Here is a 55528-nt window from a genome sequence, read left to right on the forward strand (position 1 = left end):
AACAGCGGGGTGGCGAACATCAGCAGCATGATCGTGCCGTGCATCGTGAACGCCTGGTTGAACTGCTCGTTCGACATGATCTGCAGACCCGGACGAGCCAGCTCGGCGCGCATGAGCAGAGCCATGACGCCACCGATGCAGAAGAACGCGAACGACGTCGCCAGATACAGCGTCCCGATCGTCTTGTGGTCCGTGGTCGTCAGCCACTTCACCACGACGTTTCCGGGTTGCTTGCGCCGGACCGGCAGCTCGCTCTCGTAAGAGCCCTCAGCCGCCGCGGCACCCTGAGGTTCGTTGAGGATGCTCACAGGTTGTTCGTCTCCCGGTTCTTCTCGTGGCTCGTCTGCGCGATGCCGGCGGGAACGTAACCGGTCTGCCCCTTCTTAGCGAGGTCCTTGAGGTGCTGCTCGTAGCGCTCCGGAGAGACGACCTTCACGTTGAACAGCATCCGGGAGTGGTCCTGGCCACAGAGCTCGGCGCACTTGCCCCGGAAGGTGCCCTCCATGTCGGGGGTCACCTGGAAGGAGTTGGTGTGGCCCGGGATGACGTCCTGCTTCATCAGGAACGGCAGCACCCAGAAGGAGTGGATGACGTCGCGCGAGGTGAGGATGAAGCGGACGGTCTTGCCCTTGGGGAGCCACAGGGTGGGGCCGGGGTTGCCGGTCTGCGGGTTCCGCGTGCCGGGCGTGCCGTAGTCGTAGACGCCGCCGGCGTTCGCCGGGAAGTCCTGCTTGAACCGGTCCGGAATGGCGGCCAGGTTCGGGGCCGTCTTGGCGTTGCCCGTCGAACCGGCGACCGGCTCGATGTAGTTGAAGGCCCAGCTCCACTGGTAGCCGACGACGTTGACGGTGACGTCCGGCTTCTTGGAGAGGTCGAGCAGCTTCGACTCGTCGCGGGCCGTGAAGTAGAACAGCACCGAGACGATGATGAGCGGAACCACCGTGTACAGCGCCTCGATGGGCATGTTGTACCGGGTCTGCGGAGGAACCTCGACCTTGGTGCGGCTGCGCCGGTGGAACATGGCGCTCCACAGGATCAGACCCCACACCAGGCAGCCGACGGCGAGCGCAGCCGCCCAGGACCCCTGCCAGAGGGAGAGGATCCGCGGAGCCTCGTCCGTGGCCGGGGTGGGCATACCAAGGCGGGGGAAGTCTTCCCAGTTGTACGAGCAACCGGTGGCTGTAGCCAGGACCAGGCCCGCAGTCAGTGCCTGCAGCAGCTTCCGCCGCATCGGGCGCCGCGGCGAGCGGTCGGAGCCGTTGGGACTCACGTAGCGCCTTCCCGAGAGTCTCGCCCGCGCGGTTGGCTGCGGCCTGCCTTCTCGCTGGTCGGTCGCCGCCCTGCGTCGGGCAGGGGTTTGGATGTTTATGCGGACCAAACCCTACTGGACGCCATCCGGCGGGTCGCGGGGAGGGTGGCATACGCGCCGCGGGTCACCCCGAAGGGGTGGGATGCCCCTGGGTGGGGTGATGTGTGACGGGGTGTTGGAGCGCCCCCGAGCTGGGGGAATGCCGTATTTGCGGTGGCTGCGGACGGGTCGTGGTCTCTCGCGCGGTTCCTCTCGCTTCCCCTCGCTCCTCTTGTGCCCGAGTGGGTCGTAGCGTTGGCGTGTGGCCTACTTCGACGCTGCTTCCGCTGCTCCTCTTCATCCCGTCGCCCGGCAGGCTCTGCTGGCCTCCCTCGACGAGGGGTGGGCCGATCCCGCCCGGCTGTACCGGGAGGGACGGCGGGCGCGGTTGCTGCTGGACGCGGCGCGGGAGGCCGCCGCGGAGGCCGTGGGGTGCCGGGCCGATGAGCTGACGTTCACCTCTTCGGGCACCCGGGCCGTGCACAGTGGGATCGCCGGAGCGCTGGCGGGGCGGCGGCGCGTCGGACGCCACCTGATCGTGTCAGCGGTCGAACACTCCTCGGTGCTCCATTCGGCCGAGGTGCACGAGGCGGACGGCGGGACGGTCACGCAGGTGCCGGTGGACCGTCAGGGCGCGGTGGCCGCCGCCTCGTACGGGGCCGCGCTGCGCCCGGACACCGGGCTGGCCTGTCTGCAGTCGGCCAACCACGAGGTGGGGACCGAGCAGCCGGTGGCCGAGGTGGCCGGGGTGTGCCGGGCCGCGGGCGTTCCGCTGCTGGTGGACGCGGCACAGTCGCTGGGCTGGGGCCGGGTGGAAGGGGACTGGTCGCTGCTGACGGCGAGCGCCCACAAGTGGGGCGGGCCGTCGGGAGTGGGGCTGCTCGTCGTACGCAAAGGTGTGCGGTTCGCGGTCCAGGGACCGGCGGACGAGCGGGAGTCGGGGCGGGCGGCGGGGTTCGAGAACATCCCGGCGGTCGTGGCCGCGGCGGCCTCGCTGCGCGCGGTGCAGGTGGAGGCGGCCGCGGAGGCGGTACGGCTGCGGGAGCTGACGGAGCGGATCCGGGCGCGGGTGCCGGAGTTGGTGCCGGACGTGGAGGTGGTGGGCGACCCGGTGCGCCGGCTGCCGGGCATCGTCACCTTCTCCTGTCTCTATGTCGACGGAGAGACACTGCTGCACGAGCTGGACCGCGAGGACTTCTCCGTCTCCTCCGGTTCCTCCTGCACCAGCAGCACGCTGACACCGAGCCATGTGCTGCGCGCGATGGGGGTGCTGAGCGAGGGCAATGTGCGGGTGTCGCTGCCGCCGGGGACGACCGGGCAGGACGTCGAGCGGTTCCTGTCGGTGCTGCCCCGGGCGGTGGCGGGGGTGCGGGAGAAGCTCGGGGCGCCCGCCGCGGCGCCGGCCGCCGCCGTACAGCCGGACGCGCTGGTCGTCGACGCCCTCGGCCGGCGCTGCCCGATCCCGGTCATCGAACTGGCCAAGGTCATCGGGGACGTGCCCGTGGGCGGCACGGTGCGCGTCCTGGCGGACGACGAGGCGGCACGGCTGGACATCCCGGCGTGGTGCGAGATGCGCGGGCAGGAGTACGTGGGCGAGGAGCCGGCGGACCGGGGCGCGGTCCACGTGGTCCGCCGGCTCTCCTAGCAGCGGTCGGGGCCGGTCGTCAGGAGAGGTGGGCGCGGACCTCGCGGGCCGCGTCGTCGCCGTACGCCTTGGTGAAGCGCTCCATGAAGTGGGCGCGGCGCAGCTGGTACTCCTGGGTGCCGACCGTCTCGATGACCAGGGTGGCGAGCATGCAGCCGACCTGGGCGGCACGCTCCCGGGAGACGCCCCAGGCCAGGCCGGAGAGGAACCCGGCGCGGAAGGCGTCGCCCACGCCGGTCGGGTCGGCCTTGCGCTCCTCGTCCGGGCAGCCGACCTCGATCGGTTCGTCGCCGGCCCGCTCGATGCGCACGCCGCGCGAGCCGAGGGTGGTCACCCGGTGGCCGACGCGCTCGAGGATCTCGGCGTCGCTCCAGCCGGTCTTGGTCTCGATCAGGCCCTTCTCGTACTCGTTCGAGAACAGGTACGTCGCCCCGTCCAGCAGTATCCGGATCTCGTCGCCGGCCATCCGGGCGATCTGCTGGGAGAAGTCCGCGGCGAACGGGATGGCCCGCGAGCGGCACTCCTCGGTGTGCCGCAGCATCGCCTCCGGGTCGTCGGCGCCGATCAGCACCAGGTCCAGGCCACCGACACGGTCTGCGACGGTCTTGAGCTCGATGAGGCGGGCCTCGCTCATCGCGCCGGTGTAGAAGGAGCCGATCTGGTTGTGGTCGGAGTCGGTGGTGCACACGAAGCGGGCGGTGTGCAGCGTCTCGGAGATCCGGACCGAGGAGGTGTCGACTCCGTTGCGGTCCAGCCACGCGCGGTACTCGTCGAAGTCGGAGCCCGCGGCGCCCACCAGGATGGGCCTCGTGCCGAGCTGGCCCATCCCGAAGGCGATGTTGGCGCCCACCCCGCCGCGCCGTACGTCCAGCTGGTCGACCAGGAAGGAGAGCGAGACCGTGTGCAGCTGGTCCGCGACGAACTGGTCGGCGAAGCGGCCGGGGAAAGTCATGAGGTGGTCGGTGGCGATGGAGCCGGTGACTGCGATGCGCACGGCGTGGACTCTCCTGGAGGGAGGGGGATTGACAGTTCACGCTACCCGCTCGGGGGGGTGCCGCTGAAGCGGGCAAAACTACCCGATAGTAGATCTTTCTAGGTCGGCTTCGACGTGCTTACGGTTCGACCATGACGAACCTCGACGTCCATGTTGCCCCCTCGCCGGCCGATCTCGACGGCGACCTCGCCTCCCTGCGTGGGGACTGTGCCCGGATGGCCCCCCACTGGGCGGCTCCCGACCGCGTCGCCGCCCGGCCCGTGCCGCCGTCCCGCATCCACGGCGTGAACGTTCCGGCCTCCTCCGCCCGGCTGCTGGACGCGATGTCGGACTACGGCGACTGAGCCGGCGCGCGCGGGGCCTCGCGAGGCCCCGCGGGGAACCGCGCGCTCCCCCGCTGCGTCCCATCGCTGTCCCCCGTAAGGGGGAGGCGGGATACGACCCACCACCCGGCCGTTTTGACAGGGCCGGGTCAGGGTCACAGGGACATCTGCGCAGCCGAAGGAGCGATGCGGTGAACACCGAGCGACCCGACAACGAGGACGCGGCCGCGGGTACCGCCGGGGAAGCCTCGAAGAACACCGGGTCACGGAAGCCCGAGGCTGAGAAGGAGGCCGGGGCCGGGACGGAGTCCCGGTCCGGGGCCGAGTCCCGGTCCGGGGCCGAGTCCCGGTCCGAGGCCGAGTCCCGGTCCGAGGCCGAGTCCCGGTCCGAGGCCGAGTCCCGGTCCGAGGCCGAGTCCCGGTCCGAGGCCGAGTCCCGGTCCGAGGAGAAGCGGGACCCGGCACGCGGCGCCGAGGCGTCGGGCGAGCCCGCACCGGAGGCCGGGGACGCGCCGGAGATGGCCGGTCCCACACCGCAGGCCGGGGACGCGTCGCCGGAGACGGGCAGTCCCGCACCCGCGCGCGAGACCGCGAAAGCGCCCGGCCCCGAGCCCACGGTCCCCTCGCCGGAACAGCGCGCGCCTCAGGCCGGGCCCGGGGTGTCCGGTGACGGGCACGGGGCCGGTGGTTTGCGGGGCGGGCGGGCGCGGTCGCCCTTGGTGATCGCGTCCGTCGCCGCCGCCGTGCTGCTCGCCGGCGGGGGCGGGGCATATCTCGCCACCAGCGCGTCCGGCGGGTCCGGCGGGTCCGGCGGGTCCGAAGACCGTACGGGGCCGGCGGCGTCCGGCGGTCACGGCACTCCCCCGCCGCTCGCCCTCGACGGCTACGCTTCCGGCGCTTCCAGCGCTTCCGGCGGTACGAACGGGATCGCGCCGGGCGAGCCCAACCCGTACGGGGCGACCTACCGGGCCGGCGGCGCCCTGCCCGGCGGGCCCGGCTCGGCGCCGGTGTACGAGGCGCAGGGCGAGGTCACCCGGGACGAGGTGGCCCGTCTCGCCAAGGCACTCGGCGTCGACGGCACGCCGGTGGCGGACGCGCAGGCGTGGCGGGTCGGCACCGGCAAGGACGGCGCCGGTCCGGTGCTGCGGGTGAACAGGCAGGCGCCGGGGACCTGGACGTTCAGCCGGTACGCGCCGGGCACCGACGACTGCAAGGGCGTGCTGTGCACGCACGACCCGGCCGCCCCCGCCGTCCACCCGGTAGGCGTGGCGGCCGCGCTGAAGGCGGCGGCCCCGGTGCTCAAGGCCCTGGGGCAGGACGACGCGAAGGTTGACGCGGGCCGGATCATGGGCGCCCAGCGGGTCGTCAACGCCGATCCACTGGTCGGCGGGCTGCCCACGTACGGCTGGACCACGGGCCTGACCGTGAGTCCGCAGGGCGAGCTGGTCGGCGGCGGCGGTGAGCTGAAGGCGCCGGTGAAGGGCGACACGTATCCCGTGCTGGGCGCGCGAAGGACGCTGGACCTGATGAACGCGGCCCCGCGCACCGACCACCGGATGGGCATCGGGGGCTGCGCCACGCCGGAACCGCTCAAGGACCGCCTGGAGGCGCCCTGCGGGACGCCGGCGTCGGCGACGGCCGCGCAGGACGCCTTCACCGTCGACAAGGCGGTCTTCGGTCTGGCCTCGCACTACTCCAACGGACGGCAGGTGCTGGTGCCGTCCTGGCTGTTCCAGGTGCGGGGGCCGGACGGCGGCCAGGGCAACGACGACTTCACGGTGACGTATCCGGCGGTCGACCCCAGGTACCTCACCTCCCCCGGCACACCGTCCGGGCAGCCGGCCCCGGCGCCGAGCGGTTCGGGCAGGGCTCCGGCGACGCACGACGTGAAGGTGACGGGCTACAGCACCCAGGGCGACGATCTGACCGTGGCCTTCGAGGGCGGGGTGTGCGCGGACTACAGGGCGACGGCGAAGGAGGGCGCCGACCGGGTGACCGTCACGGTGACCGAGACCCCGTGGCCCGGCAAGGTGTGCATCGCGATCGCCAAGTTCTACCACCGGACCGTGCACCTGGACCGGCCGCTCGGCGACCGGCAGGTGGTCGGCTCGGACGGTCGGGAGATCCCGAAGGAGAAGCCGGGCGCGCGGCTGCCGTAGGTGTCGTCCCCGGCCCGGTGAGCACCCGGTGGCACCGTGGCCGAGCAGAAGGGCGAGCCCGAAGAACATGAAGAGTACAAAGAGCACAAAGGCGGCGGCCCCTTCCGGTGGAAGGGGCCGCCGCCTTGTCCGTCGTGTGCCGTCGGGCCGATGGCCGACGGATCAGCTGAAGGAGTCGCCGCAGGCGCAGGAACCCGTCGCGTTCGGGTTGTCGATCGTGAAGCCCTGCTTCTCGATCGTGTCCACGAAGTCGATGGTGGCGCCGCCCAGGTAGGGAGCGCTCATGCGGTCGGTGACGACCTTGACGCCGCCGAAGTCCTTCTCCACGTCGCCGTCGAGGGAGCGCTCGTCGAAGAAGAGCTGGTAGCGCAGGCCGGAGCAGCCGCCGGGCTGGACGGCGACGCGCAGGGCGAGGTCGTCACGGCCTTCCTGGTCGAGCAGCGCCTTGACCTTGGACGCGGCGGCGTCGGTCAGGATGATGCCGTCGGTGACGGTGGTGGTCTCGTCCGATACGGACATCTACATCTCTCCCGGGTTGTACGGAGACTGCTTGCCGACGAGTGCAACCGGCCGGGCCGCGGATTCATTCCGGGCCGAGCACTTGCTGTTCCTCTTCCCGCGCTCGTACTCGTCGCGTCGTCTTCTTCATGCTCGCACATGCGCCAGGGAGCGGACAGCGCCCTGTGGACGCGCACGCCCGATGCGACGAACGCGACGACTCACCGCGACGGGCGGGTGTCGGGATTCACGTCACATGGACGCTTAGGCCCATCGTCAAAGTGACGTGAAGCAGTTATGATAGATAGCGTCAGTTCGACGAAAAGTAGAAAGGGTGCGTGTCGTGACCACCGCCCAAACCCAGGAGCTCGACGTGCAGCCGACGCCCCTCGCCCTGCTGCTCCTCGGCCGTGAGGCCGACCCGAGGAGCGAGCGCGGTGTCGAGTGCCCCGGCGACCTGCCCTCCCCGTCCGACCCGGACCTGGTGGAGCGCGCCCGCGTGGCCAAGGAGAAGCTCGGGGACAAGGTCTTCGTGCTCGGCCACCACTACCAGCGCGACGAGGTCATCCAGTTCGCCGACGTCACGGGCGACTCCTTCAAGCTGGCCCGGGACGCGGCCGCACGGCCGGAGGCCGAGTACATCGTGTTCTGCGGTGTGCACTTCATGGCGGAGTCCGCGGACATCCTGACGTCCGACGGGCAGCAGGTGGTCCTGCCGGACCTGGCGGCCGGCTGCTCCATGGCCGACATGGCGACGGCCGAGCAGGTCGCCGAGTGCTGGGACGTGCTGACCGAGGCCGGGATCGCCGAGCAGGTCGTGCCGGTGTCGTACATGAACTCCTCGGCCGACATCAAGGCGTTCACCGGCAAGCACGGCGGCACCATCTGCACGTCCTCGAACGCCAGGCGCGCACTGGAGTGGGCCTACCAGCAGGGCGAGAAGGTCCTGTTCCTGCCCGACCAGCACCTGGGCCGCAACACGGCCGTGCGGGACATGGGCATGTCGCTGGAGGACTGCGTCGTCTACAACCCGCACAAGCCGGGCGGCGGGCTGACCGCCGGGGAGCTGCGGGCCGCGAAGATGATCCTGTGGCGGGGTCACTGCTCGGTGCACGGCCGTTTCAGCCTGGACTCGGTGAACGACGTCCGCGAGCGGATCCCCGGCGTCAACGTCCTGGTCCACCCCGAGTGCAGGCACGAGGTCGTGGCCGCCGCGGACTACGTCGGCTCGACCGAGCACATCATCAAGACGCTGGAGGCGGCCCCGGCCGGCTCCAAGTGGGCCATCGGCACGGAGCTGAACCTGGTCCGCCGGCTGGCGAACCGCTTCGCACCCGAGGGCAAGCAGATCGTCTTCCTCGACAAGACGGTCTGCTTCTGCTCGACCATGAACCGCATCGACCTCCCCCACCTGGTCTGGGCGCTGGAGTCCCTCGCCGAGGGCAACCTGGTCAACCGCATCCGGGTGGACAAGGAGACGGAGGCGTTCGCCAAGCTGGCCCTGGAGCGGATGCTCGCCCTGCCGTAGTGGTGACGTGGCAGTGCGGTGCCCCGGCGGTCTCACGGCGGCCGGGGCACCGCCGCTTCGGCTCTCCGGCAAGCACGCACCCCGGCTCAGCGCGATCCTCAGCGCGTCCGCCGGCGCCGCGGCCAGCTGCGTTCCCGATAAGCGCAACGTACAAGCAATTGGCCTGGCTGCTCGAACGGATGGATATTCCGGACGGCAAGGTCCGGGTGATGCCCTTCAGCGCGGGTTGAGGACCGGACCGGGATTCTGTCAAGAAGCGCGACACGGCCCCGAGCTGAACTCCGCCCACCGGTACCGGAGCAGCTGCAGCAATACGGACGGGGGCGAATGCGTCGAGATCGCCGAGGACTTTCCCGGGGTTGTCCCGTCCGCGACGGCAAGAACCCCCACGGCCCCGTGCTCGTCGTCCCGGTCGGCACGTGGGACGCGTTCGTCGACTCGCTGAAGGCGTGACACAACGGCGATGGCCGGGCCCGTACTTCATGTACGGGCCCGGCCATCGCCACACCATGAGGAACACAATCCCGAGCAAGAGGTTCCGTTATTTGCACAAGAATTCAGTAAGAGGAATCAGAAATAAGGAGAGGTATTTCCCAGTGAACGGTCCGGCCTTCCTCCTCGTATAGATGTACATCCGCGGGACCAAGACGAATCCGCGGTGTTCGAGAGCCCGCTCTGACGGGCCATGAGAGAAAGGTATCTGTCATGGCATTCGACAAGATCATGCTCATGAAGAAGGCGAAGAAGAAGGGCGCCTGCGCGGCAGGGAAGCAGGGGCAGGCCCATCGCCAGAAGAAGCATCACCGCAAGCACAAGAAGTGCGCCAAGTAACGGACCGCAGTCGATCAGACCGTGCCGGGATCCGTCCATGCCACGTCGGGTGACGGACGGGTCCCGGTGCGCCGTCGTATTCGGGCAGTGCCCAGAGAGTGGAGTTCCGGCCGCCGTGAGTACCGCTGCAGAGAACACCGAACCTGTGGCTGCCGCCGACGCGTCGGCCCGGATACGGCATGCGCGCATCTCGCCCCTGGCAGCATTCCGGAAATTCTGGCCCCTGGTGCGAGTCAACCGTGCCGCTCTGATGGCGTCCACGGTGCTGCTGGTGGCCTCCGCCGGGTGCGACACGGCCGCGATCGGCATCGCAGGCCGACTGACCGACGATGTGCTCGCTCCCGGTGACCTCGGCGCGTTCTGGGGTCCTGCCGTCCTGTGGCTGTCCCTCGCGGCGGCGGGTGCGGTGGCCTCGTCGGCCGGCAGCTATCTGGCGGGCTGGACCAGCGAGCACTTCGTACTCGGTCTTCGGGACCGGGTCTTCCAGCACCTCCAGCAACTGCCGCCGGACAGTCTGGACCGCTTCGGCACCGGAGACCTGGTCTCCCGTCTGACGGGGGACATCGAGGCCGTGGAGTCACTGGTGGCCTCGGCTCCGGTCGAGTTGATCACCGCCGCCGTCGGTGCGCTGGTCTTCGCCGCCGCGGCGTTCTGGACGAGCTGGCAGTTGGCCCTCATCACCTTCGGGGTGGCACCGCTGATCTGGTTCGGCGCCCGGGTGTTCGGCACGCTGATGCGCACCGCTACACGCGCGGAACGCGACAGCAACGGTCGGCTGGCTTCCCTGCTGGAGGAGAGCTTGGCCAACATGCCGCTCGTGCAGGCCTACGGCCGGGGGGCCGCCGAGCACAGCAAGATCCACCGCGAGGGCCGCACATGGATGCGGATGGGCCTGCGGCAGATCCGGCTCAACGCCCTGTACGGGCCGCTCGGCGAATTGATCGAGACCTTCAGCGTACTGGCCGTGATCGGCGCCGGGGCCTGGCAGATCTCAGAGCACCACCTCACTGTCGGGGGGCTGATCTCCTTCTCGGCCTTCCTCGGCTATCTGCACCCACGGTTGCAGGAACTCGGCGAACTCCTGGTCCACGCCTCCTCCGCCACCGCCGCCTCCGAGCGCCTCCTGGAGGTGCTGCGGGCCCGGCCCGCTCCCGAGGCCGCCCCGGGCCCCGCCGCCCCGCCGCTCGCCCAGCCGGCCCGCGGCGCCGTCACCTTCCAGGGTGTCGGCTTCTCCTACCCGGGCAGCGGCCGCCGCGTCCTGCACCAGGTTGACCTGGAGATCGCTCCAGGCCTGCTGGTGGTGGTCACCGGGCCCAGCGGCTGCGGCAAGTCCACCCTCGGCAAACTGCTGTTGCGCTTCCACGAGCCGTCACAGGGCCGCATCCTCCTCGACGGCCGGGACATCCGCGAACTTCCGGTCGACGAACTGCGCCGCCACATCACGCTGCTGCCCCAGGACAGCATGCTCTTCAACGGCACCATCCGCGACAACATCGTCTACGGCCGTCCCGACGCCTCGGAGGCGGAGGTGCTCGCCGCCGCCGTCGCGGCCGACGTCCACGACTTCGTCAGCGCCCTGCCCGAGGGCTACCTCACCCCGGTGGGCAAGCGCGGCAACAACCTCTCAGGTGGCCAGCGCCGCAGGGTGGCCCTGGCTCGGGCCATGCTCCGCTCGGCGCCCGTGCTCGTCCTCGACGAGCCCACCACCGGCCTCGACGACGCCTCCACCGCCCGCATCATGCCCCCGCTGCGACGCCTCGCGGCGGGCCGGACCACCTTCCTCATCACCCACGACCTGCGCCTGGCGGCCCACGCCGACCTCGTCCTGCACCTGGCTGACGGCAGCGCCGGCGCCAGCGTTCCCGCCTCGCCCGTGGAAGCCGCCGTCGAAGCGCCGGCAGCCTGAGCTCGCCGCGTCTGCCTGCGAGAGCGGGCGCTCAGTCCATCCGCGGACGTACCAGCCCCGACTCGTACGCGATGACGACCAGCTGTGCCCGGTCGCGGGCGCCTAGCTTGGCCATGGCCCGGTTGACGTGCGTCTTCACCGTCAGCGGGCTGACCTCGAGGCGTTCGGCGATCTCGTCGTTGGAGTGGCCACCGGCGACTTGGACGAGCACCTCGCGCTCCCGGACGGTCAGTGCGTCCAGCCGCTTGGAGCGGGCCGGGTCGCGGTCGTCCGCCGCGTCACCCTGCGCGAGGAAGCGGGCGATCAGGCCCTTGGTGGCCGCCGGGGACAGCAGCGCCTCGCCGCCGGCCGCGACCCGGATGGCGCTGAGCAGTTCCTCGGGCTCGCTGCCCTTGCCGAGGAAGCCGGAGGCACCCGCGCGCAGCGACTGCACGACGTAGTCGTCGACCTCGAAGGTGGTCAGGATGACCACCCGGACGTGGGCGAGGCCGGGCTCGGCGCTGATCATGCGGGTGGCGGCGAGGCCGTCGGTGCCGGGCATCCGGATGTCCATCAGCACCACGTCGGCGCGCTGTTCCCTGGCCAGCCGCACCGCCTCGGCCCCGTCGGACGCCTCGCCGACCACCTCCATGTCGGGCTCGGAGTCGACGAGTACGCGAAAGGCGCTGCGCAGCAGTGCCTGGTCGTCGGCGAGCAGGACACGGATCGTCATGCGGCATCCCCCGGGGCGTGTGTGCTGGTCTTGAGCGGCAGGATCGCATGGACGCGGAAGCCGCCGCCGTAGCGGGGACCGGTGGTGAGGGTGCCGCGCAGGGCGGTGACCCGCTCCCGCATGCCGAGCAGGCCGTGGCCGCCGCCGGTCCGGGGGCTGTCGTCCTCTCCGGCCCCGTCGTCGAGGACGGTGATCTCGACGTTCGGTCCGACGCGTACCACGCTGACCTCGGCCCTGGCCCGGGCGCCCGCGTGCTTGTGCACATTGGTCAGGGCCTCCTGGATGACGCGGAACGCGGCCAGGTCCACAGCGGCGGGCAGGGTGGTGCCGTGGTCGGCGCGGGCGACCTCCACGTGCAGTCCGGCGCTGCGGAAGGTGCCGACGAGCTCGTCCAGGCGGGTCAGTCCGGGGGCGGGTTCGGTGGGGGCCTCGGGGTCGCCGGACTGCCGGAGCAGGCCGACGGTGGCGCGCAGTTCGTTCAGCGCGGAGCGGCTGGCCTCCCGGACGTGGCCGAGGGCCTCCTTGGCCTGGTCGGGCCGCTTGTCCATGACGTGCGCGGCCACTCCGGCCTGCACGTTGACCAGGGCGATGTGATGGGCGACGACGTCGTGCAGGTCGCGGGCGATGCGCAGGCGTTCCTCGGCGACGCGGCGGCGGGCCTCCTCCTCGCGGGTGCGCTCGGCCCGCTCGGCGCGCTCCTTGATCGCGTGCACGAAGGCGCGGCGGCTGCGGACCGCGTCGCCGCCGGCGGCGGCCATACCGGTCCAGGCGAAGATCGCGAGGTTCTCCTGGGCGTACCAGGGCAGCGGGCCGGCGAGCATGGCGGCGCCGGTCAGCACGGTCATGGTGGTCAGGCCCAGGCGCAAGGTGGTGCGGCGGTCGGTGGCGGCGGCGACGGTGTAGAGGGCGACGACGGCCGACATGGCGACGGGGGCGCGCGGGTCGCCGGTGACGCACTCCACCAGGGCGACGGTGCCGGTGACGGCGAGGACGGTGCGCGGGGCACGGCGGCGGAGGACGAGCGCGGCGGCGCCGAGGGCCATCAGGACCAGGCCGAGCGCCTCCGGCCTGCGCACACCCCAGCTGACGCCGTTCTGCCCGCGGGGGTCCACGAAGGACCCGACCACCATGCACACCAGCACCCCCACGGCAAGTGCCGCGTCAAGCGCCAGGGGGTGCGCCCGGATGCGGCATCTGGCGCGGTCGAGGGTGGTGGTCACGCCTGAGTACGGTACGGGGTCCGTGCCGGGCGGGAAACGTACGGGCGCTGCCCGGGGCTCAGCCCGGGATCAGCCCGTCGTCGCTCAGCAGGTCCCGCACCTCCTCCAGGGTCGCGTCCGGGGCGGGCAGGATCAGCTCGGACGGCTCCAGGGAGTCGTCCGGCAGCGGCTCGCCCAGGGCGCGTACCTGGGACAGCAGGGCCGTCAGGGTGCGGCGGAAGCCGGGGCCGTCACCCTTCTCCATCTCGGCCAGGAGTTCGTCGTCCAGCTTGTCGAGCTCGGTGAGGTGGCCGTCGGCCAGCCTCACCTGTCCCTCCCCCATGATCCGTACGATCATGTCGCCTCCCTCGGCGTGGCCCCGGCTGCCGGTGTCGCGGCGTGCGCCGCGACGCGGCTCACTGCTTGTCGAAACGGGGGGTGTCCTGCGGCTGCTGCTGGGGCTGCGCCTGACCCGTGCCGCCCTCGATCGCCTGCCGCTCCTCGGACGGTCCGCCGGCCAGCTCCGCCTTCATGCGCTGCAGCTCCAGCTCTACATCCGTACCACCGGCGAGCCGGTCCAGCTCGGCCTGGATGTCGTCCTTGGCCATGCCGGAGGGGTCGTCCAGGGCACCGGAGGCGAGCAGCTCGTCGAGCGCGCCGGCCCGGGCCTGGAGCTGGGCCGTCTTGTCCTCGGCGCGCTGGATCGCCAGGCCCACGTCGCCCATCTCCTCGGAGATGCCGGAGAACGCCTCGCCGATCCGGGTCTGCGCCTGGGCGGCGGTGTAGGTCGCCTTGATGGTCTCCTTCTTGGTACGGAAGGCGTCGACCTTGGCCTGCAGGCGCTGGGCCGCCAGAGTGAGCTTCTCCTCCTCGCCCTGGAGGGTCGCGTGCTGCGTCTCGAGGTCCGTCACCTGCTGCTGGAGCGCGGCGCGGCGGGAGAGCGCCTCGCGGGCCAGGTCCTCGCGGCCCAGCGCGAGCGCCTTGCGGCCCTGGTCCTCCAGCTTGCCGGACTGCTGCTGCAGCTGGTTGAGCTGGAGTTCCAGCCGCTTGCGGCTGGTCGCCACGTCGGCGACGCCGCGGCGCACCTTCTGGAGCAGCTCCAGCTGCTTCTGATACGAGTAGTCGAGGGTTTCGCGCGGGTCCTCGGCCCGGTCAAGGGCCTTGTTCGCCTTCGCGCGGAAGATCATCCCCATACGCTTCATGACACCGCTCATGGGCTTCGCGCGCCCCCTTCTGACGGACTCCAGCTCACAGCTCTGCGACAGAACCCACAGTACGGGCCCCGCATCCATTACCGCACTGTTCGGGGACGGATGCGCTCATCCCCAAGGACGACTGCGTACACCTCCGATCCGGCGCAGGGAGTAGGTGACCCCCGGGGCACCGCCGGTGGCGGGCGCAACGTCCGCTCTGTCCCCCTACAGACGACTGGCGTTGCCGGATCGTTCCCCGCCGGGCTGGGGTCCATGCGGGTCAAGCCCTTACCCTTGGGTTTTGTGTTCCGTAGCCGTGCCAAGGAAGAGAAGACCCCGGCCGCCGAAAAGGCGCCGGTGAACTTCTCCAAGCAGTCCCGTGACCCGCAGGCCCCCAAGGGCCGGCCCACGCCCAAGCGCAATGAGGCCCAGTCCCAGCGCCGCAGCGTCGCCAACACGCCGACGACGCGCAAGGACGCCGCCAAGCGGCAGCGCGAGGAGCGCCGTGCCGCCATGGAGCGGCAGCGCCAGGCGCTGGCCGGCGGCGACGAGCGCTACCTCCCGGCCCGCGACAAGGGCCCAGTGCGCAAGTTCGCGCGCGACTTCATCGACTCGCGGTTCAACATCGCGGAGTTCTTCCTGCCGATGGCCGTGGTCATCCTCGTGCTGAGCATGGTGCGGGTGGCCTCGCTGCAGAACATCGCGCTGCTGCTGTGGCTCGTGGTCATCGTCCTGATCGTGCTGGACTCCTTCCTCAGCGCCTTCCGGCTGAGGAAGCGCCTGGCCGAGCGCTTCCCGGACCAGAACAAGAAGGGCGCGGTCGCCTACGCCCTGATGCGCTCGCTCCAGATGCGCCGGCTCCGGCTGCCCAAGCCGCAGGTCAAGCGCGGGGAGCGGCCCTGAGCGGGACCGCTTTCTCCGGGGGTGCCGCGGACGCCTGGCTGGACAAGCTGGGCGGACTGCGTGACGTCGTACGACAGGAGCTGGTCGCCCGGCAGCTCGACGAGCAGATAGCCGGGCGGTTCCCGGTCGGGCAGCGGCTGCGGGTGCTCGACGTGGGGATGGGCCAGGGCACGCAGGCGCTGCGGCTGGCACGGGCGGGACACCAGGTGACCGGCCTCGAGCGCGACGAGAAGATGATCTCCGTGGCGCGGGCCGCGCTGGCCGCCGAGCCGGAGGGCATCCGGGCGCGGATGCGGATCGTCGAGGGCGACGGCCGGGACACCGGGGTGCACTTCCTGCCGGGCAGCTTCGACGTGGTGCTGTGCCACGGGGTGCTGATGTACGTCGAGGAGCCGGACCCGTTGCTCGCGGGGCTGGCGCGGATGCTCGCGCCGGGCGGTCTGCTGTCGCTGCTGGTGCGCAACGGCGACGCGCTGGCGCTGCGCCCGGGTCTTTCCGGTGACTGGGTGGCGACGCTGGCCGCGTTCGACACGACGGCCTACCGCAACCGGCTGGGGCTCGACGTCCGGGCGGACCGGCTGACCGACCTGACGGCGACGCTCGCGGGGATCGGGGCGCCGCTGCACGCCTGGTACGGGGTGCGGGTCTTCACGGACACGGCGGCGGACGGCACAGAACCGCCCGCCGGCGTGGAGACACTGCTGGCCGCCGAGGAGCGGGCCGGGCGGACGGATCCCTACCGATCGGTGGCGGCGCTGCTGCACCTGTGCGGGGTGCGCGGCTGAGCGTTCCGGCGGCCTCCCGGCGGAACGCACGCGGTCGGCCTCCCGGCGGACCGCACGTGGCGAGCGGTGAAGGCCCCGCCTGCCGCACCCCGTCGCTCCGGACCAGGGGCGGGCCAGGGGGGATCGGGGACGGGTCGGGGACGGCCGGTGCCGGCCGCCCCCGGCCTTGCTCCTGAACGTGCTCCTTGCTCTCGCCCTCGCCTCCGGGGCCCCGGGCGGGCCCGTGCGCCCGTGTTCCTGCCCTTGCCCCCTGAGCCCGTCCTAGGCCTGGGCCTCGTCCGCGTGCAGGCTCATCGGGCCGTAGATCTCCGCGGAGTCCTCGAACAGCCGTACCTGGTCGGCGCCACCGTCGAGCAGGGCCTTCCAGTTCTCCCCGATCCAGGACTCGGCGTCGCCCTGCGTGGTGAACTCCTCGGGCTGCACCGCGGGCTGGACCTCCGTCCCGTCGGCCGTCTCGAACCGCCACGTCCATGCCGCCATGTACGCCTCCCTGATGTGAGCACACTGCACAGCGGAAGCCGGATCTTGGTCCGGCTCCTGATCAGAGCCTAGCCGGACGCGCAAGACGTGCGGCGACCCAGGAAAATCAGGTCCGTGGACGTAACTCTGCTCGGCACCGGTGCCCCCGCGGGACTTCCCCGCCCCCACTGCCCCTGCGCGGCCTGCGCGACGGCCCTCGGCGCGCAGGCGCGCGCGGCGACCGCGCTGCTCGTGGACGGGGCGCTGCTGCTGGACCTGACCCCCGGTGCGGCGTTCGCAGCCGCGCGCGCCGGGCATTCGCTCGGCGGTGTGGCCCAGGTGCTGCTCTCCCACCCGCACGACGGGCCCGCGGTCGAGGTGCCGGCCGGGCTGCCGCAGCCCGGCCGGGTGCCGGACGGACGGGAGTCGGCGCTGCTGACGGGGCATCGGGTGCGGGCGGTGGCGATGGATGCCCCCGGCACGGGGTACTCGGTGACCGGCCCGGACGGGCAGCGGCTGCTGTACCTGCCGCCGGGCGGCGCCCCGGCCGGGCTCGAGGAGGGTTCGGCGGAGACGTACGACATGGTCCTCGCGGACGTCGTCCGCCGCCCGGACGCCCTGGCCAAGCTACGCGCGGTGGGTTCGGTTGGCCCGACCACGGACGTCGTCGCGGTCCACCTCGACCACGACGTGCCGCCGGGGGCGGAACTGTGCCGCCGGCTGGCGGCGGCCGGGGCACGGGCGGTGCCGGACGGCACCACGCTGACGGTCGGGGCGTACGAGGACGTACCGGACGTGCCCCGGCGCACGCTGGTGCTGGGCGGGGCGCGCTCGGGCAAGTCGGTGGAGGCCGAACGGCGCCTCGAGTCCTTCCCCGGCGTGCTGTACGTGGCGACCGGCGGGTCGCGCAGCGGGGACACCGAGTGGGCGGCCCGGGTCGCCACGCACCGGGAGCGACGGCCGGGCTCGTGGCGTACGGCCGAGACCTGCGACCTGGTGCCGCTGCTGGCCGAGGACGGCCCGCCGCTGCTGGTGGACTGCCTGTCGCTGTGGCTGACGGACGCGATGGACTCCGTCGGCGCCTGGGACGACGCGGAGTGGGCGGACGGCGGCGAACGGGCGCTGCGCGAACGGGTGTCCGAGCTGACGGCCGCGGTCCGGGCGACCCGCCGCATCGTGGTCGCCGTCTCCAACGAGGTCGGCTCGGGCATCGTCCCGGCCACCGCCTCGGGACGCCGCTACCGGGACGAACTCGGTCGCCTGAACACGGCATTGGCGAGCGAGTGCGAACAGGTCCTGCTGGTGGTGGCGGGCCAGGCGGTGGTGCTGCGCGGGTGAGGCCGGCCGGTGGTCAGGCGGTGTCCCTGCGGGCGACGACACGGTAGGTGTTCGAAAAGCCGGGGATCCGGCTGAGCAGCGGGGACAGGGCGAGGTCCACGGCCGCCGCCGCGTCCACCAGGGGGCTGGTCGCGGCCGCCAGGAGGGTGCGCAGGGCGCGTTGGAGGTCGCTCGGCGGGGTGGCGTGCCAGGGGGCGTCGGCCGCGGGCAGGAAGTGGGTGAGGGCGAGGGCGAGGGCCGCGGACAGGTCGTTCGGCGTGTGCGGGGTACGGCGGTCGGTGACGAGGACGGTGCAGCCCCGGGACTCCAGTTCCGCGCGGAGGTTGTGCAGCGGCATCAGATGCAGATGGCGCGGCTGGCCGTGCGGCAGCCACCACCTGCCCAGCAGCAGGGCGAACGCGCTGCCCGGGTCGGGGAGTTCGATCAGCAGGTGGCCGCCGGGGCGGAGTGCGTTCAGGGCCCCGCGCAACTCCGCGCGGGGGTCCGGGACGTGTGCCAGGTGGTGGAACACGCTGACCACGTCGTAGCGTCCGCGCAGCCGCGCGGTGATGTCCGGGTCGGCCAGGTGGCCGATGTGGGCCTCCTCGACCCGCCCGGCCCTGCGGGCCCGCTGCACGCGCGGCGTCGGGTCGAGGCCGTCGAAGGAGGTGTACGGGAAGACCTCCCGCGCCGCTTCGGGGAAGTGGCCGTGGCCCGTGCCGACGTCCAGCCAGCTCTCCGGCTCCCCCACGTGCCACAGCAGGCGCGCGTCCGACCGGTGCCGCCGGTGGCTGCGGCGGGCCGCGAGCACGGGGTCCGGGAGGCCGTCGGGGTCGGTCTCGTCGTAGTCCCGGTGGTAGAAGGCCAGCCCCTCCGGGGTGAGCCGGGGATTCTGGAAGGCGTGTCCGCAGTCCCGGCACTGGTCGACCGTGAACGAACCCGGCTTGTGCTGCAGCAGGTCGGGGGCGCACAGCCGGGTGCGCAGCCGCCCGGAGCCGCACCAGGGGCAGTCCTCGCGGCGCGGCTCGTGGAAGTGGTCGGTGCCGTGGGCGAGTTCGGCGGCGTACGCGATGCGCCGCGGGTCGTAGAACCGCGGGGCGTACGGCAGTGACGGCATGGGCGGCTCCCGGTGGGGCGAGAGGTGTGTACGGCAGGGACGGACGCGCGCACCCGTCCGTGCCGACAATTCGCTGCAAAGGGAACGTATGGGATCGTTGTCTCGAGCGGGAAGACGCCGTCCGGGTGTGGCGGCGATCTGGCGCCGCCCTGTTCGATCGGGGCCGGTACTGTTCGGCGAATGAGCTCGCTGAATCTCGACGACTTCACCGATCTGATCGAGCGCCCCGACGGCGGTGTGCGCCGCGACGCGGAGGCGCGCCGGGAGCGTCAGGTCGTGCCCCCCGGCACCCTGGGCCGCCTGGACGACCTGGGTGAATGGCTGGCGGCGGCGCAGGGCGCCGTGCCGGTGCGGCCGGTCGAACGGCCGCGGGTGGTGCTGTTCGCCGGCGACCACGGCGTCGCCGAACTCGGCGTGTCGGTGCGGCCCGCGGGCAGTGCCGAGCAGCTGGTGCGGGCGGTCCTGGAGGGCGGCCGGCCGGTGTCCGTGCTGGCCCGGCGGCTCGGTGTGCCGGTGCGGGTGGTCGACATGGCCCTGGACTGCGAGCCGGACGCGCTGCCCGAGGACGTCGTACGGCACCGGGTGCGGCGCGGCAGCGGGCGCATCGACATCGAGGACGCGCTGACCCTCGAGGAGGCGGAGGCCGCCTTCCGGGCCGGGGTCGCGGTGGCCGACGCGGAGGCCGACTCGGGCACGGATCTGGTGGTGCTCGGCGATGTGAGCGTGGGCGGGACGACGCCGGCGTCCGTACTGATCGCCGCACTGTGCGGGACCGACGCCTCGGTGGTGACCGGGCGCGGCGGCGAGGCGATCGACGATCTGGCGTGGATGCGCAAGTGCGCGGCGATCCGGGACGCGCTGCGGCGGGCGCGGCCCGTGCTCGGCGACCAGCTGCAGCTGCTGGCGGCCGTGGGCGGGGCGGATCTCGCCGCGACGACCGGGTTCCTGCTGCAGTGCGCGGTGCGCAAGCTGCCGGTGATCCTGGACGGTGTGGTCTCGGCCGCGTGCGCCCTGGTGGGACAGCGGGTGGCGTTCCGGGCTCCGGACTGGTGGCTGGCGGGGCAGAGCAGCGGGGAGCCGGGGCAGGCCAAGGCGCTGGACCGGATGGCGCTGGAGCCGCTGCTCGACCACGGCGTGACCGTCGGGGAGGGGGCGGGGGCGCTGCTGGCGCTGCCGCTGGTACAGGCCGCGGCGGCGCTGGCGGCCGAGCTTCCCGAGCGGGCCGAGGACCTCACAAGGGACGAGGAGAAGGTGTCTGCGGACGAGGAGATCTGACGGTGGAACAGGCGCGGCGGGCGTGACCGGCGGTACGGACGGCACGGGCGGTATGGCCGGTACGGGCGGTATGGCCGGTACGGGCGACACCGGCGGAACAGGTGGAACCGGCGGTACGGGCACAACGGACGGAGGGTCACCTTCACGGGCGAATAAGAGCGGTTAGCCGGGATGGCGCCCATATGATCTTCCCTTATGGGAGATGCCCGAATTGCCGTGCGTGAGGAGCGGGCCCCGGTTCGCCTGACCGGGGCGGGACGGCCGGCCGGTGGCGCCCCGCGGCGGGCCGCCGTGTTCGCCGTCTGGTATCTGCGGACCGTCGCGTTCGTCAACTTTCTCAGCGCGGTGTGGGTCTCCCTGGGGCAGGACGTCCGGCGGCACAACCAGGAGAACCTCTTCACGCCGTACCTGCTCACCGCCGGCTTCGCCTCCGGCGTCTTCACCGCCTTCCTCGCCATCACCATGCGGCGCCGCAAGAGGGCCGCCTGGATCCTCAACCTCGGGCTGAGCGGGCCGTTCCTCGCGCTGTTCGCGTTCAGCATGACCTTCCCGGAGATCCGCCGCTGCGCGCAGAACTGGATCTCCCTGGCCCTGACCGCCGCCTTCGTCGCCGCGCTGCTGCTCGGTCGGCGCGAGTTCTACGCCAAGGGCGACCGCGCCAACCCGAGGCTGGCCGCCGCCGTGGCGGTGGGCGGGCTGCTGGTCACCTCGCTGCTCGCCACGCTGCTGGTGACCGTCACCAACCAGGCGCCGGACGCGGCGCGTTCGACGTTCCGGGAACGCTGGCACTACGGCACCCTGCGGCTGGTCTCGGTGGCCTCGGAGGCCCGCTTCCCCGGCATCGACACCCCCAACTGGGCGAACGTCTCCGTCAACGTCCTGTCCACGGCCCTGGTCCTCGCCGTCCTCTACGCCGCCTTCCGCTCCCGCCGTGCCGTCGACCCGCTCACCGGGGATGACGAGAAGCGGCTGCGGGAGCTGCTGGAACGGCACGGCGAGCGGGACTCCCTCGGCTACTTCGCGCTGCGCCGGGAGAAGAGCGTCATCTGGTCGCCGACCGGGAAGGCCGCCGTCGCCTACCGCGTCGTCGGCGGGGTGTCACTGGCCTCCGGGGACCCGCTCGGCGACCCCGAGGCCTGGCCCGGCGCCATCGAGCCGTGGCTGGCCGAGGCGCGCGCGCACGGCTGGATCCCGGCCGTGATGGGGGCGGGCGAGGAGGCCGGGACGGTGTACGCGCGGCACGGGCTCGACGCGCTGGAGCTCGGCGACGAGGCCGTGGTGGAGGTCGCCGAGTTCACCCTGGAGGGCCGGGCCATGCGCACCGTGCGGCAGGCCTGCAACCGGGTGCGGCGGGCCGGGTACACCGTTCGCATCCGCCGGCACGAGGACATCCCCGCGGGCGAGATGGCGTACCTGGTCGAGCGCGCCGACGACTGGCGGGACGGGGCCACCGAGCGCGGATTCAGCATGGCGCTGGGGCGGCTCGGGGACCCGCGGGACGGGCGGTGCGTGATGCTGGAGTGCCACGACGCCCGGGGCGAGCTGCGCGCCCTGCTCTCCTTCGTGCCCTGGGGGCCGTACGGACTGTCCCTGGACCTCATGCGGCGCGACCGGCATGCCGAGAACGGGCTCGTGGAGTTCATGGTGCTCGACCTGCTGCGCCGGGCCCGGGAGATCGGGATCACTCAGGTCTCGCTCAACTTCGCCATGTTCCGTTCGGTCTTCGAACGCGGGGCGCGCCTCGGCGCCGGGCCGGTGCTGAGGCTGTGGCGGTCGCTGCTCAGCTTCTTCTCCCGCTGGTGGCAGATCGAGTCGCTGTATCGCGCCAACGCCAAGTACCGGCCCATCTGGGAACCGAGGTTCCTGCTCTTCGAGAAGAGCGGCGACCTGCTGCGCATCGGCCTCGCGTCGGCACGCGCGGAGGGGTTCCTGGAGGCGCCGGGCCGGCCGAAGTGGCTGCGCCGCAGGCACCTGAGGCACAGCGGAGAGCACCTGGAGACGCACGGATGACCGCACTCGCCCGCTGGGCCCGCGCCGAATGGGGGCTCGTGTACGTCACGGTGCGCGAGCCGCTGCTCGGGCGGTGGCCGCGGGCGGTCCCGATGACGCTCACGGCGGTGTGCCTGACGGCGCTGCTGCAGTTCGTGCAGAACCAGCCCTGGGGCTACCACCTCGTCCAGCGGCTCGGGGCCGTACGGGCCGAGGAACCGCTGTGGCTCGCGCTGCTGCGCACCCCGCTGTCGCTGTTCGTACCGGCGCTGGACCTGCCGGTGTGGGGCGCGCTGGCGCAGATCCTGTGCGTCTTCGGCATCGGCGAGATCTGCCTGGGCCGCCGGCGCACCCTGACCGTCGCCTACGTCGCCACACTCGCCGGCACCCTGTACGCGCGCGCCGGCATCGCGCTGGGCCCGCACCACCCGTTCGGCCTGCCGGGCACGGACGCGAGGGTGGTGGACACCGGCCCGTCGGCGGCCGTGGTGGGACTTGCGGTGTATCTGGGCTGGCGCTACGGGGCGTATGTCACGGCGGGCGCGGTGACCGTGGCGATGGCCCTGGAGGTGGGGCTGAAGGAGAACCTGGCCGGCAAGGAGCACATGGCGGCGATCGCGGGGGTGGGGCTGGTGTGCGTGTGGTCCGCGGTACGTGAGGGGTGGCGGTACGGGCGGCGTCAGCGGGTCCCTCACTCGGGCCCGGGGCCCGGGAGCCGGGCCGGCTGCGCGTCCGGTTTGCCGCCGATCCAGTCCTGAAACGCGTGACGCCGGCCCGACCAGCGGCGGTCGTGGTGGTAGGCACGCAGGCTGGCCCGCGCCCGGGCGCGCGGGCGGCGGCCGTAGAAGCGCCTGGCCCAGTACGAGCCGGGGCGGGCCAGCCGGATGGCGCCGACCAGGGCGACGAACGGCACGATCACCCCGAACAGGGCGATACGGCCCTTGCCCTTGCTGAGGGCGACCAGCGAGAACAGGAAGTTCACCGCCACACTGGAGATGACCGTCCCGCGGTCCTGGAGTTCGCCCTGGGACAGGTCGTTGACGCCGAACGGGGAGAAGCCGGCGAGCACCAGGCCGACCAGCGCCGCGGTGAGGACGACGACCTCCACGCTCTTGCGGCCGGCCTCGGTCCAGTAGACGTCGTCCAGATGCAGGATCAGCGCGAACTCGTCCAGGACGAGGCCGGCCCCCATGCCGAAGACCACCGCGAAGGCGGCCGAGCCGAAGCCGTGCCGCCCGCTGGCGACCGCGCCGAACCCGCCGAAGACGGTGAGGAGGACCCCGGGGACCACGTGGTGGATGTGCAGCCCGCCGGCCTTGACGTTGCCGAAGGGGCCCTTCCCGGCGCGGATCAGACGGGTGATGATCCGGGTCACCATGAAGGTGAGGACGAACGCGCCGAGGGCGAGCAGCAGGGGCAGTTTCCCGGGTTCGACGATGTTGCGGTACAGCCAGTGCCCCATGTGTGTAGTGTGCCCCGTTCTCCGGTGCGCCGCCCGCCCGCGGGAGCGGGTGCGGCGGTCCCGTAGTCTGCCCCGCGTGTCCGCCCCTGCGTCGCCCTCCGCCCCCGCACCGCCCTCCGCGCTGCCCGGCCTCCGGTTCGCCTTCGGCACCCTGACCGTCCTTCCGGTCCGGGTGAGCCGCTGGGACCGGGGGGCCGCGCGCGGGGGCATGCTCTGGGCGCCGGCCGCCGGGCTGGTGGTGGGGGCGGCCGCGGCGGCCGTGGGCCTGCCGGCGCTGTACCTCGGCGCCGGCCCGCTGCTCGCCGCCGTCGCCACCACCGTGGTGCCCGCCGTGCTCACCCGCGGTCTGCACCTGGACGGGCTCGCCGACACCGCGGACGGGCTGGGCAGCGCCAAACCCGCCGAGGACGCGCTGCGGATCATGAAGCAGTCGGACATCGGCCCCTTCGGGGTGATCACGCTGGTGTTCGTCCTGCTCGCCCAGGTGGCCGCACTGACCCGCGCCTACGACGACTCGTGGGCCCGGGGTGCGCTCGCCGCCGTCGTCTCGGCGACCGCCGCCCGGCTGGCCCTGACGCTGGCCGCCCGCGGCGGAGTGCCGGCCGCCCGGCCGGAGGGCCTGGGGGCGGCGGTCGCGGGCGTGGTCCCGGTGCCCGGCGCGATCGGCGTGGCCCTCGCCGTGGTCCTGGCGGCCGCCGCGGCGGGCGCGGCGGGCGGGACGTACACCGGCGTCCTCACGGCGGCCGCCGTCATCGCGGCCCTCGCCGCCGCCGAACTCCTCCTGCGGCACTGCACGCGCCGCTTCGGCGGGGTGACGGGCGACGTCTTCGGCGCGCTCGCGGAGACGGCGGCCACCACGGTCCTGGTCGTTGTGTCACTGGGCTGAAACGATCCCCGCCGATCCCTCCCGCCGCCCGCCGTCCCGGCTAACCTGATCCGCCGAACAGACAACTGACAGTGATCGGGGGACGTCTGTGCCGAAGCTGCGCCGTGCCGTGGCCTGGCTCGTCGACTTCGCGCTGGTGGCCGCGGTGGCCTCGGCGCTGGCCGTGCTCACCTTCCACCGGATCTCCGCGCTCGTCACCGACGTGCCGGAGCTCGCCACGCGCAGTGGCCTCGACCTGCTCACCTCGCGCGGCGACGTCATCGGCGCCTCGGCGCACCTCGGGCTGTCGCTGTGGAACAAGGCGGTGCTCTACGTCGAGGAGGCCTTCGGGTCGCTGGTACTGATCGCCTTCCTCTACCAGTGGGTCTGCCTGGGGCTGGCCGGGCGGACGGTCGGCAAGGCACTGCTCGGCCTGAGGGTCGCCCCGGCCGACCCGGACCGTGCGCGCCGGGTGGCGCTGCGGGCCGCGGTCACCACCGCGGCCGACGTCGCCGTCTACTCCGTGGCCTGCGTGCTGCTGGTCGAGGGTCAGTTCCTGCTGTCGGTGCTGGTGTGGGCCGTGGCCGTGGCGGTCTTCCTCCTCAACGCCGTGCCGGTGCTGCTGCCCGGGCGGCGCTCGCTGGCCGACCGGGTGGCGCGCACGACGGTCACCGGGCTCGGACTCGGCCCCGCCCTCAGCACGCCCGGCGCCATGCCCCCAGTTCGTACTTCTTGAGCAGCGAGCTCAGCCCCAGCCGGCGCGACCGGGCGCAGAAGCTGCTCGCCGGCAGCTCGTACTCGACGTGGAACACCGCCTTGCCGGCCGCGACGAAGGGCTTCAGCCGGGCGCACTCGCCGTACTGGGCGCACTGTTCGTTCACCGCGAAGTCGAAGTCCCCCACCAGCTGCGGGATCTGGTCCAGGTCGTTCTTGAGGCCGACCGACATGCCCCGGTCGTGGGCGAGTTCCGCGACGAGGCGGTTGTAGCGGAGCTGGTCGGCGGCCGTCAGCGGGAAGCCGGTGCGGTTCTTGTAGCCGTCCATGTTGTCCGGCTCCACCGCGTCGAAGCCCTTCTTCCGGCACATGTCGAGGCGGGCCGCCATCAGGGGCTCCAGCACGTCGGTGCGGCGGATGTCGAGCCAGCGCTCGCCCTTCCAGCCGTTGCCCCTGCCCAGCACCGGCTCCGGGAACTTCCCCGCGTCCGGGCGGAACTCCTCCCAGGCGCCGGTCGAGACGTAGCAGACGACCTTGCGGCCCTTGCGGTGCAGCCGGGCGACCGTCGCCCCGGATTGGTCGAAGCCGTCGACGTCGTAGACCGCCGCCTCGACGGAGGTGTCGAGGCGGCCGCTGAGCTGCCACTGCCAGCTGGTCCCGGGACGCGGCCGCCAGCGCCCGGCCGCGGACGGGCTGCCGCCGTGGCCGGGCGTGCCGTCGCTGCCGCCGGCGCCGTCCCCGGCGTCCGGCCGGCCGGTGCAGCCCACGAGCAGCAGCAGCACGGCGATCGGCAGAAGGGGGCGCGGGATCGGGCGTCTCACCGGGCGGCCTCCGGGGTGCGGGGACACGTACACCCCTCGATCATCGCCGACTCCGGACGTCCGCAGGCGGGTTGTCCGCCCCGGCGGCCGGGCGGACCGCCCGCGGGACCCGGGCCCGGCCGCCCCGGCCGCCGGAACGCGGACCGGAAAATGGCGGCAACGCAGCCCTCCGGTGAACGCCCGCGGGGCGGATCGGCGCAGCAACGCGCGTAGGCTCGTGCAGGGTGTTTGCCTGCCCGGGTGAAGACCGCACCGCAGGAGCGTTCTAGGGTCGGTCGTCGGGCCCGGTCGACCCACCCCTTATTCGGCCACACCACCTTTCACAGGGAAGCGAGATTTCACCACCGTGACTGCTCTCACTCTCAGCACCGCCGCGGCGCCCGGCCTTCGGGCCGACGCGATCGTGATCGGTGTCGCCAAGGGCACCAAGGGACCGGTCGTCGCACCGGGCGCCGAGGCCGTGGACAAGGCGTACGACGGCAGGCTCGCCGACGTCCTGGAGACCCTCGGTGCCTCCGGTGCCGAGGGCGAGGTGACGAAGCTGCCCGCGCCGTCCGGCTTCAAGTCCCCGCTCGTGCTGGCGGTGGGCCTCGGAGCGGAGCCCGGAAACACCTCGAACAAGGGGGACAAGGGGGCCGGGTACGGCGCCGAGGCGCTGCGCCGGGCCGCCGGGGTGGCCGCCCGTGCCCTGGCCGGGGCGAAGAAGGCCGCCTTCGCGCTGCCGCTCGCGGACGCCGCCGACGCCGGTGCCGTCGGTGAGGGCGCGCTGCTCGGTGCGTACTCCTTCGACACCTACAAGGACAACGGCAAGGACGCCAAGGGGCGGGGCGGCAAGGCGCCGCTGGCCGAAGTCGTCCTGCTCGGCGGCAAGCCGCGCGATCGCGCCTACAAGGCGGCCGTCGACCGTGCCGTGGCCGTCTGCGAGGAACTCAACCGCGCCCGCGACCTGGTCAACACCCCGCCGAACGACCTCAACCCGGCCGCGTTCGCCGCCGTCGCACAGGACGCGGCCAAGGAGCACGGCCTGAAGATCCAGGTGCTCGAGGAGAAGGCGCTCGCCAAGGGCGGCTACGGCGGCATCCTGGGCGTCGGCTCCGGCTCGGCGGCGGGGCCGCGGCTGGTGAAGCTGTCGTACACCAGCTCGAAGGCGAAGAAGCACCTGGCGCTGGTCGGCAAGGGCATCACCTACGACTCGGGCGGCATCTCCCTCAAGCCGGCCGGCCACAACGAGACGATGAAGTGCGACATGTCCGGCGCGGCCGCCGTTTTCGCCGCCGTCGTCGCGGCCGCCCGTCTGGGCCTGGAGGTCAACGTCACCGGCTGGCTGGCGCTGGCCGAGAACATGCCCTCCGGTTCCGCCACCCGCCCGGGCGACGTGCTGCGCATGTTCAGCGGCAAGACGGTGGAGGTGCTCAACACCGACGCCGAGGGCCGGCTGGTGCTCGCGGACGCGCTGTGGGCCGCGTCCCTGGAGAAGCCGGACGCGATCGTGGACGTGGCCACGCTGACCGGCGCGATGGTGCTGGCGCTCGGCAACCGCACCTTCGGGATCATGGCGAACGACGACGCGTACCGCGCCGCGGTCCACGAGGCCGCCGAGGAGGTCGGCGAGGCGGCCTGGCAGATGCCGCTGCCCGAGCACCTGCGCAAGGGCATGGACTCCCCCACCGCGGACATCGCCAACATGGGCGAGCGCATGGGCGGCGGCCTGGTCGCCGGTCTGTTCCTGCGCGAGTTCATCGGCGAGGGCATCACCTGGGCGCACCTGGACATCGCCGGCCCGGCCTTCAACGAGCAGGGTCCCTTCGGCTACACCCCGAAGGGCGGCACGGGGTCCGCGGTGCGGACACTGGTGCGGCTCGCTGAGCTCACGGCCTCGGGTGACCTGGGCTGAGGTTCATCCCTTTGCCGTAACGGCCCCGGGCGCCTTTCGCGCTCGGGGCCGTTTTGTCCGGTTGTGCCCCATGGGTGGTACGTCTCACACCACGGCCCCGCGTCCCGTCCGCCTCCGACAAGTGCGAAGATGGGTTCTCGGCAGGACAGGGCCCCCACCGGAGGGCCGAACTTCAAGCGGCCGGACACCAGCCGCCTGCCGGTCACCGACGACCGGCGCACGGCGCACATGCATGGAGGACGTGACGTGGCGAACGACGCCAGCACCGTTTTCGACCTAGTGATCCTCGGCGGTGGTAGCGGTGGTTACGCCGCGGCCCTGCGCGGGGCGCAGCTGGGCCTGGACGTCGCCCTGATCGAGAAGAACAAGCTCGGCGGCACCTGCCTGCACAACGGCTGCATTCCCACCAAGGCCCTGCTGCACGCGGGCGAGATCGCCGACCAGGCCCGCGAGAGCGAGCAGTTCGGTGTCAAGACCTCGTTCGAGGGCATCGACATCGCGGGCGTCCACAAGTACAAGGACGACGTCATCGCCGGCCTGTACAAGGGTCTGCAGGGCCTGGTCGCCTCCCGCAAGGTGACCTACATCGAGGGCGAGGGCCGGCTGTCGTCCCCGACCTCCGTCGACGTCAACGGTCAGCGGGTCCAGGGCCGCCACGTCCTCCTGGCGACCGGCTCCGTGCCGAAGTCGCTGCCGGGCCTGGAGATCGACGGCAACCGCATCATCTCCTCCGACCACGCCCTCGTCCTGGACCGCGTGCCGCAGTCCGCGATCATCCTGGGCGGCGGCGTCATCGGTGTCGAGTTCGCCTCCGCGTGGAAGTCCTTCGGCGCGGACGTCACGGTCATCGAGGGCCTGAAGCACCTCGTCCCTGTCGAGGACGAGAACAGCTCCAAGCTGCTGGAGCGCGCCTTCCGCAAGCGCGGCATCAAGTTCAACCTGGGCACCTTCTTCTCGAAGGCCGAGTACACCCAGGACGGGGTCAAGGTCACCCTCGCCGACGGCAAGGAGTTCGAGGCCGAGGTCCTGCTCGTCGCGGTCGGCCGCGGCCCGGTCTCGCAGGGCCTGGGCTACGAGGAGGCCGGTGTCGCCATGGACCGCGGCTACGTCCTCGTCGACGAGTACATGCGCACCAACGTCCCGACCATCTCCGCCGTCGGTGACCTGGTCCCCACGCTCCAGCTCGCGCACGTCGGCTTCGCCGAGGGCATCCTGGTGGCGGAGCGTCTGGCCGGCCTGAAGGTCGTTCCGATCGACTACGACGGCGTTCCGCGGGTGACGTACTGCCACCCGGAGGTCGCCTCCGTCGGCATCACCGAGGCCAAGGCCAAGGAGATCTACGGCGCGGACAAGGTCGTCGCTCTGAAGTACAACCTGGCGGGCAACGGCAAGAGCAAGATCCTGAAGACCGCGGGCGAGATCAAGCTCGTCCAGGTCAAGGACGGTGCCGTGGTCGGCGTCCACATGGTCGGCGACCGCATGGGCGAGCAGGTCGGCGAGGCCCAGCTGATCTACAACTGGGAGGCACTGCCGGCCGAGGTGGCCCAGCTCATCCACGCCCACCCGACGCAGAACGAGGCGCTCGGCGAGGCCCATCTGGCGCTGGCCGGCAAGCCGCTGCACTCCCACGACTGACGCCTTCAGTCATCGGGCGCGACGACACAGACTTCCGTAATTCGTAAGGAGCAACCGAAACCATGGCGGTTTCCGTAACCCTTCCGGCGCTCGGCGAGAGCGTCACCGAGGGCACTGTCACCCGCTGGCTGAAGGCCGAGGGGGAGCGCGTCGAAGCCGACGAGCCGCTGCTCGAGGTCTCGACCGACAAGGTCGACACCGAGATCCCCTCGCCCGCCGCCGGTGTGCTGGCCTCCATCAAGGTCGCCGAGGACGAGACCGTCGAGGTCGGCGCCGAACTGGCCGTGATCGACGACGGCACCGGCGCCCCCGCCGCTGCCCCGGCCCCCGCCGCCGAGGCCGCCCCGGCCCCGGCGCCCACCGAGACGGCCGCCCCGGCCGCCCCCTCCACCGAGCAGGCCGCGCCCGCCCCCGCCCCGACCGCCGAGGCCACCGCCGGTGCGTCCTCCGCCGAGGGCACGGACGTGGTCCTGCCCGCGCTCGGCGAGTCCGTCACCGAGGGCACCGTCACCCGCTGGCTGAAGTCGGTCGGCGACTCCGTCGAGGCCGACGAGCCGCTGCTCGAGGTCTCCACGGACAAGGTCGACACCGAGATCCCGGCGCCCGCCTCGGGCGTGCTCCTGGAGATCGTGGTCGGCGAGGACGAGACCGCCGAGGTCGGCGCCAAGCTCGCCGTCATCGGTGCCCCGGGTGCCGCACCGGCCGCCGCTCCGGCTCCGGCCGCCCCGGCTCCGGCGCCCGCCGCCGCTGCCCCGGCTCCGGCTCCGGCCGCCCCCGCGGCTCCGGCGCCCGCGCCCGCCGCCCCGGCCCCGCAGGCCCCGGCGGCTCCGGCCCCGCAGCAGCAGGTCACCCCGGCTCCCGAGCCGGTCCCCTCGGCTCCGGCGCCCGCCCCGGCCCCGGTCACCCCGGCCCCGGCCGCCGCTCCGGCCGCCGCCCAGGCGACCGACGAGGGCGCGTACGTGACCCCGCTGGTGCGCAAGCTCGCCGCCGAGAGCGGCGTCGACCTGTCCACCGTCAAGGGCACCGGCGTCGGCGGCCGCATCCGCAAGCAGGACGTCCTCGCCGCCGCCGAGGCCGCGAAGGCCGCCGCCGCTCCGGCCCCCGCCGCCCAGGCGCCGGCCGGGAAGAAGGCGCCGGTCCTGGAGGTCTCCCCGCTGCGCGGCCAGACCGTGAAGATGCCGCGGATCCGCAAGGTCATCGGCGACAACATGGTCAAGGCCCTGCACGAGCAGGCCCAGCTGTCCTCGGTGGTCGAGGTCGACGTGACCCGCCTGATGAGGCTGCGGGCCAAGGCGAAGGACTCCTTCGCGGCGCGTGAGGGCGTCAAGCTCTCCCCGATGCCGTTCTTCGTCAAGGCCGCCGCGCAGGCGCTGAAGGCCCACCCGGTCATCAACGCCAGGATCAACGAGGCCGAGGGGACCATCACCTACTTCGACACCGAGAACGTCGGTATCGCGGTGGACTCCGAGAAGGGCCTGATGACCCCGGTCATCCAGAACGCCGGTGACCTGAACCTCGCCGGTATCGCCAAGGCCACCGCCGACCTGGCGGGCAAGGTCCGGGCCAGCAGGATCACCCCGGACGAGCTGTCCGGCGCGACCTTCACCATCAGCAACACCGGTTCGCGGGGCGCGCTGTTCGACACGATCATCGTGCCGCCGGGCCAGGTCGCGATCCTGGGCATCGGCGCCACGGTCAAGCGTCCGGCCGTCATCGAGACCGAGGAGGGCACGGTCATCGGCGTCCGCGACATGACCTACCTGACCCTCTCCTACGACCACCGCCTGGTGGACGGCGCCGACGCGGCCCGTTACCTGACGGCGGTCAAGGCGATCCTCGAGGCGGGCGAGTTCGAGGCCGAGCTCGGCCTCTGACCCCCATCGGGGATCATGGCGTACGGCGCCCCCGTCCGGAGCTCTCCGGGCGGGGGCGCCGCGCGTTTGTCATCGCTTGGCCCTGAGGGCGTGTAAGCCTCGTCTCACCTGCGTGAAAGCGCCCGTATGCGCTCTTCCGCCGGGCGCCGGCGGCCGTATTGTTACTCAACGTCGAACGCCCCAGGGGGCCAGTCGGCCTCTCCCTAAGGAGCCCTCATGACCGCGCCCGTCGTCCACTCGCTGCGCGAGCAGATCCGCGAGCACATCGTGGAGGGGATCGTCAGCGGGCGCTGGAAGCCGGGCGAGCGGATCGTCGAGCGGCGGATCGCCACCGAGCTGGAGGTCAGCCAGACCCCGGTGCGGGAGGCGCTGCGCGAGCTGGAGTCGCTGCGGCTGATCGAGTCGGCGCCCAACAAGGGCGTACGGGTGCGGAACCTGACCGCCGCCGACCTGGAGGAGAGCTACCCGGTCCGGGCCGGTCTGGAGGCCATCGCGGCGGAGCTGGCGGCGGAGCGGCTGGCGCAGGACTGCTCGGCCCTGGAGACGCACGTGGCCGCGCTCTACGAGGCCGACCGCGCCGCCGACGGCACGGCCCAGGTGCGGCACACGGTGGGCTTCCACCGCGAGCTGGTCCGCGCGGCCGGCAACTCGGTGCTGCTGCACACCTGGGAGGGCCTGGGCATCGAGGTGTTCACCGCGCTGTCGATCCGCTGGCTGGGCACTGTCCAGCAGTCGTACGCGGAGGAGCACGAGGAGCTGGTGCAGGCCTTCCGCAGGCGCGACCCGCGGATCGCGGAGCTGGTGAAGGCGCACGTCCTCGGCTGCGCGCCACGGGCCTGACCGCAGTCGAGCATCCCCTTGCTCACCTGCGGAAACCGTTCGAAAACGCGGCACCGCGTGCCTGGCCGAAAGGCACCGCGTGCCTACTTTCTCGGAATCGAGAGTTTTTCGTCCTGAACCCTTTGATCGATCATCGATCAGAGAGTTAGAGTCGCCGACGGGCTTCCACCCAAGCCCCAGCCCTGTCCTGCCAAAGACCAAGGGCACCCCCGAACCCTTACCGATGAGGGAACCCCCTTCGACTGAGGAAGGCGGCGACATGACCGACCCCAACGCCATCCAGCCGAGCGAGCTCGACCAGCTCCCGGACCGCGACCCGGAGGAGACCGCCGAATGGCAGGCCTCCCTGGACGCCGTCGCCCGGGCGGCCGGGCCGCACCGTGCCGCATACCTGATGCGGCGCACGCTGGAGCGTGCCGAGGGCACCGGCGTCGTGCTGCCCAAGCTTCTCGAGACCGACTACGTCAACTCGATCCCCACCGCCGCCGAGCCGGCCGTTCCCGGTGACGAGGCCATGGAGACCCGGATCACCGCGTGGAACCGCTGGAACGCGGCCGCGATGGTGACCCGCGGCTCCAAGTACGGCGTCGGCGGCCACATCGCCACCTTCGCCTCCGCGGCCTGGCTGTACGAGACCGGTTTCAACCACTTCTTCCACGGCAAGGAGGGGGACGGCTCCGGCGACCAGCTCTACATCCAGGGCCACGCCTCCCCCGGCATCTACGCCCGCGCCTTCCTCGACGGCCGGCTGACCGAGCAGCACCTGGACAACTTCCGCCAGGAGGCGGGCGGCAACGGCCTGCCGTCCTACCCGCACCCGCGGCGCCTGCCCTGGCTGTGGGAGTTCCCGACCGTGTCGATGGGCCTCGGCCCGCTCTCCGCGATCTACCAGGCTCGCTTCAATCGCTACCTCACCAACCGCGGCATCAAGGACGTCTCCGCCTCGCACGTGTGGGCGTTCCTCGGCGACGGCGAGATGGACGAGCCGGAGTCGACGGCCGCGCTCGCGCTGGCCGCGCGTGAGGAGCTGGACAACCTCACCTTCGTCATCAACTGCAACCTGCAGCGCCTGGACGGCCCGGTCCGCGCCAACTTCAAGATCGTGCAGGAGCTGGAGGCCCAGTTCCGGGGCGCCGGCTGGAACGTGGTCAAGACGCTGTGGGGCTCCGCCTGGGACGAGCTGTTCGCCCTGGACGCCACGGGCGCGCTGGTGCGCCGGCTGCGCGAGGTGCCGGACGCGCAGGTCCAGACGTACCAGACCCGCGACGTGGCCTACATCCGCGAGGACTTCTTCGGCAAGGACCCGGCGCTCGCCGAAATGGCGAAGCTGCTGAGCGACGACAAGATCCTCGAGTGCTTCCACCTCTCGCGCGGCGGCCACGAGTCCCGCAAGGTCTACGCCGCCTACAAGGCCGCCCTGGAGCACAAGGGCGCCCCGACGGTGATCCTGGCCCAGACGGTCAAGGGCCACACCCTGGGCAGCGGCTTCGCGTCGAAGAACGCCAACCACCAGATGAAGAAGCTCTCGGTGGACGAGTTCAAGGCGATGCGCGACCTGCTGGAGCTGCCGATCTCCGACGCGCAGTTCGCCGACGGGGTCGTGCCCTACGGCCACCCCGGCGCCGACTCCCCCGAGGTGCGCTACCTCCAGGAGCGCCGCGCGGCCCTCGGCGGCCCGGCCCCGGCGCGCCGCGTCCACCCGGTCGCGCCGCTGCCGGCCCCGGCCGGCAAGGCCTTCGCCGCCTTCGACAAGGGCTCCGGCTCGCAGAACGTGGCGACCACGATGGCCTTCGTCCGCCTGGTCAAGGACCTGGTCCGCGACAAGGAGACCGGCAGGCGCTGGGTGCCTATCGTCCCCGACGAGGCGCGCACCTTCGGCATGGAGTCGCTGTTCCCCTCGCTGGGCATCTACTCGCCCAAGGGCCAGACGTACGAGCCGGTCGACCGCGACCAGCTGATGTACTACAAGGAGGCCAAGAACGGCCAGATCCTCAACGAGGGGATCACCGAGGCCGGTTCGATGGCCGACTTCATCGCCGCGTCCACCGCGTACGCGACGCACGGCGAGGCGATGATCCCGTTCTACATCTTCTACTCGATGTTCGGCTGGCAGCGCACCGCCGACCAGATGTGGCAGCTCGGCGACCAGCTCGGCCGCGGCTTCCTGGTCGGAGCCACCGCCGGCCGTACGACGCTGACGGGCGAGGGCCTGCAGCACGCCGACGGCCACTCCCCCGTCATCGCGGCGACCAACCCGGCCGCACTGACCTACGACCCGGCGTTCGCGTACGAGGTCGCGGTCATCGTCAAGGACGGTCTGCGCCGTATGTACGGCGAGGCGGCCCCCGGTGAGGACCAGAACGTCTTCTACTACCTGACGGTCTACAACGAGCCGCTGCCGCAGCCGGCCAAGCCGTCCGGCCCCGGCATCGACGAGGGCGTCGTCAAGGGCCTGTACCGCTTCAACACGGCGGAGTCGGCGGGTCTGTCCGCCCCGGCGAACGCCCCGCGGATCCAGCTGCTGGGCTCCGGCACGGCCATCCACTGGGCGCTGGACGCCCAGAAGCTGCTCGCCGAGGAGTGGGGCGTGGCTGCCGACGTGTGGTCCGCGACGTCCTGGAGCGAGCTGCGCCGGGACGCCATGGAGGCCGACGCGGCGCTGCTGCGGGGCGAGGAGCGGGTGCCGTACGTCCGGCAGACGCTGCAGGGCGCCGAGGGGCCGGTGCTCGCGGTCTCCGACTACATGCGCCAGGTACCGGACCAGATCGCGCAGTGGGTCGAGCAGGACTACTCCTCGCTGGGCGCCGACGGCTTCGGGCTGTCGGACACCCGTGAGGCCGCCCGCCGCCACTTCGGCGTCGACGCCCAGTCGATCGTCGTCGCCGCCCTGGCCCAGCTGGCCCGGCGCGGAGAGGTGAAGGCCTCGGCGGTCAAGGAGGCCCGGGAGAAGTACGGCCTGTAGGGGCTTGGGGCGAGGCGTGACGAAGGGGTACGGCGGCCGCCGTACCCCTTCGCTGTCGGTGGCGCCCGGCATCATGAACCCATGCGTGCCGCCCGCCTGGTCAGGATGGTGCTGCTGCTCCGGTCACGGCACTCCATGACCGCCGCCGAGCTCGCCCGGGAACCGGAGGTGTCGGAACGAACCGCCACCAGGGACGCGCAGGCGCTGTCCCAGACGGGAGTGCCGGTGTACGCCGACCGGGGCCGCGCCGGGGGTACAGGCTGGTCGGCGGTTACCGACGCACAGCGTCTCGCCGCCCTGTACGGCCCCGGAGCCGAACCGCCCGTGGAGCGTGCGGGTTGTGGATAACAATCCACCGCACTCCGCGTGCGCCCCTTGGTTCGAAGGCCGATGCTTGACCCGTGATGGACGAGACGGAGTTCTGGGAGCTGATCGACGACAGCCGGGAGGCCGCCGAGGGTGACACCGAGGAGCAGGCCGACCTGCTCCTGGAGCGGTTGCTCGACTGCGACCCCGAGGTGGTGCTGGACTTCGCCCGTCACTTCGAGTCCCGTTACAACCGCGCCTACCGCTGGGACCTGTGGGGCGCCGCCTGGGTACTGCTGGACGGGGCGAGCGACGACGCCTTCGACTTCTTCCGGTGCTGGCTGATCGGCCAGGGCCGGGAGGTCTTCGAGGGCGCTCTGCACGACCCGGACTCGCTCGCCGATCTGCTGGACGACTTCGACGAGGAGATCGACGGCGACGGCGAGGAGCTCGGCTACGCGGCCGACGAGGCCTACGAGCAGCTCACCGGCACGGTCGCCCCCGACCTCGGCATTCCGTCCGCCCCGGCGGAGCCGGAGGGCACACCGGTCGACTTCGAGGAGGACCGGGTGCTCGCCCAGCGGTACCCCAGGCTGTGGGACCGGTTCCGCCAGTAGCGGCGGCGGCTCACCCGGTCGTGCGGGCGGGGGCGGCGGGGCGCGGCGGCACGGCCCACGCGGGCACCGGCACGGCCACCGTGCGGTCGGCGCCCGGCGTGGGCAGCGTCGGCGCGCCGACGGCGGCGGCCCCCGGCAGACAGCACAGCACGGCCACGACGGCCCGGCGCAGCCGTCCGGGTCCCTGGCGGCTCCGGGCGCGCCCGGCACCTCTCACCACACGCATGAGCTCACTGTCGGGCCGATCCGGCCGGCCCGCGATGTGTGCTGTGCCACCCGGTGGAACCATCGTCCTGGTCCGGGGCGTTTCTGGGGGTACACGTACACGTGGCCGGTTCCCGGACCCGCGTGCGTGTGGCTGATCACTGGACCCGTTCCCCACGTAATGAAGGGTCCGAGAGAAAGGCGGCGTGAGTGGACCTGCTCGACCTCCTGCTGTTGCTGGTGATCGTCGTCTACGCCGCGTCCGGCTACCGGCGCGGACTGGTGGCGGGCTGCGTCTCGCTGGCCGGGTTCGTGGGCGGCGCGGTCGTCGGCGTGTGGGTCCTGCCCTGGGTGATGAACTTCGTCACCCGCGGGACGACGACGGCAACGGTCGCCGCCGTGCTCACGGTGCTGGTCCCGGCGGTGGTGGGCCACGAGCTGGCGGGACGCCTGGCGCTGCGGCTGCGGCGCGAGCTGGACCGCGGGCCGTTGCGCGTGGCCGACGGCGTCGGCGGGGCCGCGGCCAACTCGGTGGCCGTGCTGATCGTGGCCTGGGTGGCCGCGACGGTCCTGGGCGCCTCCTCCTCCCCGGTGGTGACGACGGCGATCCGCGACTCGACGCTGCTGGGCGTGGTGCAGGAAGCGATGCCGGACACCACGCCGGCCTGGTTCGCCCGGGCCACCTCGGCGCTGACCGAGGCGGGCTTCCCGCAGGTCTTCAACCCGTTCGAGAACGAGCCGGCGGCGGGCGTCGCCGAGCCCACCGGCGACAGCGTGACGGCGAGCGCGGCCGACGCCGCCCGGCTCAGCACGGTCAAGATCGAGGGAGCCTCGGGCAACCAGGGCCGCGAGGGCAGCGGCTTCGTCTACGCCCGGCAGCACGTGATGACCAACGCGCACGTGGTGGCGGGCATCGAGGACCCGGCCGTGCGGGTCGGCGGCGTGGGGCGGTCGTACGAGGCGCGGGTGGTGCTCTTCGACCCGGACCGGGACGTGGCAGTGCTGTACGTGCCCGGGCTGAGGGCGCCCGTCCTCAGGTTCGACGGGACCGCCGCGCGCGGAGACTCGGCGGTGGTCGCGGGCTATCCGCAGGACGGGGACCTGAACCTGCAGGCGGCGACGGTCGCGAACCGGATCAGGGCGACCGGCCAGAACATCTACAACGACGCCACGGTCACCCGCGAGATCTACTCGATCCGCTCCACCGTGCGGCCCGGCAACTCCGGCGGGCCGCTGCTGACCAGGGACGGCCGGGTCTACGGCGTGGTCTTCGCCCGCTCGACCTCCGACAACGGGACGGGGTACGTGCTGACGGCCGCCGAGGTGGCCCCGGACGCCCGCCGGGCGGCGGGTGCGACGGCGCCGGTGGACTCGGGCCGGCTGGCCGACTCGTGAGGCCGCGGGTGGTGCGGGGTGGTCACAGCGGGCGGCCCATGAGCACGTCGTCGACGTAGGCGCCGTCCAGGTGGAACTCCCCCGGCTGGACGCCCTCCACCACGAACCCCTCGGAGGCGTACAGCTCGCGGGCCGGGGTGTTGTGGCCCAGCACCCGCAGGCTGACGCGGCGGGCGCCCTGGCGGCGGGCCTCCTCGACGGCGGCGCGCAGCAGGGCGCGTCCGACACCCCGGCCGCGGGCCTCCTCGGCGACGGCGAGTCCGCGGATCTGCCGCACATGCGCGTTCGAGGCCAGTTCGGTGGCGAGGCCGAGCCGGATGTAGCCGACCAGGCGGCCGCCGAGTTCGGCGACCAGGTGCTCGCGCGGTCCGGACCGCCGGGTGAAGAAGGGCTCGTACGGCTGCCGCGGTGGCGGGGTGACCGCGTGCAGGGGGGACCAGGTCGCGCGGTCGAGTCGGCCCAGGCCGTCCTCGTCGTCGAGCGTGGCGCGGCGTATGTGCAGAACCGGCATGGCGGTCACTCTACGGCGGACGCGGAGCGGCCTCGCCGGAATCGGGGCGGCGCACCGGGCAGGATGGGCGCATGGAACGTTCGCGAATCGCGGTGGCCGGCGCGTCCGGTCTCATCGGCAGCGCTCTGGTGCGATCCCTGGTCGCGGACGGGCACGAGGTGGTGCGTCTGGTGCGCCGTTCGGCCCGGAGCGGGGACGAGGTCTGCTGGGATCCCGGTGGGCAGTACGTCGACGCGGGCGGGCTCGCCGGCTGCGACGCCGTTGTCAATCTGGCGGGTGCGGGGGTGGGCGACCACCGCTGGACGGACGAGTACAAGAGGACGATCCGCGACAGCCGGGTGCTCGGCACGGCGGCGCTCGCCGAGGCCGTGGCCTCACTCGACGCACCGCCGCGGGTCTTCGTCGGCGGCAGCGCGATCGGCATCTACGGCGACACCGGTGACCGGGCCGTCGACGAGGACGCGCCGCCGGGGGACGGTTTTCTGCCCGAGGTGTGCGTGGCGTGGGAGGAGGCCGCGGCCCCGGCGCAGGAGGCGGGGGTGCGGACGGTGTTCGCGCGCACCGGGCTGGTGGTGGCCCGCGAGGGCGGGGCGTGGGGGCGGCTGTTCCCGCTGTTCAAGGCGGGCCTCGGCGGGCGGCTGGGCGACGGGCGGCAGTACTGGTCGTTCATCGCGCTGCACGACGAGGTGGCCGCGCTGCGCCATCTCATCGACACCGGGAGCCTGTCCGGACCGGTCAACCTGACGGCACCGCAGCCGCTGACGAACCGTGAGATCACGGCCGCGATGGGGCGGGTGCTGCACCGGCCGACGCTCTTCCCGGTGCCGGCGCAGGTGTTGCGGACCGTGCTCGGTGAGATGGCGGCGGACGTGCTGGGGAGCGCGCGGGTGGTGCCGAAGCGGCTGCTGGAATCGGGGTTCTCGTTCGCCTTTCCGGGAATCGAGGAGGCCGTCCGGGCGGCGCTGTGACGCTCCACCACCTCACTCTCACCACCTTTCGAGCGTATGCGACCGCCGTGCGACCGTGCCCTGCCGATGCGCGTCTGTTCCTGACTGATACCGGCCCTAACCTCGACCCGAACTCGGGTATTTCTCAAGTCGGTTGAGGGCATCACTGCCCCACCGGCCGCGCAACCTCGAGGAGGGGCACGTGCTTGAGCCCGCGTACCAGGCGGACGTCGTCGTGGTGGGAGCCGGAGTCGCCGGACTCTCGGCGGCGCATCGGCTGACCAGCGCAGGAGTGACGACCGCAGTCCTGGAGGCCGCCCCCTGGGTGGGCGGCCGCATGTCGACGGAGAAGGTCGACGGGTTCCGGCTCGACCGGATCGGACAGCTGCTGTCGACGTCGTATCCCCAACTGGGCCTGAGCCCAGGGCTGGACGCGTTCGTGCTGCGCCCCTTCGCGCCGGGGGTCCTGCTGCACAGCGACGGACGGCACCTGCGCACGGGCGCCCCGGCGCGCGGAGGGAGCGCAAGGAGCGCACTCCACGCCGTGCGCGCCCTTACGAGCGCCCCCTGGCCACCCGGTGCGCCCGCGACCCGGACGCGCGCCCTGCGTCCCGCACCTCCCGTCAGGCCCCGGACGGGCGCGCCGCTGGGCACCGCCGTCGACCAGGCCCGGCTCAACGCGGCGCTCGCCCGGATCGCCGCCGCGCCCGTCGAACGCCTGCTGTCGCGCCCCGAGCGGTCCGCCGCACAGGCTCTGGCGGCCCGCGGCCTGCCCGCCCGCACCGTCGACGGCTTCCTGCGTCCGCTGCTGGCCGCCCTGCTGTGCGACCCGGACCTCACCAGCTCCAGCCGCTGCGCGGACCTCGCGCTGCGCGCCTTCGCCGGCGGCCGGCTGTGCCTGCCGGAGGGCGGCGCCGAGGTGCTGCCCGAACTGCTCGCCCGCACGCTGCCGGCGGACACCGTGCACACCGGCGTCCGGGTCACCTCGGTCTCCACGACCTCGGTGACCACCGCGGAGCACGGCGAGATCCGCTGCCGGGCCGTACTGATCGCCACCGACGCGCGCGCCGCCGCCGAGCTGCTGCCCGGGCTGCGGGTGCCCGCCTTCCACCCGGTGACGGTGGTGCACCACACGACCGACGAGCCGCCGCAGACCGGCGGGTACCTGCTGCTCGACGCGGACCGCGGCGGTCCGGTCGCGCACACGGCGGTGGTGAGCCGGGTCGACCCGTCGCGCGCCCCCGCGGGCCGGACGCTGGTCTCCTCGACGGTCCTGGGCGTCCCCCCGGCCGAGGTCGACACCGCCGTACGCATCCACCTGTCCCGCCTCTACGGCATCTCCACGGCGCGCTGGGAGACCCTCGCCGTGCACCACACCGCCGAGGCGGTGCCCGCGATGCGCCCACCGCACGACCTGCGCCGCCCGGTACGCCTCCTCGCCGGCCTCTACGTCTGCGGCGACCACCGCGACACCAGCACGGTCCAGGGCGCCCTCCACTCGGGCCACCGCGCCGCGTCCGCGATCCTCAGCGACCTGGCAACGGGCCACTCCATGCACCGCGCGGACCCGGCATCGAGCCCACCCCGCGCCGCCGCCGCCTGACCGAGGCGCCCCGGCCGGTTCGGCGGTCCGGCCGGTTCGGAAGATCCGGCAGGCCCGGCGGTCCGGAAGGCCCGGGGGTCCGGAAGGCGGCCGCCGTTGCCTCCGGCCCTCCCGGCGGTGCTGATCCGGTGGGTGCCGGACCCGGTGCCGGGCTTCCGGCGGATGCGCGGCGACCCGTGGCAACGGCGGTTCTCCGCGGTGCCGCACCGGCGAAGCGGCGACCTCACCCGCGGGATCGGCCGGACCGCCGGACCGGCCGCAACCGCGGGATCGGCCGGACCGCCGGACCGGCCGCAACCGCGGGATCGGCCGCGCCCGCCGGACCGGCCGCAACCGCCGGACCGGAGATCCGGGCCGACCCGAACCACGGTCCCGACCGGTGCGGCCGGTGCTCCGCCGGACCCGCCGATGCAACCGGCACTCGGCGCTCGGCACCGCTCCCGCCGCCGACGGGGCCGCCGCCAGGCCGCCGGGCCCCGCAGCATCCCGCCGTTCCACCGCGGCCACCCTCCCCCGACCGTCGTGCGCGGCACGACGGTCGGGGCGGGGCGGCCGGTGGGACGGGGACGGGGACGGGTGGTCGTGGGGCGGTGCGGTCGTGGGGCGGTGGGTCGGTGGGTCGGTGGGTTCAGCCGAGTGCCGCCACCTTGTCCCGGTAGGTCCGCACCGGGGCGGCGTCCTTGTAGGGCTCCAGGCGGCGCTCGAAGTCCCTGACGTACTCGATCGCCCGTACCGAGCGCATTTCGGCTGCCTGGCCCGCCGCCTCGGCGCCCAGGCGGCAGGCCTGGTCCAGGTCGCCGAGGCCGAGGCGGGCGGTGGCGAGGACGACCCGGCAGAAGAGGCGGCTGCGGGCGTACGCCGGGGCGCGCAGCTGGAGGGAGCGCTCGGCGTGCTGGGCGGCGGCCCGGTACTGCTGCAGATCCCGGTGGCAGTGCCCGAACTCGTCGGCGAGCTGCGCCTCGTCGAAGAAGCGCGCCCAGAACGGGACCTCGTCACCGGGCCGGGCGGCCTCCAGGGCACGCTCGGCGCGCACCAGGGACGCCGTGCAGGCACGCACCTCGCCCAGCACCCCGTGCCCACGCGCCTCGGCGGCGTGCAGCAGCGCCTGGACGACCGGCGAGGCGGAGGTGCCGAGCCCCTGCTGGGCCACGCGGGCGAGCTGGACCGCCTCCCGCCCGTGCCCGAGATAGACGGCCTGCCGGCTCATCGTGACCAGGACGTAGGCGCCGTAGGGCCGGTCCCCCGCCGCCTGCGCCAGCCGCAGCGCCTGCACGAAGTAGCGCTGGGCGAGCCCGTGCGCGGCGATGTCGTACGACGTCCAGCCGGCGAGGCGGGTGAGGTCGGCGGCCGCCGCGAACAGTCGGCGGCCCGTCTGCTCGCCGTACGTGCCGCGCAGCATCGGCTCGCACTCGTGCTCCAGGTAACGCACGAGGGCCTGGCGGGCGTGCCCGCCGCCGTACATGTCGTCGAGGGTACGGAACAGCTCACCGACCGATCGCAGCGCGGCGATGTCCCCGGCGGTGACCCGCTGCCCCGCCTCGCGCTCGATCTGGCCGCGCTGGCGGGGGACGCCGGGCACCGGCTGCCCCGCCTGCCCCGCCACCGGTCCGGGCGGGCCCGGGCGCCCCTGGGCCGGCACCCGGGCGGTGGGCACCTCGCCGCGGGCGACCCGGTCGTCGGCCCGCCCGATCAGCCAGTCCCGGCTCGGCACCACCAGCCCCGCCGGGGTGAAGGCGATCTTGCGCAGCTCGGCGTGGCTGCCGGAGTCCTTGCGCCACAGCCCGCTGACGATGTCGACGGCCTCCTCCGGGGCGGCGGCGAACTCCAGCCCCGCGTACACCGGGGCGCAGGCGTCGAGGCCGAGGTCCTGGGCGGTCAGGCGGCGGCCGAGGCGGCGGGTGAAGACCTCCGCGATCAGGGCGGGCGTGGTTCCCCGCGGCTGCTGCCCACGCAGCCAGCGGGTGACGGAGGTCTTGTCGTATCTGAGGTCCAGCCCGTGTTCGAGACCGAGCTGGTCGACGCGACGGGCCAGACCTGCGTTGGAGAACCCCGCTTCTGCGATGAGCGCGGCGAGCTGTCGGTTGGGAGTGCGCTGCGCGGGTCGTTCCGTCATCTGCGGTGCGGTCTCCTGCCTTTCGGGCATCCACGCGGCCGCGTGGTGCCCGGATTGCCTGTGAGCAGCCCTTATGGCCTCATGAACGGCGCGAATGTAGCGGAGAGTGAGCATCCGACCGCAGACTTCGACCGGCATTCATCCGATCGTGTGAGGATTGACCGCGAGGCTGACGCGTGGCGGCCGGACGTACAGTGGCGTGGGCACGTTTCGTGCCTTACGACCTTCCAGGGAGGCGCTAGCCGTGAGTGAGTTGCGGTTCGTCCGCATGGGATTCGGTGCCGAGGCCGTGGACTACCAGGAGGCCTGGGACGAACAACGCCGGGTGCACGCCGCCCGGTTCGCCGACGAGATCCCCGACACCGTGCTGCTCCTGGAACACCCGCCGGTCTACACCGCGGGCCGGCGCACGGCGGACAACGAGCGCCCGCTGGACGGCACCCCCGTCATCGACGTGGACCGCGGCGGCAAGATCACCTGGCACGGCCCCGGCCAGCTGGTCGGCTACCCGATCCAGAAGCTGCCCCGCCCGGTGGACGTGGTCGCCCACGTGCGACGCCTGGAGGAGGCGCTGATCCGCACCTGCGCGGACTTCGGCGTCGGGACCACCCGGGTCGAGGGCCGCAGCGGGGTCTGGGTGCTCGGCGACCCGGTGGAGCAGCGGCCCACGCCCGGCGGGCTGTCCCTGGACTTCGACCCGCGGCTGACCGACGAGGAGTTCGACCCGCGGCTCAACGGCCCGGAGTACGCCCCCTCCAACGCCGGCCAGCGCCGTGAGGACCGCAAGATCGCCGCGATCGGCATCCGCGTGGCCAAGGGCGTCACCATGCACGGCTTCGCGCTGAACGTGAACCCCGACAACAAGTGGTTCGACCGGATCATCCCGTGCGGGATCCGGGACGCGGGCGTCGCCTCACTGGCGGGCGAGCTCGGCCGGGACGTGACGATCGACGAGGTGCTGCCGGTCGTCGAGCGGCATCTGCGGGACGTACTTGAGAACGCGGAGCCGAAGCCGCGGGAGATCGAGCGGGCGACCGCCTGATCCGGTGCCGGCCGGGGCGACGGGCCCCGGGGCACTCAGGTCGGCCTCACCGAAGAGGCCGACGAAACACGGGCGTACCCTGGTGTACGCCGAAGAATCGAAGCCTACTCAAAGCAATCAGCAGGGAGCCGCTCGTGTCCGCAGTCGCACCCGACGGACGCAAGATGCTGCGCCTGGAGGTCCGCAACAGCCAGACCCCCATCGAGCGCAAGCCCGAGTGGATCAAGACCCGGGCGAAAATGGGTCCGGAGTACACGAAGATGCAGAACCTCGTGAAGAGCGAGGGCCTGCACACGGTCTGCCAGGAAGCCGGCTGCCCGAACATCTACGAGTGCTGGGAGGACCGCGAGGCGACCTTCCTCATCGGCGGCGACCAGTGCACCCGGCGCTGCGACTTCTGCCAGATCGACACCGGCAGGCCCGAGGCCCTGGACCGCGACGAGCCGCGCCGCGTGGGCGAGTCCGTGGTCACCATGGACCTGAACTACGCGACCGTCACCGGCGTCGCCCGCGACGACCTGGAGGACGGCGGCGCCTGGCTGTACGCCGAGACCGTGCGCCAGATCCACCAGCAGACCGCCGGGCGCGAAGCCGGCCGCACCAAGGTCGAGCTCCTCGCCCCCGACTTCAACGCGGTCCCCGAGCAGCTCGAAGAGGTCTTCTCCGCCCGCCCAGAGGTCTTCGCGCACAACGTCGAGACCGTCCCGCGGATCTTCAAGCGCATCCGCCCCGGCTTCCGCTACGACCGTTCCCTGAAAGTCATCACCGCCGCGCGCGACCACGGCCTGGTGACCAAGTCCAACCTCATCCTCGGCATGGGCGAGACCCGTGAGGAGATCGGCGACGCACTCAGGCAGCTGCACGAGGCCGGCTGCGAGCTGGTCACCATCACGCAGTACCTCCGGCCGAGCGTCCGCCACCACCCGGTCGAGCGCTGGGTCAAGCCGCAGGAGTTCGTCGAGCTGAAGGAGGAGGCCGAGCAGATCGGCTTCTCCGGCGTGATGTCGGGCCCGCTGGTACGGTCCTCCTACCGTGCCGGGCGGCTGTACCGGATGGCCGTCGAGAAGCGCGGCGCCTACGTCGCCTCCCAGGCCGTCTGACGCACCGTCACCCACCTTGCCCCACAAGGCGGCCGACAAGCGTGTGAATTCGCGCACAAGAAACTACTGCTCAGTAATGGCCGATACGACGCGGTCCTGACCGTCGCCGCAGATGAGGGCGTCCGTCAGGGCCGCGTCAGCCTTTTGGCCTGCGGCATCGAGGCTTCATGGGTGTTTGACCGGCCGGTCACGCCCTGGTAACACCAAACAGTGACGCTGGACTCACGCCACGTACACCCGATGCCGTTTCGAGGGGGACCTCCACCATGCAGGCCGCGCCCGTTCGCGCCACAGCCATCCCGTCCTTCACCGACGCACTCCGTGCCGTCGAGTCCCTGCTGATGAGCGGCGGCCAGCGCACCGCCCGCCGCAACGCCTGGACCTCCGTCCTGGAGGACCGCCGCCGCGCCAAGGACCGCGTCGAGGCCCAGCGCGTGCTCGACGAGTTCACCACCGGCCGTCCCTGACCTGCCTCGCTCCCCATCCCCACGAACCACCACGAACCACCACGGACCCCCACGGTCCCGCGCGGAGACCGCCGTCGTCGGCCGCTCCCGGGGCCACGTAGACTTCGTGGCATGGCGAGGAAGGAAACCGCAGCCGAGGCTGCCAACCCCGGGCGACTGAAGCAGATCGCTCTGACCTACAAGATGACCCGCAAGGCCGACAACAAGATCGGTCTTGTACTCGGGGCCGTCTTCATCATCATCTTCGGTGTCCTCCTCGGGATCGGTTTCCTGATCGGTCACCCTGGCTACCTCGGCACCCTGGGCCTCCTGCTCGCCTTCCTCGCGACGGCGATCGTCTTCGGACGCCGGGCCGAGCGTGCCGCCTTCGGGCAGATGGAGGGCCAGCCGGGCGCCGCGGCGGCGGTGCTGGACAACATCGGCCGAGGCTGGACCACCACTCCGGCGGTCGCGATGAACCGCAGCCAGGACGTGGTGCACCGCGCGGTCGGCAAGGCCGGCATCGTGCTGGTTGCCGAGGGCAACCCGAACCGGGTGAAGTCGCTGCTCGCCGCCGAGAAGAAGAAGATGGCCCGCATCGTGGCGGACGTCCCGGTGCACGATGTGATCGTCGGCACCGGCGAGGGTCAGGTCGAGCTGAAGAAGCTGCGCACCACCATGCTGAAGTTCCCGCGCGTGCTGACCGGCCCCCAGGTCACCGCCACCAACGACCGGCTGCGCGCCCTGGGCGACCTGATGAGCAACATGCCGCTGCCGAAGGGCCCGATGCCCAAGGGCATGCGGATGCCGAGGGGCGGACCGAAGGCCCGCTGAGCCCCCTCCCCGTTCTTCCTGTCCCCGTTCTTCCTGCTTCGCTGTTCTTCGCTGTTCTTCGCTGTTCTTCGCTGTTCTTTGCTGTTCTTCGTTCTTCCCGTTCGTACGACGATGGGGCGCCCGGATCTCTCCGGGCGCCCCATCGTCGTACCGGCGCCCCGTCGTCGTACGAACGCCGGATACCCGGGCGGAACGCTAGATGCGCACCTCGACCGTGCCGGCCAGCCGGTCGTGCAGTCCACGCCCGTCGCGGTCCCAGACCAGGGCCGGGATCGCCAGGCACAGCAGGACCGTGCGCAGCGCGGCGCGCAGCGGCTGCACCCGGCCGGTGCCGAGGGCGACCACGCGCAGCCCGAACAGGCGCTTGCCGGGTGTGGAGCCGACGGTGCCGACGGTGAGGACGCCGAGGACGAGGAAGACCAGCAGCGCCCAGTTGCTCGTGCCCTGGTCATAGCGATGGGTGATCAGACCGTATGCGATCAGGACGCACAGGGCCCAGTCGAGGGCGAGGGCGCCCAGCCGCCGACCCGGGCGGGCGATCGAGCCCGGCCCCTCCTGCGGCAGCCCGAGCTGTTCGCCCCGGTAACCGAGGTCGGCACCGGCGTCCTCCATGGCCGAGCGCGGCCCGGACAGCCACGATCCCACTGCTTGCCTGTTGTCCACCCGTCCACGGTACTGCGACGCTGTATGCACGTAGGTCGCCGGGGTGTCCACAGCCGTGACCGCACCCGGGCCGGTTAACTTCTGCGAAACAAACGGGTCACGCCCGAGAAATCACCCGTCCCTAGGGTCGAGTGCAGCGTGTGCCACCGCACTGGCCGCACGAACGATCTACCACCCCGGCAGGACGGTCGGGAGTAGGAGGAGCTGGATGTTCCAGAACGCCGACGAGGCCAAGAAGTTCATCGCGGACGAGGACGTCAAGTTCGTCGACGTCCGCTTCTGCGACCTGCCGGGCGTCATGCAGCACTTCACGGTGCCCGTTGAGGCGTTCGACCCGGACGAGGAGCTCGCCTTCGACGGCTCCTCGATCCGTGGTTTCCAGGCGATCCACGAGTCCGACATGGCCCTGCGCGCCGACCTGTCGACCGCGCGGGTGGACCCGTTCCGCCGGGACAAGACCCTCAACATCAACTTCTTCATCCACGACCCGATCACGGGCGAGCAGTACTCCCGTGACCCGCGCAACGTGGCGAAGAAGGCCGAGGCGTACCTGGCCTCCACCGGTATCGCGGACACCGCGTACTTCGGTCCCGAGGCCGAGTTCTACGTCTTCGACTCCGTCCGCTTCGCGACCAGCGCGAACGAGTCCTTCTACCACATCGACTCCGAGGCCGGCGCCTGGAACACCGGTGCGCTGGAGGACAACCGCGGCTACAAGGTCCGCTACAAGGGCGGCTACTTCCCCGTCCCGCCGGTCGACCACTTCGCCGACCTGCGCGCCGAGATCTCCCTGGAGCTGGAGAAGAACGGCCTGAAGGTCGAGCGCCAGCACCACGAGGTGGGCACCGCCGGCCAGGCCGAGATCAACTACAAGTTCAACACGCTGCTCGCCGCCGCCGACGACCTCCAGCTCTTCAAGTACATCGTGAAGAACGTGGCCTGGCGCAACGGCAAGACCGCGACCTTCATGCCGAAGCCGATCTTCGGCGACAACGGGTCGGGCATGCACGTCCACCAGTCGCTGTGGAGCAACGGCGACCCGCTGTTCTACGACGAGGCCGGCTACGCGGGCCTGTCGGACACCGCCCGCTACTACATCGGCGGCATCCTCAAGCACGCACCGTCGCTGCTGGCCTTCACCAACCCGACGGTGAACTCCTACCACCGCCTGGTGCCGGGCTTCGAGGCCCCGATCAACCTGGTGTACTCGCAGCGCAACCGCTCCGCCGCGATGCGCATCCCGATCACCGGCTCGAACCCGAAGGCCAAGCGCGTCGAGTTCCGCGCCCCGGACTCCTCCGGCAACCCGTACCTGGCGTTCTCCGCCCTGCTGCTGGCGGGCCTGGACGGCATCAAGAACAAGATCGAGCCGGCCGAGCCGATCGACAAGGACCTGTACGAGCTGGCTCCCGAGGAGCACGCCAACGTGGCGCAGGTCCCGACCTCGCTCGGCGCCGTCCTCGACCGTCTCGAGGCCGACCACGAGTTCCTGCTCCAGGGCGACGTGTTCACGTCCGACCTGATCGAGACCTGGATCGACTTCAAGCGCAGCAACGAGATCGCCCCGCTGCAGCTGCGTCCGCACCCGCACGAGTTCGAGCTCTACTTCGACGTGTGACAGATCCGGGCCGTCAGGCCCGGCGTGTGACGGACAGTGGTTGTGACGGACAGTGGTGAGGGCCGCCACCCGGCTTCGGGTGGCGGCCCTCACTCGTGCCGCGTTCGGGGCACGATCACCGTGCCGCGTTCGGGGCACGATCACCGTGCCGGGTTCAGAGCACGATCACCGTGCCGGGTTCAGAGCACGATCACTACGACGCCACCGGTACCGATGAAGCCGTTGTTGAAGCCGTTGTTGAAGCGGTTGAAGTCGTTCCGGTGGCCGAAACCGCAGTCGGGATCCCACCAGCCGCCGACCCAGCAGCCATGGCGGAAATTGGTGGGGGCCTGGGCCGGGGTGGCTGCCGAGGCCGTACCTGCCGCGCCGATCGCGGCGCCGCCGGCCATCAGAACGCCGACAGCGGACATCGCGAGGAGGCGCCTCGCGCGTGGTGCTTTCATGGATCTAGCCTCCTTTCCCCTCGCGCGGCCCTTTCGGGGGCACGAGAAGGATGGCCGCGCGAGGGGAAAAGGCCCGGCGGCGCGGTCGTAGGTGGGTGCCGCCCGTCCTGGCCCCGGAGTGCGGCTCTCACCTGAAAAGGCTAGTCGTACGTCGACCGCTCAGCATCTCGGGCGGAAAGTGGCACGCAACCTTCCGCGCTGTGCGGAGTCATAGACACAGGGGGTCGGCCCGGGGGCCGTCCCGGCTCCGCTGGACGAGAAAGGCGAACGGGGATGCCCGAACAGGACCACTGGGAGCGCGAGTTCGACCACAGGTGGGCGAACGACGCCGAGCACAAGGAACCCTCCGCGCGGGCCCGTATGCTCGCCGCCCGCTGGAAGCACAACCCCCCGGGCCCGGTTCCCTTCCGCGCCGACCCGGACCCGGTCGCGCCGCGCCGTTCGTCGTGGATGTCGACGGCCGTGGTGCTGTGCTGCGTGGCCGCGCTGATCCTCCTGATCGGCTACGCCCAGACCCGCGCCCGCTACTGAACGGCACCGGACGGCCCCGGGCGTACACAGGGACGTTTTGCCTCTACTAGGGCCGATCGGAACCCGCCCATGGCAGGCGTCAGGTGCACACTGGATGGCGGGACGAGTGCCTGACTGCGGGGTGATGCAAGATGCAGAGCCGCTTCCGGAGCGATCGGCGGCTGACCGTGCGCATGGGGGTCACGCTGTTCCTGCTCGGGTTGCTGTACGTGGCGTTCGTCGCCGCGCTGATCGTGCTGCTGAAGTCCTGGGTGCTGGTCGTGGTGATCGCGGCGGGCGTGCTCGCCGCCCAGTACTGGTTCTCCGACCGGATCGCGCTGTACGCGATGCATGGCCGGGTGGTGGAGCGGGAGGAGTATCCCGAGCTGCACGCGGTGGTCGACCGGCTGTGCGCCATCGCGGACATGCCCAAGCCGGTGGTCGCCGTCTCCGACATGGACATGCCGAACGCGTTCGCGACCGGCCGCAATCCGAACAACGCGGTCGTCTGCGTGACCACCGGGCTGCTGCGCCGGCTGGAACCGGCCGAGCTGGAGGGCGTGCTCGCGCACGAGCTGTCCCACGTGGCGCACAAGGACGTCGCCGTGATCACCATCGCCTCCTTCCTCGGCGTGATCGCGGGGCTGGTCGTGCGGTTCGCCTTCTACTCCGAGGTCTTCGGTGGACGGGGGCGCAAGGACCAGAACACCCTCGCCGTGTTCGCCATGGTGATGGGCGTCTCGGCCGCCGTGTACGCGATCAGCTTCCTGCTGATCAGGGCGCTGTCGCGGTACCGGGAGCTGGCCGCGGACCGGGCGGCGGCCCTGCTGACGGGACGGCCCTCGGCACTGGCCTCCGCGCTCACCAAGGTGTCGGGCGACATCGCCCGGATCCCGACGGACGACCTGCGGACCGCGCAGGCCTTCAACGCCTTCTACTTCACCCCGGCACTGGGCTCCGAGCCCGGCCTCGAGCGGATCTTCTCCACCCACCCGAGCCTGGAGCAGCGACTGGACCAACTCGGCCGGATCTCCGCCGAGCTGGGTGAGGCCGCGACACCGGGGAAGGCGGGCTGAGGATGGGGCTGCTGGACATCCTGCTCGGCCGTACGAAACCGGCCCTGCCTGACCTCGACCAGCTCTTCGCGCTGCCGTCGGCGGCGGTGACACTGGAGGCCGCGGCGGGGTTCAGGCCGACCGGACAGGGGGCGGTGTGCTTCGCCACGGTGGAGGGCGCCGCCTTCGAACAGACCCACCGCGAGGTCCAGGCGCTGCTGGACGCGGACGCCGACCGCACCGGCCCGCCCGTGGAACTCTCCCAGGACACCTACGGCTACTCCTGGCTGGTGTCCCGGCGCACTCCGGAGCAGCTGCCGGAGCTCGTCAACGACCTGCACGCGGTGAACAGCGCGATGGAGGTCAACGGCTTTGGCCCCCAGCTTCTCTGCTCCCTGGCCGGCTTCCGGGACGATGCCGGACACCGGCTCGCCCTGGTGTACCTGTACAAGCGGGGCACCTTCTATCCCTTCGCGCCGCTGTCCGGTGACGCACAGCGGCGTGACAACGCGCTGGAGCTGCGGGTGAAGGCGGCCCTCGGGGACGATCTGCGGATCGAGCAGGACCTGAGCCGCTGGTTCCCGGTGTGGGGCGCCCCCGGTCTGTGACCGGGGGCGCCGGCAGCCTCACCTGCCCTTGTCGCGCTGCTGACGGCGGGTCTCGAAGGGGCGCTCGCGGCGGTAGCGGCGCTCCCACTTGGCCTGCTGGTCGCGGCGGTCGCGGTAGGCCCTGTACGTGGCCGGTGCCGGCCCCGGCGGCGCACCCCGCGCGGACGAGGAGGTCGAGGACGTACCCCGTCCGTACTGCACGTAAAGGAAGAGCACGGCGACGGCGAGCAGCCACCAGAGGTGGTTCCCGAATCCCAGGACGACCAGGACGACGGTCCCGGGTATGACGATGGTGGCCATGACGGGCCTCCGTTGGGCGTGGGTCGAGTGAGCGGTCTCGGGTGCGCGAGCGGACCGACGGGTCGCCGGGGTGGGGCGGGGGCCGTCGGTGCGCAGCAGAGTAGTCCCGGGCCCGCAGGGTGACGCCTGCCCTGCGCAAAGCGGTGGTGGACGCCTCCGCAACGCTTGTCCAGCGTAGGAAGTCGGTCACGGCGCGTGCATCCCGTTTTCCGGGCCCCGCGTTCGTCAGACGTCCGGGGCCGCCGGGATCACGCCCGCCACCACCGCCGCGCCGAGGGCGGCGTGGTCGTCGGCGGTCCGGTCGGCGTAGGCGAGGGCGAAGTCGGCCACGGCGCGGTCGAAGGTGTCGGCGCCGCCGAGGTAGCCGGCGATGGCGATGCGGTCACCGGAGCGGGCGTGGGCGCGGGCCAGGGCGGTGCCGCACAGCCGGGCGTAGAACGCCAGCTCCTTCGGGGTCATCGCGGCGACCTCCGCGGACCCCTTCATGTCGCGCAGCTGACGCCAGTAGAAGGCGCGGCCCTGCGGCCCGGTCATCCAGCCGAGGAAGATGTCACCGGCCGCCTGCAGCAGCCGCTGCCCGGCGACGACACGGTGCCCGGGGTGGACGTACGGGCCGCTGGGCAGGTGTTCCTCGAGGACGGCCGTGCGGGCCTCCTTGACCTGCAGGAACAGCGGGTCGTCGGCGTCGCGCCCGGTGAGCAGCACGATGAAGCAGCGCAGGCCGACGCTGCCGACGCCGACGACCTTGCGGGCGGCGTCCACGAAGCGGTAGCGGTCCAGGAGCAGACGGCGCTCCTCGGCGAGGGTGGAGCGGTAGTCGCTGAAGATCTTGCGCAGGGCGGCGCCGTCCGGGGCGCCGGCCGGCTCCAGGAGCGGGGGGTCGTTGACGATGCGGCGCCGCCCGTCGACCACCTCGGTCAGCTTGCCTAGGGCCTGGAGGCTGGTGCGGCGCCGGGCCCGGGCCAGGCTGGACTCCACCCGCCGGCGGCGCCGGGCCGAGCCGATGAGCGGCAGCAGGCTCTCCGCGTCGATGCGCTCGTACCAGACGGCGAGTTCGCCGAGCCCGGCCAGCCGCCGCATGGAGGTGCGGTACGCGGCCACGGCCTCCAGGGCGGCCCGGTGGGCCTTGGGGTCGGGGTGCCCGTTCTCGCGGGCGGCGACGGCGACGGAGGCGGCGAGGCGTTTGACGTCCCACTCGAAGGGGCCGGGGAAGGTCTCGTCGAAGTCGTTGAGGTCGAACAGGAGAGCGCGCTCCGGGGAGGCGTACAGGCCGAAGTTGAGCAGATGCGCGTCCCCGCACAGCTGTACGGTCAGGCCGGTGTGCGGCTGCGCGGCCAGGTCCGCGGCCATCACGGCGGCGGCACCGCGAAGGAAGGCCAGCGGCGAGGCGGTCATCCGGCCGTAGCGCACCGGCAGCAGCTCGGGCAGCCGGTCACGGCCCTGCTGCTCCAGTACGGCGACGGGGTCGGCCCGCTCCGCGGAGGGCACCCAGATGGCATGCGCGGAACGCCGGACGCGCTCCCGGGCGGTCTTCCCGCGCCGGGCCCGCTCGGCGGGACTGCTCACGGGGTGGACCGAGGCGGGTTCGGCCGGGTGGCCGTCCTCCCCGCCCTCCCTGCCCTCCCCGCCCTCCCTGCTCTCGTGTGCACCGGTCGCCGTGTGCCGTGCGTCTGCATCGCGCCCTCCATCACGCCTCCCGCCTCCCGCCGCCGCGCCCCGCCGGGGCGGAGCCCGCCACCTCAGTCAAGGCGGGCCGGGCGGGGCGCGCATGCCGGGTCCGGCGAACGGGTGAACGGGGCAGGGACCCGATTGTCAGTGGCGTCGGCGAGGATGCCTGCAGAGCACGACATGGACGCAGGACGGACGCAGGACGCGGAGCAGGACGCGGACGGGTGGAGGGCGGGCGGCATGGGCACAGGGTCCCGGTACATCGGCGTGGCGGAGCGGCGGGCCAGACTGGCGCGGCGGCACCGGCTGACCGCCACGGCACGGGCGGCAGGCCCGGAGGAGGTCGCCGACTCCCTGGTGGCGCTGCACGGCACGGACCCGGCGACGGTGTACCTGGGCGTGGGCGCGCGCCTGGCGGACCCGGCCAAGACGGTCACGGAGACCGAGCGCGCGCTGTACGAGGACCGCACGCTCGTGCGCATGCACGGGATGCGGCACACGGTGTTCGTCTTCCCCGCCGGGCTGACCGCGGTGGTGCACGCCTCGACCGGCATCGCCGTCGCCGCGCGCGCCCGGGCCGCCCTGATCAAGGACATGGCGAAGGCGGGTGCGCCGGACGCGGCCTGGCTGACTCGGGTCGAGGAGTCCACGCTGGCCGCGCTGGCCCGGCGCGGCCAGGCGACGGCGGCCGAACTCGCCCAGGACGAGCCGCGGTTGCGGGAGCAGTTCGCGTACGCGGCGGGCAAGAGCTACGAGGGCGTGCACACCGTCTCGTCACGGCTGCTGCGCGTGCTGGGCGTGGAGGGCAAGGTGGTCCGGGGCCGCCCGCTCGGCTCCTGGACCTCCACCCAGTTCCGCTGGGCCCTGGCCCCCGAGCATCCCGAACTCGCCGTCGCCGGCGCCCAGGCCGACCTGCTGCGCCGCTGGCTGGCCGCCTGCGGCCCGGCCACGGAGGCCGACCTGAAGTGGTGGACGGGGTGGCGGGTGACGGACGTACGGCGCGCGCTGGCCGCCGTGGGGGCGCAGGAGGTCACGGTGGACGAGGGCACGGCCTACGTGGCCGAGGGCGACGCGGACCCGGTCACCGAGCCGGCCGAGCCGTGGGCCGCCCTGCTGCCGGGCCTGGACCCCACGGCGATGGGCTGGCAGCAGCGGGACTGGTACCTCGCCCCCGAGCTGCGGCCGGCGCTGTTCGACGGCAGCGGCAACGTGGGCCCGACGGTGTGGTGGAACGGCCGGGTGATCGGAGCCTGGGCCCAGCGCCCCGACGGCGAGATCGTCTGGCGGATCCTGGACCGGGCAGGCGTGGACCGGGAGACGGAGGCGGCGATCGCGGAACGGGCCGGGCGGCTGGGGGCCTGGCTGGGCACGACGAGGGTGACGCCGCGTTTCCGTACGCCGCTGGAGAAGGAGTTGGCGGCATAGGAAGGAGCCGGCGGCACAGGACGGCGGGGACGGCCGGGACGCACCCGGCGGCCGGGCGAACGGGTGCGCCGCCGGCCCGGGCCGGGCGCCCCCTGCGGGACGCCCGGCGCCGGCTCAACGCGCGTACCGCATCAGCGCCCGCACCATGTGGCACGTGGTGTCGGACGGCGGATGCACGCCGATGAGTTCCGCGGTGCTCCGTATCGTCTCGTTGCGGGCCTGGTTCGGCATGTGGACGCCCGAGTCGAGCAGGGCTATGGCGAGCCGCATCGCCTTCAGGCGGCGGTTGTGCGTTACGTACCACTCCCGCGGACGTCCGGGCGGCAACGGCCGCTTCTCCACGGGCGCGTACGGCAGGTCGAGCAGGGCAGCGCGCTTCGAAGTGGACTGGGTCGGCAACGGCTTCGGCTTCAGTGCGGCAGCGGGCACAGGCATCCTCCTGTCGCGGTGGGAGCACCACCGGAAGAGCCCGGCGATGCTCTCGAACACTGCTTCTATTCTACTGTCCGCCACTGACAAAAGCCCCTGGCCACCAGGGCCTTCGGGGCTGGTGTGACGCAGGCGGAAGACGGGTTTTCGCGTACCGTGTCCGGCATGGAGATCTGGATCAATCCGGCCTGTTCGAAGTGCCGCAGCGCGATCGGGCTGCTCGACGCCGAGGGTGCCGAGTACACCGTCCGCCGCTATCTGGAGGAGGTACCGACCGAGGACGAGATCCGCGAGGTGCTGGGCCGGCTCGGGCTCGAGCCCTGGGACATCACGCGGACCCAGGAGGCGGAGGCGAAGGAGCTCGGGCTGAAGGAGTGGCCGCGGGACGCCGGCGCGCGTGACCGCTGGATCACGGCGCTGGCCGGACACCCGAGGCTGATCCA

The 55528-nt window shown here is 72.4% G+C and carries 53 protein-coding genes and 2 pseudogenes (1 of these 55 cut by a window edge); 35 read left to right on the forward strand and 20 right to left on the reverse strand.

All coding sequences use genetic code 11. The features are described from left to right. On the reverse strand, positions 1 to 308 hold a 308-nt coding region (locus ACH4UM_RS04845), incomplete at its 3' end, for a cbb3-type cytochrome c oxidase subunit I (protein WP_398173633.1). Further along, positions 305 to 1270, reverse strand: a complete 966-nt coding sequence (coxB, locus tag ACH4UM_RS04850) for a cytochrome c oxidase subunit II (RefSeq protein WP_398173635.1) — start codon at positions 1268 to 1270, stop codon at positions 305 to 307. The genes coxB and ACH4UM_RS04845, both read right to left, overlap by 4 nt. Before the next feature lie 340 nt (positions 1271 to 1610). Here coxB and ACH4UM_RS04855 point away from each other — a divergent pair, with 340 nt between their 5' ends. Next, positions 1611 to 2993: a cysteine desulfurase/sulfurtransferase TusA family protein gene (locus ACH4UM_RS04855; protein WP_398173637.1), complete on the forward strand. Its 1383-nt coding sequence runs from the start codon at positions 1611 to 1613 to the stop codon at positions 2991 to 2993. Between the two features lie 19 nt (positions 2994 to 3012). On the opposite strand, the gene ACH4UM_RS04860 is transcribed toward ACH4UM_RS04855, so the two are convergent. Further along, positions 3013 to 3987, reverse strand: a complete 975-nt coding sequence (locus ACH4UM_RS04860; RefSeq protein ID WP_398173639.1) for a carbohydrate kinase family protein — start codon at positions 3985 to 3987, stop codon at positions 3013 to 3015. 131 nt (positions 3988 to 4118) lie between these two features. Between ACH4UM_RS04860 and ACH4UM_RS04865 the strand changes: the two genes are divergently transcribed. Next, entirely contained in the window at positions 4119 to 4331 is a 213-nt protein-coding gene (locus ACH4UM_RS04865; protein ID WP_398173641.1) for a hypothetical protein, read from the forward strand. Between the two features lie 497 nt (positions 4332 to 4828). Continuing rightward, positions 4829 to 6469, forward strand: coding sequence for a hypothetical protein (locus ACH4UM_RS04870; protein WP_398174994.1), 1641 nt, complete (start codon positions 4829 to 4831; stop codon positions 6467 to 6469). A gap of 162 nt (positions 6470 to 6631) precedes the next feature. Here ACH4UM_RS04870 and ACH4UM_RS04875 read toward each other — a convergent pair whose 3' ends face one another. Further along, positions 6632 to 6988 (reverse strand): iron-sulfur cluster assembly accessory protein, encoded by a 357-nt coding sequence (locus ACH4UM_RS04875; RefSeq protein WP_006135694.1) that lies wholly within the window; start codon positions 6986 to 6988, stop codon positions 6632 to 6634. Positions 6989 to 7310: 322 nt separating this feature from the next. Here ACH4UM_RS04875 and nadA point away from each other — a divergent pair, with 322 nt between their 5' ends. The 4 genes and pseudogenes from nadA (at position 7311) to ACH4UM_RS04895 (ending at position 11232) form a co-directional block, all read left to right on the forward strand. Next, complete coding sequence (gene nadA, locus ACH4UM_RS04880; protein WP_398173643.1) at positions 7311 to 8495, forward strand: quinolinate synthase NadA; 1185 nt, start codon at positions 7311 to 7313, stop codon at positions 8493 to 8495. 274 nt (positions 8496 to 8769) lie between these two features. Further along, positions 8770 to 8948 (forward strand): annotated as a pseudogene (locus tag ACH4UM_RS04885) (DUF397 domain-containing protein). 252 nt (positions 8949 to 9200) lie between these two features. After that, on the forward strand, positions 9201 to 9326 hold the full coding sequence (locus ACH4UM_RS04890; protein WP_398173645.1) for a hypothetical protein: 126 nt from the start codon (positions 9201 to 9203) through the stop codon (positions 9324 to 9326). 115 nt (positions 9327 to 9441) lie between these two features. Next, the gene (locus ACH4UM_RS04895; protein WP_398173647.1) at positions 9442 to 11232 is read left to right on the forward strand and encodes an ABC transporter ATP-binding protein; all 1791 of its coding nucleotides are present in this window, start codon (positions 9442 to 9444) and stop codon (positions 11230 to 11232) included. A gap of 31 nt (positions 11233 to 11263) precedes the next feature. Here ACH4UM_RS04895 and ACH4UM_RS04900 read toward each other — a convergent pair whose 3' ends face one another. The 4 genes from ACH4UM_RS04900 to ACH4UM_RS04915 are packed head-to-tail and all read right to left on the reverse strand — an operon-like array spanning position 11264 to position 14357. Continuing rightward, positions 11264 to 11944, reverse strand: a complete 681-nt coding sequence (locus ACH4UM_RS04900) for a response regulator (RefSeq protein ID WP_398173649.1) — start codon at positions 11942 to 11944, stop codon at positions 11264 to 11266. Next, positions 11941 to 13164 (reverse strand): sensor histidine kinase, encoded by a 1224-nt coding sequence (locus ACH4UM_RS04905; RefSeq protein ID WP_398173651.1) that lies wholly within the window; start codon positions 13162 to 13164, stop codon positions 11941 to 11943. Before ACH4UM_RS04905 ends, ACH4UM_RS04900 begins: the two co-directional genes overlap by 4 nt. 58 nt (positions 13165 to 13222) lie before the next feature. After that, positions 13223 to 13501 carry a hypothetical protein gene (locus ACH4UM_RS04910; RefSeq protein WP_398173653.1) on the reverse strand — a complete coding sequence of 93 codons (279 nt, stop codon included), beginning with the start codon at positions 13499 to 13501 and terminating at the stop codon, positions 13223 to 13225. 58 nt (positions 13502 to 13559) lie between these two features. After that, complete coding sequence (locus ACH4UM_RS04915) at positions 13560 to 14357, reverse strand: PspA/IM30 family protein (RefSeq protein ID WP_398173655.1); 798 nt, start codon at positions 14355 to 14357, stop codon at positions 13560 to 13562. Between the two features lie 282 nt (positions 14358 to 14639). Here ACH4UM_RS04915 and ACH4UM_RS04920 point away from each other — a divergent pair, with 282 nt between their 5' ends. Beyond that, entirely contained in the window at positions 14640 to 15239 is a 600-nt protein-coding gene (locus tag ACH4UM_RS04920) for a DUF3043 domain-containing protein (RefSeq protein WP_398173657.1), read from the forward strand. Between the two features lie 80 nt (positions 15240 to 15319). Continuing rightward, on the forward strand, positions 15320 to 16024 hold the full coding sequence (locus ACH4UM_RS04925) for a class I SAM-dependent methyltransferase (protein WP_398174997.1): 705 nt from the start codon (positions 15320 to 15322) through the stop codon (positions 16022 to 16024). A gap of 261 nt (positions 16025 to 16285) precedes the next feature. On the opposite strand, the gene ACH4UM_RS04930 is transcribed toward ACH4UM_RS04925, so the two are convergent. Then, positions 16286 to 16504 carry a hypothetical protein gene (locus ACH4UM_RS04930; protein ID WP_398173659.1) on the reverse strand — a complete coding sequence of 73 codons (219 nt, stop codon included), beginning with the start codon at positions 16502 to 16504 and terminating at the stop codon, positions 16286 to 16288. 114 nt (positions 16505 to 16618) lie between these two features. On the opposite strand from ACH4UM_RS04930, the gene ACH4UM_RS04935 reads away from it, so the two are divergent. Then, positions 16619 to 17821, forward strand: a complete 1203-nt coding sequence (locus ACH4UM_RS04935; protein ID WP_398173661.1) for a bifunctional adenosylcobinamide kinase/adenosylcobinamide-phosphate guanylyltransferase — start codon at positions 16619 to 16621, stop codon at positions 17819 to 17821. Positions 17822 to 17834: 13 nt separating this feature from the next. Here ACH4UM_RS04935 and ACH4UM_RS04940 read toward each other — a convergent pair whose 3' ends face one another. Further along, positions 17835 to 18917: a class I SAM-dependent methyltransferase gene (locus ACH4UM_RS04940; RefSeq protein ID WP_398173663.1), complete on the reverse strand. Its 1083-nt coding sequence runs from the start codon at positions 18915 to 18917 to the stop codon at positions 17835 to 17837. 180 nt (positions 18918 to 19097) lie between these two features. On the opposite strand from ACH4UM_RS04940, the gene cobT reads away from it, so the two are divergent. The 3 genes from cobT to ACH4UM_RS04955 all read left to right on the forward strand — a co-directional run bounded on the left by cobT (position 19098) and on the right by ACH4UM_RS04955 (position 22939). Continuing rightward, positions 19098 to 20192, forward strand: a complete 1095-nt coding sequence (cobT, locus tag ACH4UM_RS04945) for a nicotinate-nucleotide--dimethylbenzimidazole phosphoribosyltransferase (protein WP_398173665.1) — start codon at positions 19098 to 19100, stop codon at positions 20190 to 20192. A gap of 195 nt (positions 20193 to 20387) precedes the next feature. Next, a complete protein-coding gene (locus tag ACH4UM_RS04950; protein ID WP_398173667.1) occupies positions 20388 to 22202 on the forward strand; it encodes a phosphatidylglycerol lysyltransferase domain-containing protein in 1815 nt (604 codons plus the stop codon). Next, positions 22199 to 22939 (forward strand): hypothetical protein, encoded by a 741-nt coding sequence (locus ACH4UM_RS04955; protein ID WP_398173669.1) that lies wholly within the window; start codon positions 22199 to 22201, stop codon positions 22937 to 22939. The genes ACH4UM_RS04950 and ACH4UM_RS04955 overlap by 4 nt, the downstream gene beginning before the upstream one ends. On the opposite strand, the gene ACH4UM_RS04960 is transcribed toward ACH4UM_RS04955, so the two are convergent. Beyond that, positions 22873 to 23643 (reverse strand): hypothetical protein, encoded by a 771-nt coding sequence (locus ACH4UM_RS04960; RefSeq protein WP_398173671.1) that lies wholly within the window; start codon positions 23641 to 23643, stop codon positions 22873 to 22875. The genes ACH4UM_RS04955 and ACH4UM_RS04960 overlap by 67 nt on opposite strands. A gap of 76 nt (positions 23644 to 23719) precedes the next feature. On the opposite strand from ACH4UM_RS04960, the gene ACH4UM_RS04965 reads away from it, so the two are divergent. Both ACH4UM_RS04965 and ACH4UM_RS04970 read left to right on the forward strand, forming a co-directional pair. Further along, the gene (locus ACH4UM_RS04965) at positions 23720 to 24529 is read left to right on the forward strand and encodes an adenosylcobinamide-GDP ribazoletransferase (RefSeq protein WP_398173673.1); all 810 of its coding nucleotides are present in this window, start codon (positions 23720 to 23722) and stop codon (positions 24527 to 24529) included. An 88-nt stretch (positions 24530 to 24617) separates the two neighbouring features. Then, positions 24618 to 25244, forward strand: coding sequence for an RDD family protein (locus ACH4UM_RS04970; RefSeq protein WP_398173675.1), 627 nt, complete (start codon positions 24618 to 24620; stop codon positions 25242 to 25244). Here ACH4UM_RS04970 and ACH4UM_RS04975 read toward each other — a convergent pair. Then, positions 25204 to 26043: an endo alpha-1,4 polygalactosaminidase gene (locus ACH4UM_RS04975; protein ID WP_398173677.1), complete on the reverse strand. Its 840-nt coding sequence runs from the start codon at positions 26041 to 26043 to the stop codon at positions 25204 to 25206. The two genes, ACH4UM_RS04970 and ACH4UM_RS04975, sit on opposite strands and share 41 nt — an antisense overlap. Before the next feature lie 346 nt (positions 26044 to 26389). On the opposite strand from ACH4UM_RS04975, the gene ACH4UM_RS04980 reads away from it, so the two are divergent. From ACH4UM_RS04980 to ACH4UM_RS05010, 7 genes and pseudogenes are all read left to right on the forward strand, one after another. Further along, a complete protein-coding gene (locus tag ACH4UM_RS04980; RefSeq protein WP_398173679.1) occupies positions 26390 to 27937 on the forward strand; it encodes a leucyl aminopeptidase in 1548 nt (515 codons plus the stop codon). 246 nt (positions 27938 to 28183) lie between these two features. Beyond that, complete coding sequence (lpdA, locus tag ACH4UM_RS04985) at positions 28184 to 29572, forward strand: dihydrolipoyl dehydrogenase (protein WP_398173681.1); 1389 nt, start codon at positions 28184 to 28186, stop codon at positions 29570 to 29572. A gap of 62 nt (positions 29573 to 29634) precedes the next feature. Next, on the forward strand, positions 29635 to 31446 hold the full coding sequence (gene sucB, locus ACH4UM_RS04990; RefSeq protein WP_398173683.1) for a 2-oxoglutarate dehydrogenase, E2 component, dihydrolipoamide succinyltransferase: 1812 nt from the start codon (positions 29635 to 29637) through the stop codon (positions 31444 to 31446). 216 nt (positions 31447 to 31662) lie between these two features. Continuing rightward, complete coding sequence (locus tag ACH4UM_RS04995) at positions 31663 to 32286, forward strand: GntR family transcriptional regulator (RefSeq protein WP_398173685.1); 624 nt, start codon at positions 31663 to 31665, stop codon at positions 32284 to 32286. A 259-nt stretch (positions 32287 to 32545) separates the two neighbouring features. Next, entirely contained in the window at positions 32546 to 35248 is a 2703-nt protein-coding gene (gene aceE, locus ACH4UM_RS05000) for a pyruvate dehydrogenase (acetyl-transferring), homodimeric type (protein WP_398173687.1), read from the forward strand. 81 nt (positions 35249 to 35329) lie between these two features. Then, positions 35330 to 35526 (forward strand): annotated as a pseudogene (locus ACH4UM_RS05005) (helix-turn-helix transcriptional regulator); the annotation flags it as partial. Between the two features lie 126 nt (positions 35527 to 35652). Further along, on the forward strand, positions 35653 to 36171 hold the full coding sequence (locus ACH4UM_RS05010) for a DUF4240 domain-containing protein (RefSeq protein ID WP_398175000.1): 519 nt from the start codon (positions 35653 to 35655) through the stop codon (positions 36169 to 36171). A 10-nt stretch (positions 36172 to 36181) separates the two neighbouring features. Here the strand turns inward: ACH4UM_RS05010 and ACH4UM_RS05015 are convergent, their stop codons facing one another. Continuing rightward, positions 36182 to 36397, reverse strand: coding sequence for a hypothetical protein (locus tag ACH4UM_RS05015; protein ID WP_398173689.1), 216 nt, complete (start codon positions 36395 to 36397; stop codon positions 36182 to 36184). A 188-nt stretch (positions 36398 to 36585) separates the two neighbouring features. Between ACH4UM_RS05015 and ACH4UM_RS05020 the strand changes: the two genes are divergently transcribed. Next, on the forward strand, positions 36586 to 37770 hold the full coding sequence (locus tag ACH4UM_RS05020; RefSeq protein ID WP_398173691.1) for a MarP family serine protease: 1185 nt from the start codon (positions 36586 to 36588) through the stop codon (positions 37768 to 37770). Between the two features lie 22 nt (positions 37771 to 37792). Here the strand turns inward: ACH4UM_RS05020 and ACH4UM_RS05025 are convergent, their stop codons facing one another. Next, a complete protein-coding gene (locus tag ACH4UM_RS05025) occupies positions 37793 to 38281 on the reverse strand; it encodes a GNAT family N-acetyltransferase (RefSeq protein WP_398173693.1) in 489 nt (162 codons plus the stop codon). A 71-nt stretch (positions 38282 to 38352) separates the two neighbouring features. Here ACH4UM_RS05025 and ACH4UM_RS05030 point away from each other — a divergent pair, with 71 nt between their 5' ends. Both ACH4UM_RS05030 and ACH4UM_RS05035 read left to right on the forward strand, forming a co-directional pair. Next, positions 38353 to 39249 (forward strand): TIGR01777 family oxidoreductase, encoded by an 897-nt coding sequence (locus ACH4UM_RS05030; RefSeq protein ID WP_398173695.1) that lies wholly within the window; start codon positions 38353 to 38355, stop codon positions 39247 to 39249. A 181-nt stretch (positions 39250 to 39430) separates the two neighbouring features. Continuing rightward, the gene (locus ACH4UM_RS05035; protein WP_398173697.1) at positions 39431 to 40831 is read left to right on the forward strand and encodes an NAD(P)/FAD-dependent oxidoreductase; all 1401 of its coding nucleotides are present in this window, start codon (positions 39431 to 39433) and stop codon (positions 40829 to 40831) included. A gap of 628 nt (positions 40832 to 41459) precedes the next feature. Here the strand turns inward: ACH4UM_RS05035 and ACH4UM_RS05040 are convergent. Then, the gene (locus ACH4UM_RS05040) at positions 41460 to 42944 is read right to left on the reverse strand and encodes a regulator (protein WP_398173699.1); all 1485 of its coding nucleotides are present in this window, start codon (positions 42942 to 42944) and stop codon (positions 41460 to 41462) included. A gap of 244 nt (positions 42945 to 43188) precedes the next feature. Between ACH4UM_RS05040 and lipB the strand changes: the two genes are divergently transcribed. The 4 genes from lipB (at position 43189) to ACH4UM_RS05060 (ending at position 46366) form a co-directional block, all read left to right on the forward strand. Further along, entirely contained in the window at positions 43189 to 43986 is a 798-nt protein-coding gene (lipB, locus tag ACH4UM_RS05045) for a lipoyl(octanoyl) transferase LipB (protein ID WP_398173701.1), read from the forward strand. A gap of 134 nt (positions 43987 to 44120) precedes the next feature. Beyond that, positions 44121 to 45086 carry a lipoyl synthase gene (lipA, locus tag ACH4UM_RS05050; protein WP_398173703.1) on the forward strand — a complete coding sequence of 322 codons (966 nt, stop codon included), beginning with the start codon at positions 44121 to 44123 and terminating at the stop codon, positions 45084 to 45086. A gap of 266 nt (positions 45087 to 45352) precedes the next feature. Beyond that, positions 45353 to 45553 (forward strand): hypothetical protein, encoded by a 201-nt coding sequence (locus tag ACH4UM_RS05055; RefSeq protein ID WP_398173705.1) that lies wholly within the window; start codon positions 45353 to 45355, stop codon positions 45551 to 45553. Positions 45554 to 45664: 111 nt separating this feature from the next. Then, entirely contained in the window at positions 45665 to 46366 is a 702-nt protein-coding gene (locus ACH4UM_RS05060) for a DUF4191 domain-containing protein (RefSeq protein WP_398173707.1), read from the forward strand. A 195-nt stretch (positions 46367 to 46561) separates the two neighbouring features. Here the strand turns inward: ACH4UM_RS05060 and ACH4UM_RS05065 are convergent, their stop codons facing one another. Further along, positions 46562 to 47029, reverse strand: coding sequence for an RDD family protein (locus ACH4UM_RS05065; RefSeq protein WP_398173709.1), 468 nt, complete (start codon positions 47027 to 47029; stop codon positions 46562 to 46564). A gap of 208 nt (positions 47030 to 47237) precedes the next feature. Between ACH4UM_RS05065 and glnA the strand changes: the two genes are divergently transcribed. Continuing rightward, positions 47238 to 48647 carry a type I glutamate--ammonia ligase gene (glnA, locus tag ACH4UM_RS05070; protein ID WP_398173712.1) on the forward strand — a complete coding sequence of 470 codons (1410 nt, stop codon included), beginning with the start codon at positions 47238 to 47240 and terminating at the stop codon, positions 48645 to 48647. Positions 48648 to 48826: 179 nt separating this feature from the next. Here the strand turns inward: glnA and ACH4UM_RS05075 are convergent, their stop codons facing one another. Then, positions 48827 to 49090 (reverse strand): hypothetical protein, encoded by a 264-nt coding sequence (locus ACH4UM_RS05075; protein WP_398173715.1) that lies wholly within the window; start codon positions 49088 to 49090, stop codon positions 48827 to 48829. 273 nt (positions 49091 to 49363) lie between these two features. Here ACH4UM_RS05075 and ACH4UM_RS05080 point away from each other — a divergent pair, with 273 nt between their 5' ends. From ACH4UM_RS05080 to ACH4UM_RS05090, 3 genes are all read left to right on the forward strand, one after another. After that, positions 49364 to 49621, forward strand: a complete 258-nt coding sequence (locus tag ACH4UM_RS05080; RefSeq protein ID WP_398173718.1) for a hypothetical protein — start codon at positions 49364 to 49366, stop codon at positions 49619 to 49621. Between the two features lie 131 nt (positions 49622 to 49752). Next, entirely contained in the window at positions 49753 to 50676 is a 924-nt protein-coding gene (gene htpX / locus ACH4UM_RS05085; RefSeq protein WP_398173721.1) for a zinc metalloprotease HtpX, read from the forward strand. Positions 50677 to 50678: 2 nt separating this feature from the next. Next, complete coding sequence (locus tag ACH4UM_RS05090; RefSeq protein WP_398173724.1) at positions 50679 to 51263, forward strand: hypothetical protein; 585 nt, start codon at positions 50679 to 50681, stop codon at positions 51261 to 51263. 18 nt (positions 51264 to 51281) lie between these two features. Here the strand turns inward: ACH4UM_RS05090 and ACH4UM_RS05095 are convergent, their stop codons facing one another. Together ACH4UM_RS05095 and ACH4UM_RS05100 are read right to left on the reverse strand one after the other, a co-directional pair. Then, positions 51282 to 51563, reverse strand: a complete 282-nt coding sequence (locus ACH4UM_RS05095) for a hypothetical protein (RefSeq protein WP_398173727.1) — start codon at positions 51561 to 51563, stop codon at positions 51282 to 51284. Positions 51564 to 51788: 225 nt separating this feature from the next. After that, on the reverse strand, positions 51789 to 53129 hold the full coding sequence (locus ACH4UM_RS05100; protein ID WP_398173730.1) for a DUF2252 domain-containing protein: 1341 nt from the start codon (positions 53127 to 53129) through the stop codon (positions 51789 to 51791). A 342-nt stretch (positions 53130 to 53471) separates the two neighbouring features. On the opposite strand from ACH4UM_RS05100, the gene ACH4UM_RS05105 reads away from it, so the two are divergent. Continuing rightward, positions 53472 to 54656, forward strand: coding sequence for a winged helix DNA-binding domain-containing protein (locus tag ACH4UM_RS05105; protein ID WP_398173733.1), 1185 nt, complete (start codon positions 53472 to 53474; stop codon positions 54654 to 54656). A 114-nt stretch (positions 54657 to 54770) separates the two neighbouring features. On the opposite strand, the gene ACH4UM_RS05110 is transcribed toward ACH4UM_RS05105, so the two are convergent. Beyond that, positions 54771 to 55085, reverse strand: a complete 315-nt coding sequence (locus tag ACH4UM_RS05110; RefSeq protein ID WP_398173736.1) for a hypothetical protein — start codon at positions 55083 to 55085, stop codon at positions 54771 to 54773. Between the two features lie 165 nt (positions 55086 to 55250). On the opposite strand from ACH4UM_RS05110, the gene ACH4UM_RS05115 reads away from it, so the two are divergent. Beyond that, positions 55251 to 55528, forward strand: the 5' portion of a protein-coding gene (locus ACH4UM_RS05115) for an arsenate reductase family protein (protein WP_398173739.1). 85 nt of this gene lie beyond the right edge of the window; the window shows 278 of its 363 coding nt (coding positions 1-278); the start codon lies at positions 55251 to 55253; the stop codon falls past the right edge of the window.

The sequence above is a fragment of the Streptomyces sp. NPDC020801 genome (assembly GCF_044334385.1).
Classification (GTDB): Bacteria; Actinomycetota; Actinomycetes; order Streptomycetales; family Streptomycetaceae; genus Streptomyces.

What these genes read in the sequence shown, in the direction of transcription:
- ACH4UM_RS04865 (WP_398173641.1), top strand. Translation starts at nt 4,119, where the DNA reads ATGACGAACCTCGACGTCCATGTTGCCCCCTCGCCGGCCGATCTCGAC.
- ACH4UM_RS04870 (WP_398174994.1), top strand. Translation starts at nt 4,829, where the DNA reads ATGGCCGGTCCCACACCGCAGGCCGGGGACGCGTCGCCGGAGACGGGC.
- ACH4UM_RS04875 (WP_006135694.1), bottom strand. Translation starts at nt 6,988, where the DNA reads ATGTCCGTATCGGACGAGACCACCACCGTCACCGACGGCATCATCCTG.
- ACH4UM_RS04890 (WP_398173645.1), top strand. Translation starts at nt 9,201, where the DNA reads ATGGCATTCGACAAGATCATGCTCATGAAGAAGGCGAAGAAGAAGGGC.
- ACH4UM_RS04900 (WP_398173649.1), bottom strand. Translation starts at nt 11,944, where the DNA reads ATGACGATCCGTGTCCTGCTCGCCGACGACCAGGCACTGCTGCGCAGC.
- ACH4UM_RS04910 (WP_398173653.1), bottom strand. Translation starts at nt 13,501, where the DNA reads ATGATCGTACGGATCATGGGGGAGGGACAGGTGAGGCTGGCCGACGGC.
- ACH4UM_RS04915 (WP_398173655.1), bottom strand. Translation starts at nt 14,357, where the DNA reads ATGAGCGGTGTCATGAAGCGTATGGGGATGATCTTCCGCGCGAAGGCG.
- ACH4UM_RS04930 (WP_398173659.1), bottom strand. Translation starts at nt 16,504, where the DNA reads ATGGCGGCATGGACGTGGCGGTTCGAGACGGCCGACGGGACGGAGGTC.
- ACH4UM_RS04940 (WP_398173663.1), bottom strand. Translation starts at nt 18,917, where the DNA reads ATGCCGTCACTGCCGTACGCCCCGCGGTTCTACGACCCGCGGCGCATC.
- cobT (WP_398173665.1), top strand. Translation starts at nt 19,098, where the DNA reads ATGAGCTCGCTGAATCTCGACGACTTCACCGATCTGATCGAGCGCCCC.
- ACH4UM_RS04950 (WP_398173667.1), top strand. Translation starts at nt 20,388, where the DNA reads ATGGGAGATGCCCGAATTGCCGTGCGTGAGGAGCGGGCCCCGGTTCGC.
- ACH4UM_RS04955 (WP_398173669.1), top strand. Translation starts at nt 22,199, where the DNA reads ATGACCGCACTCGCCCGCTGGGCCCGCGCCGAATGGGGGCTCGTGTAC.
- ACH4UM_RS04960 (WP_398173671.1), bottom strand. Translation starts at nt 23,643, where the DNA reads ATGGGGCACTGGCTGTACCGCAACATCGTCGAACCCGGGAAACTGCCC.
- sucB (WP_398173683.1), top strand. Translation starts at nt 29,635, where the DNA reads ATGGCGGTTTCCGTAACCCTTCCGGCGCTCGGCGAGAGCGTCACCGAG.
- ACH4UM_RS04995 (WP_398173685.1), top strand. Translation starts at nt 31,663, where the DNA reads ATGACCGCGCCCGTCGTCCACTCGCTGCGCGAGCAGATCCGCGAGCAC.
- aceE (WP_398173687.1), top strand. Translation starts at nt 32,546, where the DNA reads ATGACCGACCCCAACGCCATCCAGCCGAGCGAGCTCGACCAGCTCCCG.
- ACH4UM_RS05010 (WP_398175000.1), top strand. Translation starts at nt 35,653, where the DNA reads ATGGACGAGACGGAGTTCTGGGAGCTGATCGACGACAGCCGGGAGGCC.
- ACH4UM_RS05015 (WP_398173689.1), bottom strand. Translation starts at nt 36,397, where the DNA reads ATGCGTGTGGTGAGAGGTGCCGGGCGCGCCCGGAGCCGCCAGGGACCC.
- ACH4UM_RS05025 (WP_398173693.1), bottom strand. Translation starts at nt 38,281, where the DNA reads ATGCCGGTTCTGCACATACGCCGCGCCACGCTCGACGACGAGGACGGC.
- ACH4UM_RS05030 (WP_398173695.1), top strand. Translation starts at nt 38,353, where the DNA reads ATGGAACGTTCGCGAATCGCGGTGGCCGGCGCGTCCGGTCTCATCGGC.
- ACH4UM_RS05040 (WP_398173699.1), bottom strand. Translation starts at nt 42,944, where the DNA reads ATGACGGAACGACCCGCGCAGCGCACTCCCAACCGACAGCTCGCCGCG.
- ACH4UM_RS05055 (WP_398173705.1), top strand. Translation starts at nt 45,353, where the DNA reads ATGCAGGCCGCGCCCGTTCGCGCCACAGCCATCCCGTCCTTCACCGAC.
- ACH4UM_RS05060 (WP_398173707.1), top strand. Translation starts at nt 45,665, where the DNA reads ATGGCGAGGAAGGAAACCGCAGCCGAGGCTGCCAACCCCGGGCGACTG.
- glnA (WP_398173712.1), top strand. Translation starts at nt 47,238, where the DNA reads ATGTTCCAGAACGCCGACGAGGCCAAGAAGTTCATCGCGGACGAGGAC.
- ACH4UM_RS05075 (WP_398173715.1), bottom strand. Translation starts at nt 49,090, where the DNA reads ATGAAAGCACCACGCGCGAGGCGCCTCCTCGCGATGTCCGCTGTCGGC.
- ACH4UM_RS05080 (WP_398173718.1), top strand. Translation starts at nt 49,364, where the DNA reads ATGCCCGAACAGGACCACTGGGAGCGCGAGTTCGACCACAGGTGGGCG.
- htpX (WP_398173721.1), top strand. Translation starts at nt 49,753, where the DNA reads ATGCAGAGCCGCTTCCGGAGCGATCGGCGGCTGACCGTGCGCATGGGG.
- ACH4UM_RS05090 (WP_398173724.1), top strand. Translation starts at nt 50,679, where the DNA reads ATGGGGCTGCTGGACATCCTGCTCGGCCGTACGAAACCGGCCCTGCCT.
- ACH4UM_RS05095 (WP_398173727.1), bottom strand. Translation starts at nt 51,563, where the DNA reads ATGGCCACCATCGTCATACCCGGGACCGTCGTCCTGGTCGTCCTGGGA.
- ACH4UM_RS05105 (WP_398173733.1), top strand. Translation starts at nt 53,472, where the DNA reads ATGGGCACAGGGTCCCGGTACATCGGCGTGGCGGAGCGGCGGGCCAGA.